The sequence below is a fragment of the Kitasatospora sp. NPDC057936 genome (assembly GCF_042887525.1).
Classification (GTDB): Bacteria; Actinomycetota; Actinomycetes; order Streptomycetales; family Streptomycetaceae; genus Kitasatospora.
The window spans coordinates 113,207-169,649 of the sequence record NZ_JBHVPD010000006.1; the positions used below are offsets into that span (position 1 = coordinate 113,207).

A 56,443-nucleotide genomic window follows, 5' to 3' on the forward strand; every position below is an offset into this window, starting at 1 on the left:
GGTGGTGCGAACCGCCCGGACTCGGCCGGCCGATGAGGGCCGGAGGGTGCGGCGATGCCGGGCGGTGTCCATGGTGGGGGAGGTCAGACGACCGGGATGACCGGGACGACGCCCTCGCGGTGCACGGTGCCCTCGATGAGGCCGTACATGCGGTCCGCGGCGTAGTAGACCTCGTTGTCGTTCTTGAGGCCGAAGGGCTCCAGGTCGACGAGGAAGTGGTGCTTGTTGGGCAGCTCCAGGCGGACCTCGTCCACCTCGGCACGGTTGTTGAGGACCCGGGTGCCCATCGAGTGCAGGGTCTGCTGCAGCGAGTAGGAGTAGGTCTCGGCGAAGGCTTCCAGCAGGTGCCGCTTCACGTGGGTGTAGGAGCGGTTCCAGTTGGGCTGGGCCTCGCCGTCACGGCCGCTGTAGCCGTACTTCCAGCGGGCCGTCACCTGGGTGGCGAGGATCCGGTCGTAGGCTTCCTGCAGGGTGGTGTACTTGTCCTTGATGTAGCCCCAGAACTCCGAGTTGGTGGAGTTCATGACGATGAGGTCCTTGAGGCCGGAGACGACCTGGACGGTCTCGCCGTCGTAGACGACCTCGGTGGTGCGGGTCTCCTGGCCGGTGCGGACGAAGGAGTGGCCGACCTCCTCGGAGCCGATGAAGCGGGCCGAGCTGTCCGGGGTCTTGATCCGGTCCCAGGAGTACTCCTCGATCCGGATGCGGGCGCTGTGGACGACGCCGCGCTCGGTGTCGTCGACGAAGTGCCGCGCGAGGATGATGCCGAAGGCCTCGGCCGACTCGATCCCGTACTCCTTGGCGAAGGCGTAGACGGTGTTCTTGGTGGTGTCGGTGGGGAGGCAGTTGGCGTTGGAACCGGTGAGGTGGACGTCCTCGAACTCGCCCTGGAGGGAGACCGAGACGTTCAGGTCCTTGATCTCGTGCCGGGTGGAGTCGCGGTAGACGCGTACGATGCGGTTCTCCGCCTTGCCGTACTGGTTCTGACCGAGCACGTGGGCCATGACTTTGGCTCCTTGAGCTTCCAGGTCGGTCTACTAGCTTCCGCGGTAGACCGAGTATCCGAACGGGTTCAGCAGCAGCGGCACGTGGTAGTGGTGCTGCGCGGGCGCGACCGTGAAGACGATCGAGACCTCGGGGAAGAACGGCGTCTCCGCGGACCGCCGCGCGTAGTACGCGGCGGTGTCGAAGAGCAGCCGGACGACCGAGCCCGCCTCCACGGCCGGCAGGTCCTTGGCCCGGCCGTCGGAGTCCGTGGCGGAGGTGCCGAGCACCTTCCAGCCACCCTCGGTGTGCAGTGCGAGCTCGACCGGGACGCCCTCGGCCGGGCGGCCGAGGCTGGTGTCGAGCACGTGGGTGGAGATGCCAGTCATGGGTGAAGTGACCTTACTGATGGCAGATGTGGGGTTGCTTCGCCGAGCGCGGCGCGGCCTCACGATGATCTGACGAATCGTCAGAAACGAAGATCCGTCGGGTCGGTCGTGGATCGTGCCGGGAAACGGAACTGACGATACGTCAGAACCGGCTCAGGACTCGTCGAGCAGCCGGTTGATGCGGATGTCGTTGATCTTGCGCAGCTCGCCCCGGACGATCTCCGCCTCGGCGGCGGGGTCGTTGGGGTGGCGCTCGCGCAGGGCGGCGAGCATGGTGGCCGCGGTACGGCCGGTCGCGCAGATCAGGAACACGTGGCCGAACTTCGCCTCGTAGGCGGCGTTGGCCTCGTGCAGTTCGTCGAGGAGCGCTTGGTCCACGCCGTGGATGCCGGCCTGTTCGCGCTCGGAGGTGGCGTCGCCCGCCTTGGGCTTGCCGATCCGGGCGTGGCCGGCCATCGCGTCGTGCAGGTCCGCGACCGTCAGCGACCGCATCGCCGCCGCGTTGGCGGCGAGCAGGGCGCTGCGGTCCGACCAGGGCTTGGCCTCCGCGACGGCGGCGGCCCAGCGGGGGCTGGAGCAGATCTCCAGCAGGATCGCCTCAAGCTCGGCGGCGTCGGCCGCCGCGAGGGCGTCGAGGGCGTGGGGGTGGTTGGTCACAGGTGGACCTCCTGAAGAGTGGTGCCACCCGCACAAGCTAGATCGGCCCCACCCGGCCGTCAACACTTTGTTTAACGGTTGGTGGTTACGTTTTGGGCGGGCCCGTGTTGCCGGGCCGTTTCGTGTGCGATTCGCCAAGTGTGCCCCGCCGGAGGGCGGCCCACACTGGAACGCACCGGCGGGGCTGCCCGTTTTGGGAGGGTTCCGCCGGCGGTGCCCACGGGTGCCTCAGGAGGACTTCGAGCCGTCCTGGCGGTTGAGGTAGTTGTACACGGTGAAGCGGCTGACGCCGAGCGCCGAGGCGACGGTCTCGACCCCGTGGCGGACGGTGAAGGCGCCGCGCTCCTCCAGGAGGGCGACGACCCGCTGCTTCTCCCAGCGGTCGAGCTCGGCCAGCGGGCGGCCGTCGAACTGGCGGGTCATCTCGGCCAGCAGCCGGTCCAGCGCGCTGCTCAGGTGCGGCAGCCGGACGGCGAGCGCCGGGGCGCCCTCCCACTCCAGGACGACGTCCTCGGCCTTCGCCTCGCCCAGCGGGACGGGCGTCGCGCCGACCGCGTCCAGCAGCGGCTTGACGGCCGCGGCGAGCGGGTGTTCCACGTGCTCGGTCACGGCGTACCGCCCTCCTCCCGCGTCGCGTCGGCCACCGCGCCGCCGTTGCCCTCGCCGTCGCCCAGCACGCTGACCTGGACCGAGATCCGGGTCGCGCCGGCGTCCAGGGTCTCGCGGAGCAGCCTGGTCACCGCGGTGAGGACCTGGTCGGCCTCGCCCTCGGCGCCGGTCCCGAAGGGGCCGACCGAGACGGCCAGGCCGGCCTCGTCGACGACCTTGCGGGCCGCCGCGGCGTGCTCGGGGAACGTGTCCAGCTCGAACGGTTCTGTCGTGAACTCCACCATCAATCGCACCCGCTCACTGTAGCGAGCGGGGGTGGGGCGGGGCAGGCCCTGGGTGATCGGACAGCGCCGGGCCCCTCGCGGAGGGGTTTCCGGGCCACTTCAACAAATTGTTGCGGCGGCCTTGACAGTCGATCGGCGGGGCGGAGATGCTTCCACCACGCAGAATCCCTCTTCCGGATTGTGGAAGTTGAGGATGTCGGAAGAGAGTGAGAGGTGAGTGACGTGACGGCAGCTTCCCGGCACAGCTTCACGGTCAACCTGTCGATCCTGTTCGGTGAGCTCCCGCTGCTGGAGCGCCCGGCCGCTGCCGCCGCCGCCGGCTTCACGGCCGCCGAGCTGTGGTGGCCCTTCGGCGAGGAGCACGCCCCCTCGCAGGCCGAGCAGGACGCGCTCCGCAAGGCCTTCACCGACGCGGGCGTACGGCTCACCGGCCTCAACTTCCTGGACGACCTGAGCAAGGGCGTCCGCGGTACGGTCTCGGTGCCGGCCGACAAGGAGCGCTTCCGGGCCAACGTCCCGGTCGCCGCCGAGCTCGCCGCCTCGCTCGGTGCCACCGCGCTCAACGCGCTGTACGGCAACCGGGTCGAGGGCGTGGACCCGGCCGAGCAGGACGCGCTCGCGCTGGAGAACCTGGTGCTGGCCGCGAAGGCCGCGCACGAGATCGGCGCGATCCTGCTGATCGAGGCCCTCAACGTGGTCGAGTCCCCGGACTACCCGCTGGTGTCGGCCCCCGCCGCGGTCGAGATCGTCGACAAGGTCAACGCGGCCACCGGGCTCGGCAACGCCAAGTTCCTCTGCGACCTCTACCACCTGGCCAAGAACGGCGAGGACCTGGCGGCCGTCATCGACACCTACGCCGACCGCATCGGCCACGTGCAGATCGCCGACAACCCGGGCCGCAACGAGCCCGGCACCGGAGAGCTGGACTTCGAGGACCTCTTCGCCCGCCTCTCCGCCGCCGGCTACACCGGCTCGATCGGCCTGGAGTACCGCCCCTCCACCGGCGTCAGCGCCGACAGCTTCGGGTGGCTGCCGCGCGAGCTGCGCGCCGCGAAGTAGCGCCGCGCCGCGAGGCGGCACCGCGCCACCGGGCGCGCCGCGCCGCGAGCGCGCCCCGGCCCGTCCCGCGGGCCGGCCACCCGGCCCTCCCCACCTACGTACAAAGGAACGACGCGATGAGCCGCAAGATCGCCTTCGTCGGCCTCGGCATCATGGGCAAGCCCATGGCCATCAACCTGGTCAAGGCCGGGCACGACGTCACCGGTTTCGACCTCTCCCAGGACTCGATCGACGCCGTCGTCGCGGCCGGCGGCCGGGGTGCCGCCAGCATCGCCGAGGCCGTCAAGGACGCCGAGGTCGTCATCACCATGGTCCCGGCCGACCCGCACGTCGAGGCGGTCATCCTCGGCGAGGGCGGCGTGCTGGAGAACGTGAAGGCCGGCACCCTCGTGATCGACATGTCCTCGATCACCCCGCAGACCTCCATCAAGGTCGGCAAGGCCGCCGTGGAGAACGGCGTGCGCGCCCTGGACGCCCCGGTGTCCGGCGGCGAGGCCGGTGCCGTCGAGGCCGTCCTGTCCATCATGGTCGGCGGCGAGGCCGCGGACTTCGCCGAGGCGAAGCCGCTGTTCGACGCCCTCGGCACCACGGTGGTCCACGTCGGCCCGGCCGGCGCCGGCCAGACCGTCAAGGCCGCCAACCAGCTGATCGTGGCCGTCAACATCCAGGTCCTGGCCGAGGCCGTGGTCTTCCTGGAGAACGCGGGCGTCGACCTCGCCGCCGCGCTGGACGTGCTCGGCGGTGGCCTGGCCGGCTCGACCGTGCTCAACCGCAAGAAGGCGAACATGCTCAACCGCGAGTTCGCCCCGGGCTTCCGGATCGACCTGCACCACAAGGACATGGGCATCGTCACCGACGCCGCCCGCGCCGTCGGTGCCGCGCTGCCGGTCGGCGCCGTGGTGGCCCAGCTGGTCGCCTCCGCCCGCGCCAACGGCGACGGCTCGCTCGACCACTCGGCGCTGCTGCGCGGCGTCGAGCGGCTCTCGGGCCGCGAGGTCAAGTAACCCGCCGGGCTCCCCCCCGGGGGAGCCCGCACAGACTCCTCCTGGTGGCGTGTACCTATCCGGTCGTGCCCGCGCCACCAGGAGGCCAGGCCCGACCGGCAGCCGGGCCGGGGCTCATCCGCCCGCCTGCCGGTCGACCCAGCCGGTGACGCGTCCTCCCTGTCGGGGGCACTTCGGTCGTGCCAGTGACGCGTCGCCCGGCCCCCTCCCTGCCGAGGGGAGCCCCTCGTACGTCGGAAGCGGGACGAGGGGAACGGCGGGAGGGGGCCGCCCTCCGGGGCAGCCCAGCTCAGTGCCGGCCCTGACCGGCATCGTCCGGGCAGGGGATGGCACCCCCGGGCCGCCCGGGCCCAAGCTTGAAGAACCAGCCGCACCCGTACGGAGAGGACCGCGCCATGCCCGCCACCCCCCACCAGGGCCATGTGGTCGTAGCTCCCGACAAGTTCAAGGGCACCCTGGAGGGCGCCGAGGTCGCCGCCCGGATCGCCGCCGGCATCCGCCGCGCCGCGCCCGGCACCGAGGTGCGCGAACTGCCCGTCGCCGACGGCGGCGAGGGCACCCTGGCCGCCGCGCTCGCGGCCGGCTTCACCCGCGTCCCGGCCAAGGTGGCCGGCCCCACCGGCCTGCCGGTGGACGCCGCGCTCGCGGTGCGGGACGACACCGCCGTGGTCGAACTGGCGCAGGCCTCCGGCCTGGCCCGGCTCCCCGGCGGGCGCACCGCCCCGCTCGCGGCCGGCTCCTTCGGCGTCGGCCAGCTGATCGGCCGGGCGGTCGCGCTCGGCGCCAAGCGGATCGTGCTCGGCCTCGGCGGCAGCGCCTGCACGGACGGCGGCGCGGGCGTGGTCCAGGCGCTCGGCGTCAGCCTGCGCGACGCGGACGGCAACGAACTCGCGCCCGGCGGCGCCGCGCTGCGCAGGCTCGCGACGATCGACCTCGGCCCGCTGGCCGACGTGCTGGCCGGCGTCGAGGTCGTCGTGGCCTGCGACGTCGACAACCCGCTGCTCGGCCCGCGCGGCGCCACCGCCGTCTACGGCCCGCAGAAGGGCGCGGACGGCGACGACCTGGTGGTCCTGGAGGAGGGCCTGACCCGCTTCGCGGACAAGGTCGCCGAGGCCGCCGGGCGGGACGTGCGCGAGGCCCCCGGCGCCGGGGCCGCGGGCGGGGTGGGCTTCGCCGCCCTCGCCCTGCTCGGCGCCACCATGCGACCCGGTATCGAGCTGCTGCTCGAACTGCTGGGTTTCGACGAGGCCGTGCGTGGGGCACGCCTCGTCGTCACCGGCGAGGGCTGCCTGGACGCGCAGACGCTCCACGGCAAGGCCCCCGCCGGCGTCGCCGCGGCGGCCACTCGGGCGGGGGTTCGGGTGGCCGCTGTGGCGGGGCGGCTGGAACTGTCGGAGAGCGAGTGGCGCTCGGCCGGCTTCACCACCGCGATCGCCCTCACCGACCTGGCCGAACAGCCCGGCGACAGCATGACCAAGGCCGCCGAACTGGCCGAGACCGCGGGGGAGCGGCTGGCCGGGGCACTGCTGAGCGGCTGAGCCGTGCACCCGCGTACGCGTGGCGGCCAGGGCGCGCGAACACTCGTACGTTCCTCCATTGACGTTTTGTTGAAGGCGGGCCTAGGCTCCCGGCAATCCTTCGGTTCCCTCCTTCTCCGAGCGCCCCGGACGACCGCCCACCCCGGCCGGTCCGGCGTCCCCGCACCCCCAACTCCCAGGTTTCGGAGGTCCCCCATGCCTGTCAGCCAGCCCACGGTGATCCGCTCCCGGCGGGTGGTCCTGCCCGACGGCGAGCGCCCCGCGGACGTGCTGATCCGAGACGGGAAGATCGCGCAGATCGCCGCGCACGGCTCGCTCCTCGCCGGTGACCGCCGGCTCGTCGACCTCGGCGACACCGCGCTGCTCCCCGGCCTGGTCGACACCCACGTGCACGTCAACGAGCCCGGCCGCACCGAGTGGGAGGGCTTCGCCACCGCCACCCGGGCCGCCGCGGCCGGCGGCGTCACCACGATCATCGACATGCCGCTCAACTCCGTCCCGCCCACCACCACCGTGGACGGACTGGCCGTCAAGCGGAAGGCCGCCGAGGGCCAGACCTGGGTCGACCTCGGCTTCTGGGGCGGCGCCATCCCCGGCAACGCCGCCGACCTCGAACCCCTGCACCGCGAGGGCGTGTTCGGCTTCAAGAGCTTCCTCGCCCCCTCCGGCGTCGACGAGTTCCCGCACGTCGAGGCGGCCGACCTGGAGACCGCCCTGGCCGAGCAGGCCCGGATCGGTGCCCTCGCGATCATCCACGCCGAGGACCCCGCCGTCCTCGCCGCCGCCCCGCAGCAACCCGGCGTCCACTACCGGGACTTCCTCGCCTCCCGCCCCGCCGACGCGGAGACCGCGGCCGTCGCCCGGCTGCTCGACACCGCCCGGCGCACCGGCGCCCGCGTCCACATCCTGCACGTGTCCTCCGCCGCCGTCCTGCCGCTGCTGCGCCAGGCCCGCGAGGACGGCGTGCGGGTGACCGCGGAGACCTGCCCGCACTACCTGACCCTCGCGGCCGAGCAGGTGCCGGACGGCGACACCGCGTTCAAGTGCTGCCCGCCGATCCGCGACGAGTCCAACCGCGACGCGCTGTGGGCGGCCCTGGCGGCGGGCGAGTTCATCGCCGTCGTCTCCGACCACTCGCCGTCCACCCCCGACCTCAAGCTGCTGCCCGCGCACGGCGGCAGCGGCGACTTCGCCGCGGCCTGGGGCGGCATCGCCTCCCTCCAGCTCGGCCTGCCGGCCGTCTGGACCGAGGCCCGCCGCCGCGGCCACACCCTCGGCGACGTCGTGCGCTGGATGGCCTCCGGGCCGGCCGAGCTGGCCGGCCTGAGCGCCACCAAGGGCGCCATCGAGGTGGGCCGCGACGCGGACCTGGTCGCCTTCGACCCGGACGGCGAATTCGCCGTCCACGCCAACGAGTTGCACCACCGCAACCCCGTGACCCCGTACGCCGGGCTGACCCTGGCCGGCGCCGTGCGCACCACCTGGCTGCGCGGCCGGGTCGTGGACACCGCCGCCGAGCCGTTCGGCCGGCAGCTGGCCCGCCCGGCCGCCCCCGCCCCCGCGGCCGCCCCGCCCGGGTCGAACTGACCCGCGCCGCCCGGCCCGCACCCACCCGCACCGACTCGCACCGACTCGAACCGAGGAGACGACGTGACCACCGCCGACACCCCGAGCGCTCCCTTCACAGAGCTGGTCAACCTGGCCTCCCGGCTGCTGGGCGCGGGCGTCGTCGCCACCAACGAGGACACCTTCGCCGACGCCGAGAACCTGCTGGTCGCCAAGCCCGCCGAGTTCCGCCCGCACACCTTCGGCCACAAGGGCCAGATCATGGACGGCTGGGAGTCCAAGCGCCGCCGCGGCGTCTCGGCCGACCAGCCGCACCCCACCGACCAGGACCACGACTGGACGATCGTCCGGCTGGGCACCGGCGGCGTGATCCGCGGCGTGATCGTCGACACCGCCCACTTCACCGGCAACTACCCGGAGAGCGCCCGCGTCGAGGCCGCGTCCGTACCGGGCCGGCCCTCGCCCGAGGAGGTCGCCGCCGCGGAGTGGACGACGCTGGTGCCGCGCACCGCGCTCAAGGGCGACACCGTCCACGAGTTCGCCGTCGAGGACGACACCCGCTACACCCACGTGCGCCTGAGCATCTTCCCGGACGGCGGCGTCGCCCGCCTGCGCGTGCACGGCGAGGTGCTGCCCGACCCGCGCGAGCTCGACGGCCTGACCTTCGACCTCGCCGCCCAGGAGTACGGCGGCGTGGCCGAGGCGGCGTCCGACCGCTACTTCTCCTCCCCGCACAACCTGAACGCTCCCGGTCGCGCCTCCGTCATGGGCGAGGGCTGGGAGACCCGGCGTCGGCGCGACAAGGCCAACGACTGGGTGCAGATCGCCCTGGCCGGGGGCGGTGAGGTCCTGGCCGCCGAGGTGGACACCACCCACTTCGTCGCCAATGCCCCCGGCTGGGCCGACCTCGTCGGCTTCGACGCCTCCACGGGCGGGAACCCCTCCGAGGGCGCGGACGGCGAGTGGTTCGAGATCCTGCCCCGCACCCGCCTGCAGCCCGACACCCGCCACCGCTTCCGGCTCGACGTCGGCCGACCGGTGACCCACGTGCGCATCAACGTCTACCCGGACGGCGGCCTCGCCCGCCTGCGCCTCACCGGCCGGCTCACCGAGGCGGGCCGCGCGGCCCTCGCGCTGCGCTGGTTCAACGCCGTCCCGGCCGCCGAGGCCGCCGCCGCGCTCGCCGAGGCAGGCCTGAGCGCCGACGAGGCCGCCGCGCTGACCGCCGCCCGCCCGCTGGCCGACCCGGCCGCGGCCACCGCCGCCGTCGCCGCGCTCCAGCCGTCCGACGGCCCCGACGGCGAGCACTCCTCGCGGCGCCGCTCGGCGCTCTGGCGCCTGCTCGGCGTCTGAGCCCCCGCCCGGTCCACCTCCTCCCCTCGTCACGCACCGCCTGTTCCGACACCTGAAGGACCCCTCCATGTCCAAGATCCTGACCACGGAGTCCGGCGCCCCGGTCGCCGACAACCAGAACTCGGCCTCGGCCGGCGAGTACGGCCCGCTGCTGATCCAGGACCAGCAGCTGCTGGAGAAGCTCGCCCGCTTCAACCGCGAGCGCATCCCGGAGCGCGTGGTGCACGCCCGCGGCTCCGGCGCCTACGGCTACTTCGAGGTCACCGACGAGGTCTCGCAGTACACCCGGGCGGACTTCCTCTCCGAGGTCGGCAAGCGCACCGAGGTCTTCCTGCGCTTCTCCACCGTGGCCGGCGCCCTCGGCTCCAGCGACGCGGTGCGCGACCCGCGCGGCTTCGCGCTGAAGTTCTACACGGGCGAGGGCAACTACGACCTCGTCGGCAACAACACCCCGGTCTTCTTCATCAAGGACCCGGTGAAGTTCCCCGACTTCATCCACTCGCAGAAGCGCGACCCGTACACGGGCGTGCAGGAGGCCGACAACGTCTGGGACTTCTGGGCCCACTCGCCGGCCTCCACCCACCAGATCACCTGGCTGTTCGGCGACCGCGGCATCCCGGCCTCCTACCGCCACATGAACGGCTACGGCTCCCACACCTACCAGTGGGTCAACGCCAACGGCGACGCGTACTGGGTGAAGTACCACTTCAAGACCAACCAGGGCATCCGCTCCCTGGACGGCGACCAGTCCGCCGAGGTGCTCGGCGCCGACGCCGACTCCCACCAGCGCGACCTCCACCAGGCCATCGAGCGCGGCGTGTTCCCGTCCTGGACCCTCTACGTCCAGCTGATGCCGGTCGCCGAGGCCGCGGACTACCGCTTCAACCCCTTCGACCTCACCAAGGTGTGGCCGCACGCCGACTACCCGCTGGTCAAGGTCGGCCGCCTGGTGCTCAACCGGAACCCGGAGAACGTCTTCGCCGACGTCGAGCAGTCCGCGTTCTCGCCGAACAACTTCGTGCCCGGCATCGGCCCGTCCCCGGACAAGATGCTCCAGGGCCGCCTGTTCGCCTACGCCGACGCCCAGCGCTACCGCCTCGGCGTCAACCACACCCTGCTGCCGGTCAACGCGCCGCGCGCCACCGAGGCCAACAACTACGGCCGCGACGGCTTCATGGCCGCCAACAGCGCCGGCCGCGCCAAGAACTACGAGCCCAACTCGTACGACGGCCCGGCCCAGACCGACAACGCGCTCGCCGCGCCGGTCAAGCTGGACGGCCACACCGGCACCTACACCACGCCGGCCCACACCAAGGACGACGACTTCTTCCAGGCCGGCGAGCTCTACCGCCTCATGTCGGCCGGCGAGAAGACCCGCCTGATCGACAACATCGCGGGCTTCCTGGCCCAGGTGACGCGCGACGACATCGTCGAGAAGAACCTGGCCCACTTCCACGCCGCCGACGAGGAGTACGGCGCCCGCCTGGAGGCGGCCGTCGCCAAGCTCCGCGCGGGCGACGAGGGCTGACGCGGGCTCCGCCCCCTCCGCTCCTCCTCCACCCTCACCGGCCGCCGGGGCCCGCACCCCGGCGGCCGCACGACGGGCCTTCCCCCTGGGCAGTGGGGGAGGGCCCGTCGCGGCGTTTTCCGCCCCCGCGTGCCTCCGTGCGCCGCCCGGCAAATCCGTGAATACGGAGCTGCACGGAATATTCACGGAGAGCAGTTGCCGGAGCCTTCGGGTCGATAGGCTGGAGGACGCCCGCGGTCGCTCCGTGGGGGACATCGGAAGGGGACGACATGTCGACACCAGCCCCGGGTCGTCACGCCGCGCTGGACCAGGGACTGCCCGGTCCGTTCACCTCCCTGCAGCACGCCCTCAGACTGCTGGAAGCCGTCGACCGGCACTCCGACGGCGCCACCCTGGTCGCCCTCGCCCGGGAGACCTCGCTCGGGCTGCCCACCGTGCGCCGGCTCGCGGAGATCCTGGAGATCGAGGGCTACCTCCAGTGCCAGGACGGCGGCTGGGTGCTCGGCGGCACCTTCGCGCTGCTCGGCCAGCACAACCGGGAGCAGCTCGTCCGCGCCCGGCTCAACCGCAAGCTCGCCGAGATCCGCGACGAGCTGGGCGCCGCCGTGTACTTCGGCCGCTACCACGACGGGGAGCTGACGGTCGAGGCGGTCTCCTCGTCCGAGTACGCCCCGCCGGTGCACGAGTGGGTGGACTTCCGGGCCACCGCGCACGCGAGCGCGATCGGCAAGTGCCTGCTCAGCCAGCTCGACTCGGACGGCCGGCGCGACCACCTCTCCCGCCACCCGGTCGCCCGGCTCACCTCCCGCACCGTCACCGACGCCGACCAGCTGATGCACCGTCTGGAGCGGCAGCCGGCCACCGTCCCGGTGCTGGACATTCAGGAGTACGCGCTCGGCACGGTGTGCGCGGCCGTCCCGGTGACGGCGGGCAGCACGGTCGGCTGCCTGGCGATGTCGATGCCGGTGGACAACGTGCACCGGCTCAGGGCGGCGGCCGAACTGCTCGCGGCCCGGGCGGCGCCGGTGATGCTGGCGATGGCGGTCTGAGCGCCGCGGTCCGTTCGACGGAGCCCCACCGGAGAACCGGTGGGGCTCCGCGCGTTTCCCGGGGCGTTCTCCGGCGCACATCACTTATTAGACTCGATGTCGATAAGAGCCGCCGAAACCCTTGTCCCCGTCGCTACCCGCGAGTACGTTTCCCTGAGTCGAGCCGCCGCCCCGAGCCGCCGCCCCCAGGTCAGGAGGGCCCGCCATGCCCCGATCCACCCCCGTTCCCGCCCTCGCCGCCCCTGCGGCCCGCGTGCACGAGAGCCTCGTCCTGGAGCCCCGGGACGTCCGCTTCGACTGGGCCGCCCTCCCGCTGCACTGGATCCCCGACGAGCCGATGGCCACCCACGTCATCAACGTGCTGCACCTGCTGCTGCCCGAGGGGGAGCGCTGGTTCGTCAAGGTGTTCAAGGAGGCGCTGCCGCTGATCCGGGACGAGCAACTGCGCGAGGAGGTGCTCGGGTTCATCGGCCAGGAGGCCATCCATGCGGAGGCGCACCAGGAGGTCCTCGACCACCTCCTCGGGCAGGGGCTCGACCCGCGTCCGTACGTGCGGCAGATCGCCTGGCTGTTCCGGCGCGTGCTCGGCGACAAGCCCGGCCTGTCGCCCGCCCGGCGGCGCGAGAACATCATCGAGCGGGTCGCGTTCATCGCGGCCATCGAGCACTTCACCGCCTTCCTCGGCAACTGGGTGCTCAACTCGCCCGGCCTGGACCGCGCCAAGGCCGACCCGACGATGCTCGACCTGCTGCGCTGGCACGGCGCCGAGGAGGTCGAACACCGCAGTGTGGCCTACGACCTGATGGTCCACCTCGACCCGGGCTACCTGCGCCGGATCCGCGGGATGGCCGTCTCCGGGCCGCTGCTGGTGCACCTGTGGGTGCGCGGCGCCCGGTTCATGCTCGCCGCCGACCCCACCCTGGACGGGCGGATCAAGCCCACCTGGCGCGAGGCCGGCCGGATCGCCAAGCGCGGGCTGCTGCCCGACCCGGTCAACTCGATCCGCTCGGGCCTGCGCTACCTCAAGCCCGGCTACCACCCGACCCAGGAGGGCTCCTCCAGCCAGGCCCTCGGCTACCTCGCGACCTCCCCGGCCGCCCGCGCCGCGGCGGTGGCGGTGGCGGGGAGCGGGTGACGGGGGTGGCTGACAGGTGACGGCCGACAGATTTCAGATAACAAATAACAGAAAACGTTATCTGTTATCTGAAATCTGAAAGTTGTCAGCCGTCAGCCGTCGGCGGTTGCCCGCCACGAGCCACCAGCCGCCCCCCGCGCGCGCCCGCCCGCCCCCGCCCGCACCGACGCCAAGGACCCCGCCGGATGGACCTGCTCAACCCGCCCCCCGACCTCTACGGCCGCCCCGGCGCCGACGGCTTCATGCGGCGGCTGACCGCCTTCGGCGACCGCTACTCCCCGGCCCTCGGCGGCCCGCTGCTGCGCCGCAACCCCCGCCGCCCGCTCAGCCGGCCCACCCCGCTGCTGCAACTGGTCGTCGCCGCCCGCCGCGAACTCGCCACCGACGTCGTCGAGTTGACGCTGGCCGACCCCTCCGGCGGCCCGCTGCCCGGCTGGCAGCCCGGCGCCCACCTGCGGCTCGCCCTGCCCTCCGGCCGCGAGCGCCACTACTCCCTCAGCGGCGACCCCGCCGACCCCGCCACCTACCGGATCGCCGTCCGCCGGCTCCCCGGAGGCGGCGGAGGGTCCGCCGAGATCCACGACACCCTCCACCGCGGCACCCGCCTCACCGCCCGCCGCCCCCGCAACGGCTTCGCGTTCTGCGCCGAGCCCACCGTCCTCCTCCTCGCCGGCGGCATCGGCATCACCCCCCTCCTCCCCATGGCCCGCGAGGCGCAGCGCCACGGCCTCGACTGGCGGCTCGTCCAGGTCGGCCGCAGTGCCGACACCCTCCCGTACGCGGACGAGCTGCGCGCCCTCGACCCGCGCCGGGTTGTGCTGCGCACCGACGACGAGCACGGCGGCGTCCCGACGGGCGACGAGCTGCTCGCGCACGCCCCGCGCGGCGCGGCCGTCTACTGCTGCGGGCCGGCCCCGATGCTGGCCTCCGTCCAGCGGGCGCTGGACTCCTCCCCGGCCGGGGCCCTGCACTTCGAGCGCTTCGGGGCCGCCCCGATCACCGGCGGCAAGCCCTTCACGGTGCGGCTCGGTGCGGACGGTCCGGCGCTCGACGTGCCGGCCGACCGGTCCGCCCTGGACGTGCTGCGCGAGGCCCGGCCGGACCTCCCGTACTCGTGCCACCAGGGTTTCTGCGGCACCTGCGAGGTCCGCGTGCTGGCCGGCGGCCCCGAGCACCGGGACCGCCGCCTCACCCCCGAGCAGCGGGCCGCCGGCGCCCTGCTGCCCTGCGTCTCCCGGGCCGCCGAGGGCGAGACCCTCGTCCTGGACCTCTAGCCGGACCCCTGACCCCCAGGCGCCCCCCACGAGCGTGCTCGACCTGCAGAAGGAGCCCCGATGCCCCCGACGGCGAAGCTGCCCCCGACGGCGAAACCGACCCCGTCCTTCCCGTACGACGAGCGCGACCTCGCCCGGTTCCGCGAGACGCAGCAGCTCGCCTACGACTGCGCCGAGGAGGTCGCCGCCTGGATCGAGGCGGGCGTCACCGAGCGGCAGGCCACCGCCGAGCTGCGCCGGCGCCTGGTGGCGGCCGGCGTGCAGGATTTCTTCCACGTCCCGTTCGCGTGGTTCGGCGACCGGACGGCGTTCCGGCACTTCCGCACCCCGCTGCAGTTCTTCGCGGGCAACCGCCGCCTGGAGGAGGGCATGCCGTACGTCCTCGACTGCGCGCCGATCGTCGACGGCTACACGGCGGACATCGGCTACGGCGGCAAGGTCGGGGAGAACCCGGTCTGGGACCGCCTCGCGGCCGACCTGCGGGTCTACCGGGAGCTGATCCTGGCCGAGGTGCGGGCCCGCCGCCCGCTGGCCGAGGTGTACGCGGCCGTGGACGCGCAGCTCGCCGAGCACGGCTACGACAACCGCCACCGGGTCTACCCTGGCCGGGTGATCGGCCACCAGGTGACGAGGACGACCGCGCGCGGCCCGGCCGGGGTCACCGTCTTCGGCTTCGGCGTGCGCACCCTGCAGACCCTCGGCCGCGAGCTGGTCTCCGAGCGCCTGCACGGCCGTTCGCCGCTGTGGGCGGACGGCCGCTCGTCGCGGCACGCGCCCACCCCGGGGCTGTGGGCGGTGGAGCCGCACATCGCCTTCCGGGGCGTGGGCATCAAGTTCGAGGAGCTGCTGGTCGTCACCGAGGACGACGCCTACTGGCTCGACGACGACCTGCCGCACGTCCGCCGCTGGACGTCCGGGCCCACGTTCCAGTCCGCGCCCACGTCCGACCCCACCTCCGAGCCCACGCCCGAGCCCACCGCCCTGGAGACCGCCCGATGAGCGAGAGCCCGATGAGCGAGAGCCCGAAGACCCGCCGGACCGTCCGCTCCGGCGGCCTGCCGCTCGCCGTCTACGAGCAGGGCGACCCGGACGCCCCCACCGTCCTCCTCGTGCACGGCTACCCCGACACCCACGCCGTCTGGGACGACGTCGCCGACGACCTCGCCCGCGACCACCACGTGGTGCGCTACGACGTCCGCGGCGCCGGCGCTTCCGGCGCCCCCGCGACCCGCGACGGCTACCGCCTGGAGCAGCTCGCCGACGACCTGTTCGCGGTCGCCGACGCGGTCAGCCCCGGGCGCCCGGTGCACGTCGTCGCCCACGACTGGGGCTCGGTCCAGTCCTGGGAGGCCGTCACCTCGCCCGGCGCGGAGGCCCGGATCGCGTCCTACACGACGATGTCCGGGCCCTGCCTCGACCACATGGGGTACTGGCTGCGCCACCGGCTGCGCCGCCCCACCCCGCGCCACCTCGGGCAGCTGCTCCACCAGGGCCTGCACTCCTGGTACATCACCGCGTTCCACCTGCCGTTCCTCGGCCCGGGCGTGTGGCGCCTCGGCCTCGCCCGCGCGTGGCCGCGGGTGCTGCGCGACCTGGAGCACGTCACCCCCCGCCCGGGCCACCCGCAGCCGGGCCTGCGCCGGGACGCGGTGCGCGGCATCGAGCTGTACCGGGCCAACTTCCGCTCCGCGCTGGGCAGTCCGCGCGAGCGGCCGACCGAGGTGCCGGTCCAGCTGGTGACCCTCACCCGGGACCGCTACGTCGGCACCTACCTCTCCGAGGGCCTGGAGCGCTGGGCCCCGAACCTCACCCGACGGACGCTGCGGGCCGGCCACTGGTCGGCGCTGCTGGAGAAGGGAGCGCACGTGGCCGGTATGGTCCGCGAGTTCACGGCGAAGGCGGAGGCGGGCGACGGGCGTCCGGCGAAGGGCGACGGCCCGCTGGTCGTCGTCACCGGCGGCGGCAGCGGCATCGGCCGGGCCACCGCGCTCGCCTTCGCCGAGGACGGCGCCCGGGTGGTGGTGTGCGACCTCGACCTCGCCGCGGCCGAGCGCACCGCCGAACTGGCCTCCCTCATCGGCCCGCAGGCCCACGCCTACCGGGTGGACGTCGCCGACGGCGCCGCGGTGGACGCCTTCGCGAAGGCCGTGGCCGCCGAGCACGGCGTGCCCGACGTCGTGGTCAACAACGCGGGCATCGGCCACTCCGGGACGTTCCTGCAGACCACCGAGCAGGAGTGGCGGCGCGTGCTGGACGTCAACCTGTGGGGTGTCATCCACGGCTGCCGCGCCTTCGCGGCCCTGATGGCCGAGCGCGGCGAGGGCGGCCACATCGTCAACGTCTCCTCGGCCGCCGCCTACCTGCCGTCCAAGGCGCTCACCGCGTACGCGACCAGCAAGGCCGCGGTGTTCATGCTCTCCGACTGCCTGCGCGCCGACCTCGCGTCCCACGACATCGGGGTCTCCACGATCTGCCCCGGCATCGTGAACACCAACATCACCCGCACCTCGACCTTCTCCGCCACCACCGCCGACGAGCAGGCCGCCAAGCAGGCCCGCGCCGCCCGGCTCTACGCCCGCCGCGGCTTCCCGCCGGAGAAGGTGGCCGCCGCGATCCTCCAGGCCGTCCGCACGAAGAAGCCCGTCGTCCCCGTCACCCCCGAGGCCAAGGCCGCCCGCCTCCTCAGCCGCCTCAGCCCCGCCCTCCTGCGCCTGGCCGCCCGCCTGAACGTGACCTGAGGCCGGTACGGGTCTGCGACAGTGGGTGCGCACCGCACATCGCGGCCTGGTCCTGCCAGTGCGGCGGAGGATCGCGGGTGACGGAGGGTTTACGTCCTGCTCGATTCCCGTGTCCGTTCGCGCTCTTGCCTGGCGCGCGCATACGCCACGGCTGTGTCGGCCCAGACGTCGTCTGTGGTCGCAGTCCCGACCGGGCGATGGACGGCAGTGAAGAAGGGTTCGTCCCAGGTGCGCTGCGACCGGGCGGCGAGGTCGGCGGTGCCGGCGGCGGCGTGCTGGTCTGCCATGTGTGCAGGGTACCCGCGCAAGCCGTCGTGGTTCGTCCGTACCATGGCGGCCCATGGAGATGACGACTGCCCTGTGGTCCTTCGCCCTCGTCGTGGGGTTGTTGACGCTCACGCCCGGACTGGACACCGCGCTCGTGCTGCGGACGTCCGCGCTGGCGGGGCGGCGGCAGGCGTGGGGGGTCGTGCTCGGCATCCAGACGGGGACGCTGGTCTGGGGGACGCTCACGTCGGCCGGGGTCACGGCGCTGCTGACCGCCTCGCAGGTGGCGTACGAGGTGCTGCGCTGGGGCGGGGCCGCGTACCTGGTGTGGATGGGCGTCGGGATGCTGCGCAGCCGCGGGGTGCAGGCCGCGGAGGAGGAGGCGCCGGCGCGGGGCGGGTTCCGGTACGGGTGGCGGCGGGGTGCGCTGACCAACCTGCTGAACCCGAAGGTCGGGGTGTTCTACGTCGCCGTGCTTCCGCAGTTCATCCCGTCGGGGGCGCCGCACTTCGCCGCCGGGGTGGCGCTGACCTGCGTCCACGTCGTGGAGGGCGGGCTGTGGTCGGCGGTCCTGGTGGGCTTCGCGCAGGTGGTGCGCGGCTGGCTGCGCCGTCCGTCGGCGCGCCGGCTGATGGACCGGGTGACGGGCACGGTGGTGGTGGGGTTCGGGCTGAAGCTCGCGCTGTCCGACTGAGCGGACCGGGCCGGCCGCCGGCCGCTAGCGCCCCAGCCGCGACAGCCCCTCGCGCAGGTCCTCGGGGTTCATGCAGATGTGGGTCTGCACGGTCGCGTTGAACTCCAGCCAGAACGGTTCGCAGATGGACGGCAGGGCGGCCTCGTCCGGGACGTCGACCACGATGATCTGGGCGCGGTGGCCGTTGCGGTTGAAGAAGTAGGCCGCTTCGGGCTTGAGGGCGGCCATGATCCGTTCGAACCTCTCGCCGACCGTGCCGTCGGCGATCAGCTTGTTCGTGGTCGCGGTGTCGATTTCGATGTCCAGCAGGACGCGCATGGCAGGTGCTCCTTGCCCGGGCTCGGGGTGAGTCCGCAACTCCAGCCTCGCGCCGGCCACCAGGGGCCGCAACGTCACCCGCGTGGCGGCCGGTGGGTGGCCGCGGCGGGCGTGGCGGGCTGCACTGGTTGGGCCACTGCCCAGCCGAGAAGGAGCCCGCTATGGCGATCGTTGTGACCTTCGACATCCCCGGTGTGACCCAGGCCCAGTACGACGGGGTGATCAAGGCCCTGACCGGCAGCACCACCGGCTTCAACCTGCCGTCCGACCTGCCCGTCGCGGGCATCGTGTCGCACGTGGCCGGTCCGACGGCGACCGGCTGGCACGTCACCGACGTGTGGGAGAGCCGCGAGGCGTTCGACCGCTTCGCCGAGGTGCTGCGGCCGATCCTCCAGGACGTCGGCATCCCGGCCGACCCGCCGCAGGTCTTCGAGGCCTACCGCGTCGTGCGCTGAGCCGGTCCGTCAGCCGGCGCCCGTCGGCGTCGGCCGGCGAGCCGCCCTCGCCCGTCAGGCGGCGTGCGTGCGCGGTGCCTGGCTGTCCGCGGGTTCCGCCGCCGCCACGTCGTGGTGGATCGGCCCGCTGCCGGCGCTGAGCGGGAGGCAGCTGCCGCCGCGCCGGTGGGCGATGATCTCGGCGGCGACCGAGACGGCGGTCTCCTCGGGGGTGCGGGCGCCGAGGTCGAGGCCGATGGGGGAGCGCAGCCGGGCGATCTCGGCGTCGGTGAGGCCGACCTCGCGCAGCCGGGCGTTGCGGTCGCGGTGGGTGCGGCGGGAGCCCATCGCGCCGACGTAGCCGACGGGCAGCCGCAGGGCGCGCTCCAGGAGGGGGATGTCGAACTTGGCGTCGTGGGTGAGGACGCAGAGCACGGTGCGCCCGTCGATCCGGTCGAGCTGGGAGTCGAGGTAGCGGTGGGGCCAGTCGACGACGACCTCGTCGGCGTCGGGGAAGCGCCGGGCGGTGGCGAAGACGGGCCGGGCGTCGCAGACGGTGACGTGGTAGCCGAGGAAGCGGCCGATCCGCACGACGGCGGCGGCGAAGTCGATGGCGCCGAAGACGATCATCCGCGGCGCGGGCACGTAGGACTCGACGAAGCAGGTCACGGTGCCCTGGTCGTGCTCGTCGCAGGGGCGGCCGTCGAGGCCGAGGACGATCCGGCCGGTGCGTCCGGCGTCGAGCATGGCGCGGGCCTCGGCGACGATGGCCCGCTGGAGCCCGCCGACCGTCGAGGGGGCCGGGGACAGTGCCCCGGTCGCGCCGTCGGCGGTGACGGCGAGCGTCGCGCCGACGAGTCCGCCGGGTCCGGCGATGATCCGGGCGAGCGCGACGGGCGTGCCGGCGGCGATGTGGGCGATGCCGGCGTCGAGGCCGGGGTCGGCCCCGGGCACGACCGGCTGGACGAACACGTCGAGGATCCCGCCGCAGGTCAGGCCGACGGCGAAGGCGTCCTCGTCGCTGTAGCCGAAGCGTTCGAGGACGGGTTCGCCGCTCGCGATCGCGCTCTGGCACAGCTCGTACACGGCGCCCTCGACGCAGCCGCCGGAGACGCTGCCGATCGCCTCGCCGTCCGCGTCGACGGCGAGGGCGGCGCCGGGGTCGCGGGGCGCGCTGCCGGAGACGCCGACGACGGTGGCCACGGCGAAGGAGCGCCCGGACGCGTGCCAGGCCTGCAGCTGGTCGGCGATGTCCTGCATGTCGGGAGGCTCCTTACACGTTTCGACAGTAGCGGGGGCGCCGCCGTACGGGAAACGATCCCGTACGGCGGCGTTGGTGTGCGAGCGGTCACCGTGCCGCAGTTGGCCGCCCGCGCGCCGCGGCTAGTGCACGCCCAGCCAGGACTTGATCGGCGAGAGCGCGAAGTACACGACGAACACGCCGGTGAGGATCCACATCAGGACGCCGGGCTCGCGCCACTTGCCCTGACCGGCCTTGATGACCGTGTACGAGATGACACCGGCGGCCACGCCCGCGGTGATGCTGTAGGTGAACGGCATCAGGACGCAGGTGAGGAAGGCCGGGATGGCGACCTCGCGGTCGGACCAGTCGATGTGCCGGGCCTGGCTGAGCATCATCGAGCCGATGACGACGAGCGCGGCGGAGGCGACCTCGACCGGGACGATGCCGGCCAGCGGGGAGAAGAACAGCATCAGGGCGAACAGGCCGCCGGTGACGGTGGAGGCGAGTCCGGTGCGGGCGCCGTCGCCGACGCCGGTGGCGGACTCGACGAAGACCGTCTGGCCGGAGGCGCCGGCCAGGCCGCCGACCGCGCCGCCGGCGCCGTCGATGAACAGGGCCTTGGACAGGCCCGGCATGCGGCCCTGCTTGTCGGCCAGGCCCGCTTCGGTGCCGACGCCGATGATGGTGGCCATCGCGTCGAAGAAGCCGGCGAGCACGAGGGTGAAGACCGCGACGGAGGCGCTGATCGCCCCCATGCCCTTGCCGCCGAAGGCGCCGAAGAGGTCGACGTGGCCGAAGAGGCTGAAGTCGGGTGCGGCGACCGGGCTGCCGGGCCACACCGGGACGGAGTTCGCCCAGGCCTTGGCCGGCACGTGGGCCAGCTTGTTGACGACGATGGCGACCACGGTGCCGCCGGCGATGCCGATCAGGATCGCGCCGCGCACGTTGCGCGCCATCAGCACGAAGATCGTCAGCAGGGTGAGGCAGAAGATCAGGACGGGCCAGCCGGAGAGCTCGCCGAAGGGGCCCAGCGACAGCGGGGTGGGGCCGCCGGTGTGCACGAAGCCGGCCTTGTAGAGGCCGATGATGGTGACGAACAGGCCGATGCCGATGGTGATCGCGTGCTTGAGCGGCAGGGGTATGCCGTTCATGATCTTCTCGCGCAGGCCGGAGACGACCAGCAGGACGATCAGCAGGCCGTAGATCACGCACAGGCCCATGGCCTGCGGCCACGTGGTGTGCGGGACGACCAGGGCGGAGACCGCGCCGGAGACGGAGAGCCCGGCGGCGAGGGCCAGCGGCACATTGCCGACCACGCCCATGAGGATCGTGGTGACGGCGGCCGCGAGGGCCGTCGCGGTGGTCAGCGCCGCGTGGTCGAGCTTCACGCCGGTGACGTCCGCGCCGCTCAGGATGAGCGGGTTGAGCAGGATGATGTACGCCATCGCCATGAAGGTGGTGAGACCACCGCGTAGTTCGTTGGCGAGCGTCGATCCCCGGGCCGAGATCTTGAAGTACGCGTCGAGCGCGCTGTTCGGCCGTGCTGCCGGGACCGACGTGGGGGTGTCGTCCTCGGCGGGTCTGTCTTCGGTGGTGCCGGGTTCCGTGGGGATCCGGGTCATGTCCACTCCCAAGGTTCAAAGGGGGTTGGGGTGGGCGAGCCGACCTGACTGCCAGGCAACGAATCCGGCGCAGGGGGACTAATCGACTCACTGGGCGCACTCTGTGGCTGTGCCGGCGGTGCGTAGGTGGTGCGCACCGCTGCAGAACCCCGGCGTGGGAGAGGCAGCGGGACAGTGCGTTCGCGTATCGGCTTGTGGTGCATGGGAGTCGCCTCAACTGCGAGGTGGGGGTTGGTGCTGGTGGTGCCGGGTGGTGCTGCCCCGGGGCGGCGGGGAAGACGGTCGCCGCCCCGGGGACGTCCGGTGAACGGCCGGGGTCAGCCGGGCTGTTCGGTGGTCAGGTGCTCGGGGCGGACCGGGATCCGCTTGAGCGCGAGGCCGGTGGCGTTGCGGATGGCCGCCACGATCGACGGGGTGGCCGAGACGGTCGGGGCCTCGCCGACGCCGCGCAGCCCGTAGGGGGCGTTGGGGTCGGGCAGTTCGAGGATCTCGACCGGGATCGGCGGGGTGTCGAGGATGGTGGGGATCAGGTAGTCCGTGAAGGAGGCGTTGCGCACCTTCCCGTCCCGGACGATGATCTCCTCCATGACGGCGAGGCCGAGCGCCTGGGTGCAGCCGCCCTGGATCTGGCCGACCACGGAGAGCGGGTTGAGCGCCTTGCCGACGTCCTGGACGGCGGTCAGCTCGACCACCTTGACCAGGCCGAGCTCGACGTCGACGTCGACGACCGCGCGGTTGGCGCAGAAGGTGTACTGGACGTGGCCGAAGCCCTGTCCGGTCTCCTTGTCGAACGCCTGGGTCGGGCGGTGGTGGTGCTCGCGGGTGAGGTCGATGGCCTCGTCGCCGAGCAGGTCGACCATGGAGACCAGCGGGCCCGCGCCCTCGGAGACGACCTTGCCGCCGACGAGGGTGATGTCGTCGTGCAGCCAGCCGTAGCGGCGGCGGCCCTTGTCGATCAGCGCGCGCTTGACCGCCTCGGCGGCGAGCTTGACGGCGCCGCCGGTCATGTAGGTCTGGCGCGACGCGGAGGTCGAACCGGCCGACCCCACCTCGGTGTTGGCCGGGTGGATGGTGACGAGCTCGACGCCGAGCTCGGTGCGGGCGATCTGGGCGTGCACGGTGACGCCGCCCTGGCCGACCTCCGCCATCGCGGTGTGCACCATGGCGACCGGCTCGCCGCCGATCACCTCCAGGCGCACCCGGGCGGTGGAGTAGTCGTCGAAGCCCTCGGAGAAGCCGACGTTCTTGATGCCGACGGAGTAGCCGACGCCGCGCACGATGCCCTCGCCGTGCGAGGTGTTGGACAGCGCGCCGGGCAGCTGGCGCACGTCCAGGTGGGCGGTGTCCAGCGGCGGGGGCAGCGGCATGTCCTTGACCCGCTGGAGCAGGTCGGCCACCGGGGCCGGCGAGTCGATCTGCTGGCCGGTGGGCATGAAGTCGCCCTCGGCCATGGCGTTGAGCTGGCGGAACTCGACCGGGTCCATGCCCAGTTCGGCGGCGATCCGGTCCATCTGCGTCTCGTAGCCGAACGCGGCCTGCACCGCGCCGAAGCCGCGCATCGCCCCGCAGGACGGGTTGTTGCTGTAGAGCGCGATGGCGTGCATCTTGACGTTCGGGATCACGTACGGGCCGTGGCCGAGCGAGGCCGCGTTGCCGACGACGGCGGGGGAGGCGGAGGCGTAGGCACCGCCGTCCAGCACGATCCGGCAGTCGGCGAAGACGAGCTTGCCGTCGCGGGTGACACCGTGCTCGTAGTGCATCTTCGCCGGGTGGCGGTGCACGTGGCCGTAGAAGGACTCGTCGCGAGCGTAGACGATCTTGACGGGCTTGCCGGTGTGCTGCGCCAGCAGGCACGCGTGGATCTGCATCGAGATGTCCTCGCGGCCGCCGAAGGCGCCGCCGACACCGGCGAGGGTGAGCCGGACCTTCTCCTCGGGCAGGTCCAGCACCGGGGCCATCTGCTCGCGGTCGACGTGCAGCCACTGGGTGGCGATGTACAGGTCGATGCCGCCGTCCTCGGCGGGCACGGCGAGGCCGGACTCCGGGCCGAGGAAGGCCTGGTCCTGCATGCCGACCTCGTAGTCGCCGCTGACGATGACGTCCGCGAGCGCGCGGACCTCGTCGGTGACGCCGAGGCCGGAGACCAGCTTCTGCTCGTGGCAGATGTTGCCGTAGCCGTGCGACTTGAACTCGTGCGGCTCGTGCACGTAGCCGTGGGTCTCCGGGTCCAGGCACTGCTCCTCGGTGACGATCGGGGTGAGCACCTCGTACTCGACCTTGATCTTCTTCACCGCGCGGCGGGCCGTCTCCGGGTGGTCGGCCGCGACCAGCGCGATCGCCTCGCCGTGGTAGCGGACCTTGTCGATCGCGAGGGCCGGCTGGTCCTGGATCTCCAGGCCGTAGAACTTCGAGCCCGGGATGTCCTGGTGGGTGAGGACGGCGTACACGCCGGGCACCTTGAGCGCCTCGGAGATGTCGACGCCGAGGATGTTGGCCCGGGGGTGCGGCGAGCGCAGCGCCATACCCCACAGCATGTCCTCGTGCCACATGTCGGACGAGTAGGCGAACTCGCCCTTGACCTTCAGGTTGCCGTCCGGGCGCAGCGGCGAGCCGCCGATGCCGTCCTTGGACGCCTGGTCGATGTTCTGGAGGTTCTTCTGCCCCTGGATCGTGCGCGTGCTCATTCCGCAGTCCCCTTACCGGCGCACTTGCGGGCGGAGGCGAGCCGCACCGCGTCCATGATCTTCTCGTAGCCGGTGCAACGGCACAGGTTGCCCGACAGCGCCTCGCGGATGTCGTTGTCGCTGGGCTGCTCGTCGCGCTCCAACAGGGCGTCGGTCTGCACCAGCAGGCCGGGGGTGCAGAAGCCGCACTGGACGGCGCCGGCGTCGATGAACGCCTGCTGGACGAGGCCGAGCTCGCCGTTCTCGTCGGCCAGGCCCTCGACCGTGCGGACCTCGCGGTCCTGCACCTGGCCGGCCGCGACCAGGCAGGAGCAGACCGGCACGCCGTCGAGGTAGACGGTGCAGGAGCCGCACTCGCCCTGCTCGCAGGCGTTCTTGGAGCCGGGCAGGCCGACCCGCTCGCGCAGCACGTACAGGAGGCTCTCGCCCTCCCACACGTCGTCGGCCTCGACCGGCTTGCCGTTGGCGGTGAAAGTGACCCTCATGCCGCGCTCCTGATCTGCTTGCTGTAGTCGTTCCAACACCAGGTGAGGGTGCGGCGGGCCATCACGGCCAGGGAGTGGCGCCGGTACTCGGCGGTGCCCCGGACGTCGTCGATGGGGGAGGCCGCGGCCTTCACCAGCTCGCCGAAGCGCTGGATCACCTCGGTGCCCAGCAGGCCGCCGGACTCCCAGAGGCCGCGCTCGGCGAGGACGCCCTGGAGGTACTCCTCGGCCTCGACGGCGCGGCGCGGAGTGGGGGCGGCCGAGCCGATGCCGGTGCCGACGGTGCCGTTCCTGGGGTGCAGGGCGAAGCCGAAGGCGCACACCGCGATGACCATCGCGTTGCGGGTGCCGATCTTCGAGAACTGCTGGGGGCCGTCGGCGACCGGGATGTGCACGGCCCGGATCAGCTCGTCGGCCGCCAGGCTGTTGCGCTTCACGCCGACGTAGAACTCGTCGATCGGGATCATCCGGGTGCCGCGCACGGAGGCCGCTTCGACGAACACGTCCCGCCCGGCCGCCAGCAGCGCGGGGTGCGCGTCACCGGCCGGGGAGGCGCCGCCGAGGTTGCCCCCGACACCGCCCCGGTTGCGGATCTGCGGCGAGCCGACGGTGTGGGCCGCCAGCGCGAGGCCGGGCAGCGGACCGGACAGCTCGTCGATGATCCGGGCGTAGGGGACCGAGGCGCCGAGCCGCACGACGTTGCCGTCGTTGGACCATTCGGTGAGCTCGGTGATGCGGTTCAGGTCGAGAATCGCGGATGGCCGGTGCACGTCGAAGTTCATCTCGACCATGACGTCCGTACCGCCCGAGATGGGCAGCGCGGTCGGGTACTCAGCCTTCGCCGCGAGTGCCTCGTCCCAGGTAGCGGGCCGAAGGAACTCCATGCGGGTGTCTCCTCAAGTCGTCGCCGGCCGGACGGGTGGGCTGGGTGCCCGGAACCCGGTGTTCGGGACCTGCCCACCGTGTCGTCGCCTCGGCGTCGGATCCCGGTCACCGGGCTGTGTCCGGCGGCGTGTGGCCAGTGAACCGCTGTGACGGGGCCCACTGGCAGTCACCGATGGCATGAAGCCCCGGCTGTGGTCCCGCCCGGCATCCTGTACGTTCCTCTAAGGAGGACAACGTCGCAGTCCAGCTAATCACCAGGCGCTACCTACGACCGTAATCCGGCCGTGATTCGGGAGCTACGGGCCCGTGACCCGCCGTCCCGGACGGACGTAACGCCAAGCACGGATGTTCGGGCACACTGTCACCCCCGGCAGCGCGTTCGGGCCCCTCACCCCCACCGATCCAGCCCGTTAGGAGTCTGCGGATGCGTGTCCGTGACCTGCTCGCCCCCGGCGCCCCGCGACTGCGCCTGCTCGCGGCCGAGGACGAGCTGGACCGGCAGGTCAGCGGTGTCATGACCACGGACCTGCACGACCCCGGGCGCTACCTGCACGGCGGCGAGCTGGTGCTCACCGGCATGCTCTGGCGCACCGGCCCGGCCGACTCGGAGCGCTTCGTGCGCACCATCGCGGCCGGCGGCGCCGTCGCCCTCGCGGCCGGCGAGGCCGAGGTCGGCCCGGTGCCCGAGGACCTCGTCGACGCCTGTCGCCGGCACCGGATGCCCCTGCTCGCCGTCCCCGACGACATCGCCTTCGGAACGGTCACCGAGTTCGTCGGCCGGCAGGTCTCCGCCGACCGCGCCGCCGACCTCGCCGCCCTCGTCGACCGCCACCGGCTGCTCGTCTCGGCGGCCGGCGGCGGCGGCCTGGACGCCGTCCTGGACCTGCTCGGCGGCGACCTCGACCTCGACTGCTGGGTGCTCACCCCGACCGGCGCCGTGATCGCCGGGCCCGCCGACCGCCTGTCCGCCGAGGACCGCGACCAGCTGGTGCGCGCCCACCTCGCCGCCCAGCGCCAGCGCCGCCGCCCCCCGCACCGGGCCCGCCTCGCCACCGGCGCGTACTCGCTGCTGCCCGCCCCGGCCACCGCCGACGCCGAGCACGAGGCGCCGCTCGCCGACTGGGTGCTCGCCGTGGCCGGCGACGTCACCGAATGGACCACCAAGCGCCAGCAGCTCGCCGAGAACCTCGCCCGCCTCGTCGCCGCCGAGCGCCAGCGCCGCGACGAGGGCCGCCGGCTGCGCCGCCGCCTGGCCGACGAACTGCTCGACCGGCTGCGCCGCGACGCCGACCCGGCCGAGATCAGCCGCACCCTGTACGCCTCCTCGGCGATGGCCGCCCGGTACGAGAACGCCGAGCCCAAGCCGCAGGCCCCGGAGGGCTCCTGGCTGGTGCTCAGCGCCGACGGCACCGGCCTGCCCGAGGGCATGGTGCGGGCCGTCCTGGAGGAGGCGCTCGGCGGCACCACCGACCGCGCGCTGGTCGCCGGGGCCGGCACCGGCGCGGTCGTCGTGATGCCCGTGCTGGAGGCCGCCGTGCCCGCCGACACGCTGCGCGAACTGCTCGCCCCGCTGGAGGCCGGCCTCGGCTCCGAGGGCCGCATCACCCTCGGCGTCTCCGCCCCCGCCTCCGAGGCCGGCGGCCTGCGCGGCGCCCTGGAGGAGGCCCGGCACGCCCGCCGGATCGCCGCCGCCCGGGTCGGCCGGGTGTGCGTGGCCGGCCCCGAGGAGCTCGCCTCGCACGTGCTCCTGCTGGCCGCCGTCCCCGACGAGGTGCGCCGCGCGTTCCGCAGCCGCCTGCTGGACAAGGTGATCGGCTACGACATCGAGCACCAGGCGGACCTCGTGCGCACCCTGGAGGCGTTCCTGCGCTCGGACGGCTCCTGGACGCGCTGCGCCGGGCAGCTGCACGTCCACGTCAACACGCTGCGCTACCGGATCGGCCGCATCGAGGAGCTGACGGGCCGGGACCTCTCGCGCCTGGAGGACCGGGTGGACTTCTACCTGGCCCTCGAACTGGCCTGACGCCGGGACGACATGACGAAGGGGCCCGCCGCGTACGTTCGCGGCGGGCCCCTTCGTCGTTCGGGTGATCGTTACTGCGCGGGGATGATCCCGGTCAGCCACTCGAAGACATTCGGCACCATGCGCTTCCACAGGTCGGTGGTGTGCGGGCCGGTGGTCTCCTGCACCTGGATGGTGGTGGGGGCCTTGGCCGCGGCGGCCAGTGCCTGGGCGTCCTCGAAGCCGTCGCCCTTGGCGCCGCTGATGAAGAGCGAGACCTTCGGCGGGGTCTGGGCGGTCTTCAGGATGTTGACCGGGTTGTTGGCCTCGCGCAGCTGCGGGTTCTTGCCGACCAGCGAGTCCGACTCCTGGGCCGGGTCGTTGTAGCCGGAGAGGCTGATGCCGGCCCGGTAGCGGTTCGGGTGCGCGAGCGAGAGCTTGGCGGCGCAGTGCGCGCCGGCCGAGTAGCCGGCGATCGCCCAGCGATCGGGGGAGGGGTCGGCCCGGAAGTTGTCCATGATCATCTGCGGCACGTCCCGGGTGACCCACGCGTCGGCGTTGACCTTGCCGGGGATGTCGGTGCAGCCGGCGTCCTGGTGGTTGCCGAGGAGCAGGGTGCGCGGCGAGACCAGGATGAACGGGGCGACCTTGCCCTGCTGCATGAGCGGCTTGAGCTGCTCGGACACCTTGAGGGTGCCGTACCAGGTGGAGGACGAGCCCGGGTAGCCCGGGATCAGCTCGACGACCGGGAACTTCTTGTCCTTGTACGCCGGGTCGTCGTACTGCGGCGGCGTCCAGACCAGCACCTCGCCGTCGACGCCGGACACCTGGCCCTTGAGCTCGGTCTTCTTGACGTCGCCGGGCACCGCCGGGTCGTTCACGCCGCCGAACTGCTGGAGCACCTTCGCCGGGGGCTTGGCGTCCCCGCCCGACTTGGCCGCGCCGGCCGCGTCGTCCTTCGGTACGGCGGGCACCGCGCGGACGTGGTCGCCGGTGCCGAGCAGGTCGTCCCAGCTGCCGTAGATCAGGTTCGCGTTGTTCACCATCACGAAGACCGTCAGCACGGCCGTGATCTGGCAGAACACGATCATGACCAGCCGCGAGAGCACCTTGACCGGTTCGGGTCCGCGCACCTTGCCCCAGAAGAACAGCGCGACCGCGATCGACACCGGCACGAGGACGACCGTGAGGATGAAGAAGGGCGTACCTGTCAGTTGCATCAGTTCTCGTTATCCGGATCGCAAGCCGCTCGGGCCCCACTCGCCCGCGCGCACTCCAATGGCAAGGGACGGCGTTGAACCCGGGATCGGTTGCCGTCCGAATCTGTGCGGAACCTGAGAGGAACATCACGTTTCTGTGATGTTCCGCTTTCGGATCGGCGTCTAGTCTGCCACCCGGACGGCCGTCCGCCGGACGAGGTGTCCAGCCGACGCTCAGGAAGGTGCCCCGAGGCACCTTACCGTCCGCCCCGCCCCGGCCGCCGGGCGAGGCGGTGCGAGCCCGTACCGCGGTTACGGAGAGAATCGTGGGATGAGCACAACCCGCTTTCGCCCGTCCCGCCGGTTCCAGCCCGTCCTCGCCGTCCTCGCGGTCGCGGTCGCCGTGGCCGGCTGCAGCAGTACCGGAGGCAGACGCGCCGAGGAGGCCCGCGCCAAGGCCGCGGCCGCCGGCGGCAGCGCCGTCACCACCCCGCGGTGGAAGGTCGCCATGGTGACCCACGCCGGGCCCGGCGACGCCTTCTGGGACAGCGTGCGCAAGGGCGCCGAGCAGGCCGCCGCCAAGGACAACATCACCTTCCTGTACTCCAACGACGCGCAGACCCAGAACCAGGTCCAGCTCGTCCAGGCCGCCATCGACCAGAAGGTCGACGGCCTGCTCGTCACCCTCGCCAAGGGCGACGCCATGGCCGCCGTCCTCGCCAAGGCCAAGGCCGCCGGCATCCCCGTGATCACGATCAACTCCGGCCAGGAGTACTCCGCGAAGTTCGGCGCGCTCACCCACATCGGCCAGGCCGAGACGACGGCCGGCCAGGCCGCCGGCGCCGAGCTCGCCTCCCGCGGCCGCAAGTCCGTCCTGTGCGTCATCCACGAGCAGGGCAACGTCGGCCAGGAGCAGCGCTGCTCCGGCGCCCAGTCCGGCTCCGCCCTGCCCGGCGCCTCCTTCCAGGTGCTCTACGTCGACGGCGTCAACATGCCCGACGCCCGGGCCGCGATCTCCGCCAAGCTCCAGGCCGACCCGGCCATCGACACCGTGCTCACCCTCTCCGGTCCGATGGCCGCCACCGGCCTCCAGGCCGTCCAGGACGCCCGCCGCCAGGTCGAGCTCGACACCTTCGACCTCGGCACCCAGGTCGTCGCCGGGCTGAAGTCCGGCAGCGTCGGCTTCGCCGTCGACCAGCAGCCCTACCTCCAGGGCTACGAGGGCGTCGACCTGCTGTGGCTGTACAAGTCCAACCTGGACATGCTCGGCGGCGGCAAGCCGGTCGCGACCGGCCCGCAGATCCTCACGAAGAACGACGCGGACGCGCTCGCCGAGTACGTCGCGAGGGGGACCCGTTGAGCAGCCCGTCCGGCCCTCCGTCCGGCCCTACGCCCGGCGCTCCGTCCGGCTCTCCGTCGAGCTTCCCGCCGAGTGCGGCGGACTTCCTCGTCCAGGACCGTCCGGCGGCCCTGCGGCGCCTCCTGGCGCGCCCCGAGCTCGGGGCGCTGATCGCCGCCGGCGCCGTCTTCCTGGTCTTCGCGGCCGCCGCCGAACCCTTTCTGCGGGTCGCCTCGCTGGGCACCGTGCTCTACGCCGCGTCCACCATCGGGATCATGGCGGTGCCGGTCTCCCTGCTGATGATCGGCGGCGAGTTCGACCTGTCGGCCGGCGTGCTGGTCACCACCGCCGCGCTGACCTCGTCGATGATCTCCTACCAGTTCACCGCCGTCACCTGGGTCGGCGTCGTCGCCTCGCTCGCCGCCGCGCTCGCGGTCGGCTGGTTCAACGGCTGGATGCTCGGGCGCACCAGGCTGCCCAGCTTCATCGTCACGCTCGGCACCTTCCTGATGCTGACCGGCGCCAACCTCGGCGTCACCAAGCTCGTCTCCGGCACCGTGTCGACCAAGCCGATCTCCGACATGCAGGGCTTCGCCTCCTGCCGCTGGCTGTTCGCCTCCGAGGTCACCGTCGGCGGGCTGACGGTCAAGGCCACCGTGTGGTGGTGGCTCGGCATGCTCGCCGTCGGCAGCTGGGTGCTGCTGCGCACCCGCTTCGGCAACTGGATCTTCGCCGTCGGCGGCGACGCGGCCGCGGCCCGCGCGGTCGGCGTGCCCGTCGCCCGGACGAAGACCGTGCTCTACCTCGGCGTCGGCTTCGGCGCCTGGGTGCTCGGCCAGCACCTGCTGTTCTCCTTCGACACCGTCCAGTCCGGCGAGGGCGTCGGCAACGAGCTGATCTACATCGTCGCGGCCGTCATCGGCGGCTGTCTGATCACCGGCGGCTACGGCTCGGTGGCCGGCTCCGCGCTCGGCGCGCTGATCTTCGGCATGGCCAGCAAGGGGATCGTGTACGCGCAGTGGAACCCGGACTGGTTCAAGTTCTTCCTGGGCGCGATGCTGTTGCTCGCCGCCCTGCTGAACGCGTTCGTCAAGCGCCGGGCCGAGCGGGGGCCGCGATGACTGCCGGGATTCCTTCCGAGGGCGAACTGCTCGCGCTCGACGGCGTGGGAAAGAGCTACGGCACCGTCCGGGCGCTGCAGGACGTCTCGCTGACCCTGCGGGCCGGCGAGATCAGCTGCGTGCTCGGCGACAACGGCGCGGGCAAGTCCACCCTGATCAAGATCATCGCGGGGCTGCACCGGCACGACGAGGGCGTCTACACCGTCGGCGGCGAGGAGGTCCGGTTCGACTCCCCGCGCCAGGCCCTCGACCGCGGCATCGCCACCGTCTACCAGGACCTGGCCGTCGTCCCCCTGATGCCCGTGTGGCGCAACTTCTTCCTCGGCTCCGAGCGCAGCCTGCGCCGCTGGGGCGGCCTGCGCCTCGACGCCGACGGCATGCGCGCCACCACCCGCGAGGCGCTCGCCCGGATGGGCATCGACCTGCACGACGTCGACCGGCCGATCGGCACCCTGTCCGGCGGCCAGCGCCAGTGCGTGGCCATCGCCCGCGCCGTCCACTTCGGCGCCAAGGTGCTCGTCCTGGACGAGCCCACCGCCGCCCTGGGCGTCAAGCAGTCGGGCGTCGTGCTCAAGTACGTCACCGCGGCGCGCGACGCCGGGCTCGGGGTCGTCCTGATCACGCACAACCCGCACCACGCGTACCTGGTCGGCGACCACTTCACCCTGCTCAAGCGAGGCCGGATGGCCGGCAGCCACCCGCGCGACGCGATCGGGCTCGAACAGCTCACCACCGAGATGGCCGGGGGCTCCGACCTCGCCGAGCTCTCCCACGAGCTGGCGCGGCCGAACGCGGGCGGCGGCCCGCGCGGCGCGTCCGGCCCTGACGACACCCGTACCGACATCACCGGTTCCGACACCACCGGTTCCGACGCCCCCCGTTCCGAGACCACCCGTTCCGACACCCGTTCCGACACCCGTGAGGAGCGTCCGAAGCCGTGAACAGCCCCCAAGGCAGCACCCGGCCGGCCGTCCTGCCCACCCTGCTCGGCCTCGGCCCGCGCGCCGAACGCCGCCGCCGCGCCCTGCCCGCCGGGATACTGCGGCTGCCCACCATCGGCATCGACATCGGCGGCACCAAGGTCGTCGCGGGCGTCGTGGACGGCGAGGGCAAGGTGCTGGAGAAGCTGCGCACCGACACCCCGCACAAGAGCAAGAGCCCCAAGGTCGTCGAGGACGTGATCGTCGAACTGGTGCTGGAGCTCGCCGACCGGCACGACGTCCACGCCGTCGGCATCGGCGCGGCCGGCTGGGTGGACGCCGACCGCTCCAAGGTGCTCTTCGCCCCCCACCTCAACTGGCGCAACGAGCCGCTCCAGCAGGCGCTCAGCGAGCGGCTGCGGTTCCCGGTGATCGTCGAGAACGATGCCAACGCGGCGGCCTGGGCCGAGTGGCGCTTCGGTGCCGGGCGCGGCGAGGACCACATGGTGATGCTCACGCTGGGCACCGGCATCGGCGGGGCCGTCGTGCGCGACGGCTACGTCGACCGCGGCAAGTACGGGCTCGCGGGCGAGTTCGGGCACATGCAGGTGGTGCCCGGCGGCCACCGCTGCCCGTGCGGCAACCGGGGCTGCTGGGAGCAGTACTCCTCCGGCAACGCGCTGGTGCGCGACGCGCGCGAGCTGATCGCCGAGGAGTCGCCGGTGGTGCAGCCGCTGCTGGCCCTCGCGGGCGGGACCGTCGAGGGCATCACCGGCCCGCTGGTCACCGAGGCCGCGCAGGCCGGCGACCCGACGGCGACCGAGTTGCTCTACGAGGTCGGCACCTGGCTGGGCGTCGGCATCGCCAACCTGGCCGCGGCCCTCGACCCGGGCCGGTTCGTCATCGGCGGCGGCGTCTCCGAGGCGGGCGACCTCCTGCTCGGCCCCGCCCGGGACACCTTCCGGCGCACCCTCACCGGCCGGGGCTTCCGCCCGGAGGCCGTCATCGTCCACGCGGCCCTCGGCAACGAGGCGGGCCTGGTCGGCGCCGCCGACCTCGCCCGCCAGGTCGCCCGCCGCTTCCGCACGATCAAGCGCCGCCGGGTCGAGCGCAGCGCGCTGTAGGGCGGGGGGCGGCGAACAACTTTCAGCGAACAGATAACAGATGACAGATTTCGTTTTCTGTCATCTGTTATCTGTTGATCGTCGGCCGTCCCTCCGCCCGCAAACTCCCGAAGGGTCAGCCCTCGGCCTTCCAGTGGTCCCGGCCGTCAGAGGCCGGGGTCGGGGCCGGTCGCCGCACTTCGCCGCCGCCGTGTGGTTGTCGGGATCACACCTCCTGTGAAACAACGGAGTTGACGCCGACTCAGGAGGAATGGGATGAGGGCTCTGACCCGCCTCGCGCCACCGTTGTTGCTCGCGAGTGCTCTGGTGTGGTCCGCCGCCGGGCCGGCCGGGGCGGTGGCGCCGCCGGCCCACGTGCCGGAGGCGGTCGGGTGGGGCGGGGCCGTGTCCACGGTGTCCGCGGAGGCCACCGCCGCCGGGATCGAGGTGCTGCGCAAGGGCGGGAACGCGGTGGACGCGGCCGTCGCCGCCGCCGCGGCCCTCGGCGTCACCGAGCCGTACTCGTCGGGGATCGGCGGCGGCGGGTACTTCGTCTACTACGACCACGCCACCGGCCGCGTGCACACCATCGACGGCCGCGAGACCGCCGGCCGCACCGCCGACACCGGGCTCTTCCTGGAGGGCGGAAAGCCGCTCGCCTTCCCCGACGCCGTCACCAGCGGCCTGTCGGTCGGCGTCCCCGGCACCGCGGCCACCTGGGACGACGCGCTACGGCAGTGGGGCTCGCGCTCGCTCGCCGAGAACCTGCGGCCCGCCGAGCGGATCGCCGACGACGGCTTCGTCGTCAACGCCACCTTCCGCGGCATGACCGAGGACAACTACAGCCGCTTCAAGGACTTCCCGGCGACGGCCGGGCTGTTCCTGCCCGGCGGCAAGCTCCCCGAGGTCGGCTCCGTCCTGCGCAACCCCGATCTCGCCGCCACCTACCGGCAGTTGGGCAAGGACGGCACCAAGGCGTTCTACCAGGGCGACATCGGCCGGGACGTCGTCAACACCCTCCAGCACCCGCCGGTCGACCCCGCCTCCGGGCGCAACGCCCGACCCGGCAAGGTCGACGCCGCCGACCTCGCCTCCTACGCGGTCCGCCGCCAGGCCCCGACACACGTCGCCTACCGGGACTACGACGTCTACTCGATCGCACCGTCCAGCTCCGGCGGCACCACCGTCGGCGAGGCCCTCGGCATCCTGGAGAACGGCGACGTCTCCGGCTACAGCGGCACGCAGTACTACCACCACTTCCTGGAGGCCTCCCGGATCGCCTTCGCCGACCGCAACCGCTGGCTCGGCGACCCGCGCTTCTCGGACGTGCCGACGAAGGAACTGCTCTCGCCCGACTACGCCGCCTCCCGGGCCTGCCTGATCAGCCCGGACAAGGCCCTGACCAGCCCGCTCGCCCCCGGTGACCCGTACGACCCGGCCGAGTGCGCGGACGGCGGCCAGGCCGCCCCCGAGCCGTACGAGGGCCAGAACACCACGCACCTCACCGTGGCCGACCGCTGGGGCAACGTCGTCGCGTACACCCTGTCCATCGAGCAGACCGGCGGCAGCGGCATCACCGTCCCCGGCCGCGGCTTCCTGCTCAACAACGAGCTGACCGACTTCGACTTCGCCCCGCTCGCGGCCGGCGTGCCCGACCCCAACCTGCCCGGGCCCGGCAAGCGGCCGCGCTCGTCGATGTCGCCGACCGTCGTGCTGCGCGACGGCGAGCCGCTGCTCGCCACCGGCAGCCCCGGCGGCGCGACCATCATCACCACCACCCTCCAGGTGCTCCTCGGCCGCCTCGACCGCGGCCTGAGCCTGGAGCAGGCCATCGCCGCGCCGCGCGCCAGCCAGCGCAACACCGCCACCACCCAGGCCGAGCCGGGCTTCCTCGCGCTGCCCGAGCGGTCCGGGCTGGAGGCGCTCGGGCAGCGCTTCAGCCCGGTGGACGAGATCGGGGCCGCGACCGGCGTCGAGCGGCTGCCGGACGGCCGCTGGGTGGCCGCGGCCGAACCCGTGCGGCGCGGCGGCGGCGCGGCCGCCGTGGTCCGGCCCGCGGGCTGAGATGCGGACCGGAGCCTGCCGGGATTGTCGGTAGCGGGCGGTATGTTCGGGGTGGGCGCTCCCAGCGGGCGCCCGCCCCGTCCGCCGTCCGTACGACCCGGGAAGGCCGCCCGCCGTGACCGTCCGCATCGCCACCTGGAACATCAACTCCGTCACCGCGCGGCTGCCCAAGCTCCTGGAGTGGCTGGAGAGCGCCAAGCCCGACGTGCTCTGCCTCCAGGAGCTCAAGTGCGCGGCCGACGCCTTCCCCTACGAGGACGTCCGCGCGCTCGGCTACGAGACGGCCGCCCACGGCAACGGCCGGTGGAACGGCGTCGCGATCGTCTCCCGGCTCGGCCTCGACGACGTCGTGCGCGACCTGCCCGGCCAGCCCGGCTACCTCGCCGACGACGCCCTGCTGCCCGACGTCGAGCCCCGCGCCATCGCCGCCACCTGCGGCCCCGTCCGGGTCTGGTCCGTCTACGTGCCCAACGGCCGCGAGGTCGACCACGCCCACTACCGCTACAAGCTGGAGTGGCTGGAGGCCCTGCGCAAGGCCTCCGCCGACGACGCGGCCGGGCCGCGCCCCTTCGCCGTCCTCGGGGACTTCAACATCGCCCCCACCGACGACGACGTCTTCGACGTCGCCGCCTTCGAGGGCCTCACGCACGTCACCCCGGCCGAGCGGGCCGCGCTGGAGGCCCTCGGCGAGGTCGGCCTGCACGACGTCGTGCCCCGCCCGCTCAAGTACGACCACCCCTACACCTACTGGGACTACCGCCAGCTGGCGTTCCCGAAGAACCGGGGCATGCGCATCGACCTCACCTACGCCAACGAGCCCTTCGCCGACGCCGTCACCGACAGTTACGTCGACCGCGAGGCGCGCAAGGGCAAGGGCACCTCGGACCACGCCCCGGTGGTCGTCGACCTGGATCTCTGAGTCACGCACAGCTACCGCGTCACGCACAGCTTCCGTGTCACGCACAGCTACCGCCCGTAACCCGAACGGTCCTGCGCGGTGGCCGGGCGCCGAAGGGGTGCCTACCGTCGGTGAGTGACTGGGTGCGGTTGTTCGACCACGTGGACATGGGAGTCCCCGGCCGCGCCCGAGAATCCCGGAGGTTCCGGCATGCGCCCCACGCGTACGGCCGCCGCCGCCCTGATCGGCGCGACGGTACTGACCGGTCTGACGGCCCCCCTCGCGATCGCCAGGGACGGTGCGGCCTCGGTCAGCCCGTCCCAGGCCGCACCGGGCCAGACCGTGACGGTCACGGTCTCTTGCGAGAAGTCGGACAAACCCGACGCGAAGACCATCACCGCCCACTCGGCGGCCTTCGAGGGCGGCCCGGCCACCCTCACCCTGGGCCCGGACGGCAAGCACAGCGGCTCCGCGCGCCTGGCCGGCCAGCACGGCGGGGACAGCAAGGTCGACGGCACCTGCCCCGACGGCGGTGCCTTCTCCACGTCCGTCACGGTCACCACCGTCACGGGCCCGGACCAGGGCACCGACAAAGGCCCCGACAAAGGCCTGGGCGACTGGGGCAAGGCGGCCGGGGAGTGGGCCGGTTCGCTCGGTCAGTCCGGTGCCGGGAGCCAGCAGGTCGCCCCGCACGGCTCCGTCCACACCGGCCTCGGCGGCTCGGTCGCGGGCGACCCGGCCGAGCTGGCGGGCGGCCTGGTGCTCGTCGCCGGCGGGGTCGGCGGCTTCTGGCTGCTGCGGAGGCGCGGTGCCTGATGGCCCTTCCGCGTGCCTCCCGCTCGCATCCGCCGCGCCGCCGGACCGTTCTCGGACCGGCGGCGCGGTGGTGTCCCGATGGTGTTGCCGCGGTGCCCCGGGACGCCAGGGCGCCTCGGGGCGGGCTCAGGCCTGCCGCTGCTCGGCCTTCAGGGCGCCGTCGGCCAGCAGGTACTGGGCGAGGATGTACGTCGCCATGATCCAGAACTGATGCCCCGGCAGCTCGCGCCACTTCGCCAGCTGGGTGGCGATCAGGGTGTCGGAGAGCAGGAACAGTGCCCCGCCCAGGCCGGTGCGCCAGCCCAGCCCCGCCGAGGTCACGGCGGTCGAGGCGAGCAGCAGGCTGTAGCCCGCCACCGGCACCCGGAGGTCCCCGAGGTCCGGCCAGAGCTGCCCGATCATGCCGGCCCACGCCCCCGCGTACGCGGCCGCCACCAGGAGGGCGCGCTTGCGGTCGGTGAGCGCCCCCTGGCGCACGAACATCGTCACGTAGCAGACGTGCGCCGCCGCGAAGGAGCCCATTCCGGCCAGGAACGCGGTGTCGTCCTTGAGCTGGAGCAGTACGTCCCCGCCCGCGCTCAGCAGCAGCGCCGGTGCCAGCAGCTTCGGCGCCTCCCGCTCCGCCGCCGTCGCCGCCGAGACGCTGTGCGCGGCCAGCAGGGGCATCAGGGCGGGCTTGGTGGCGTTGCGGAGCACGGAGGTGCCGGAGAGGATCGCGCCCAGGTGTGCCGCCGAGGTGGCCGCGAAGCCGCCCAGCAGGCCGGTGGTCGAGCGCAGGCGCCCGCCGAGGACGGCTCGGGTGGTCGTACTGATGCTCATGCGGCTGCTGACCTCCGGGAATGAGGGTGGGGGGGAACGGGCCTCGCGCTCGAACCCTAGGCGACCGTCCGGCGCGGCGGTAGACCGGGTTACCGGTGCGTAACCCCATTCGGGGGCGGGGGATGACACCTCGGCGAGCGGTACTCGGGGAGCGCGATGGGGCTGTGGCGGGGGCGCGACGGGGCCGGGGTGGCGGTGCCCGCAGGCCGTCGGCGACGTAGCGGAGGGCGGGCGGCCACTTGGCCGGGATGTCCGCCCGGGGCCCGGTTGCTGCCGACGGGTGACCCGGCCACCGTCTAGTCTGGTCCCCGACATGGAGCAGCAGGAGTACGCGGCCTCCGCCACCCGGGTGGCGGACGGCAGGCCGGACGGGCGCACGGGCGGAACGGGGCGGGGGACCACCGACGCCGTCCTCGCCGTACCCGCCCCCGCCGCTGCGTCCGCGACCTCCTGTGCATCCGTCGCGCCGTCCGTCACGGCGTCCGTCCCCGTTCCCGGCAGTAGGTCTGACGATGTGAAGGGGCAGTCCCCGGCGGGGCGGGAGCTGTCGCCGGATCCGGGGCTGCTGCGGCTCGCGCACTGGTTCGCCGCGGCCGGCCCCGGCATCGCCGACGACCTGTGCACCGCGTCCTTCGGCCTCTATCCGGCCCGTCACTTCGGTGTTCCGGCCGACGTGCCGGCCGACGCCGACATTAGCTGGTGGCACGGCCCCACAGCGCACGCCGCCGCCGTGCGCCGCGTCCGCGAGGCCCGCCCGGTGCGCGGCCTGCGCCGCGCCCGCCGGGACGCCGCCGCGCCGCCCGTCGTGCGCTCAGGCGCCAAGGCGGGCAAGCCCGGAAGGCACCGCAAGCCCGAGCGGACCCGGCTGCTGCCCGGCGCGCAGGATCGTTCCGCCCAGGAGCGGGAAACCGAGGGGTGCGCGGTCCAGGCGTGCGGAACGCAGGCGTGCGAAAAGCAGCCGCGTGACGTCCAGCCCCTTGAAGCCCGGGACCGCGATGTCCAGGAGCGTGCTGCCCAGGAGTGTGCCGCCCAGGGGTGTGCTGCCCATGAGCCTGCTGCCCATGAGCGTGAGGCCCGGGATCGCGGCCCCCAGGACCCGCCGCACCCCGACGCTGCCGCCGAACGCCGCATCGCCGCGCGGCTGCTGCTCGCCCACCCCCTCGTCACCGCCTCCGGCCCGCACGCCGACGGCTTCCCGCTGATCCGCCGTCACCGCGACTGGCTCACCGAGCGCTTCGACACCCTGCTCGGCTACCGCCTCGTCGTCGGCCCCTGGCACGCCCGCCTCTACAAGGCCGGCCTCGGCCCCGCCGCCGCCCGCCGCCTCCACGACCCCGGCACCGGCACCCCGTTCACCCCCGCCGGCTACGCCCAGCTCGCCCTCGCGCTCGCCCTGCTCGTCGACGCCCCCGAGCAACTCCCGTACCGGCGGCTGCTCGACGCCATGCGCGCCGCCGCGCCCGACCTGCCCGCCGCGCCCGCCGACCGCGCCATGGCCCTCGCCGCGCTCGCCGGCTGGCAGGTGCTCGACGGACTCCCGGACGACCCGGCCGCCGCCGACCGCTCCTGCGTGCTCACCGTCGACCGCGAACTCGCCCGCGCCGTCCCCGCCGGGCCGCCCGCCCTCGCCGACGGCGCTGCCGACCTCATCCGCCGCGCCGCCGACGCCGAACCCGCCACCGCCGTGCGCCGCCTGCTCGCCGAGACCCCCGCCGTCCTCGCCGCCGACCTCCCCGGCGAACAGCGTGAATGGCTGCGCGACCACCGACTCAGCGGGCCCGCCGCACTCGGCGAATTCCTCGGCCTGGAAGCCGAGTTGAGGGCCGAAGGGGTGGCCCTGCTGGACCCGGCCGACGAACTGACCGACCTCGCCCTGCCCGGTGCCGGCACCCTGCCGCAGGCGGCCCTGCTGCTCGTCGAGCGCCTCGTCGAGGAGGTCCGCCCGCTGCCCGGCGACCCGACCGACGGCGACGTGCCGATCCCCGACGCGCTGATAGACGGCGTCCTCGGCGACATCGCCGACGAGTACGGCCTCCCGGCCGGCTGGCGCCGCGACTACCTCGCCGACCGCACCGCGCTGCGTCGCGACGCCCTCGACCTCCTGCACCGCCTGGGCCTGATCACCCCCGCCCCGCGTGCGACCCGTCCCCCGGCGTGGCTCCTGCGCCCCCCGGCCGCCCGCTACGCCCCCGCGCTGGACCTCTGCCCCTCCCCGGGCACGGGCCGCCACTCCCGCCGCGACGAGGGCGAGTAGGCGCTCCCGAGGCCCTCCCGGGCTGTCCGGCCCGGACATGCGAAAGCACCGCGCCCCTGGGGACGGCGGTGCTGGTGGGTCCGGTGGGGCGGTCGGTTACTTGCCGGCGGTGGCGGTCGTCGTCACGGTGTCGTGCTGGACGGTCTCCACGGTCGCGCCGACGCCGAAGGTGCCGAGGACGATGGAGGCGAGGACGGCGGCGCAGGCGAGCAGGCGGCGGTGGCGCTGGGGGAGCGGGAAGCGCGGTTCCTGGTAGGTCGCCGGAGGGAAGGCGTTCATGTCACGGAGGGTGGCAGGACGGAATGAACGGTCGGTACGCACGGGTTAAGTCCGGACGGGGGTTGGACGTCGGTTGGGGCGGATACGCCCCAACCTGGCTCGGGCGGGGCGTCTTGGCTGGTCAGACGGGTGGTGTGCGGTCGCGGCGGCCCGCGTCGGCGAGGGCCTCGCCGACCGCGACGCGGACCGCGTCCCGCAGTCCGTGCGCCGGGTGGAACCGGGACGGCCCGGCGGCCGGGTCCTCCCGCAGCTCCTTCACGAGGGACACGCAGAGCAGCAGCATCACGACGACGAACGGCAGTGCGACGAGGATCGTCGCGTTCTGCAGGGCGGTGAGCCCGCCCGCGAGCAGCAGCGCGGCGGCGACCCCGCCCATGAGCACGCCCCACACCACGACGAGCCACGTGCGCGGGTGCAGCGAGCCCCGGCTGGACAGCGAGCCGAGGACGAGCGAGGCGGAGTCGGCGCTGGTGATGAAGAAGGTCATCACGAGCACCACCGCGACGACGCTGGTCACCGACCCGAGCGGCAGCGAGCGCAGCATCTCGAACAGGGAGGCCTCGGCGCCCTGCGGGATCGTGGCGACGAGGTCGGCGGTGCGGGTGGTGACCAGCCGGATCGCGGTGCCGCCCATCACGCAGAACCAGACGACGGTGGCCCCGCTGGGCACCAGCAGCACGCCGAGCAGGAACTGGCGGATGGTCCGGCCGCGCGAGATGCGGGCGATGAAGGTGCCGACGAACGGCGCCCAGGACAGCCACCAGGCCCAGTAGAAGATCGTCCAGGAGCCGAGCCAGCTCTCGTCGGTGAAGGCGCCGGTCTGGGTGGACATCGCGAGCAGGTCGGACAGGTACCCGCCGACGGTGGACGGGACGGCGTCCAGGACGAACACCGAGGGCCCGAACACGAACACGAAGAGCATGATCAGCGAGGCGAGCACGACGTTCGCGGTGGAGAGCCACTTGACGCCCTTGTGGACGCCGGAGAACGCGGACAGCACGAAGGCGGCGGTCAGCGAGCCGATGATGACCATCTGGGCGTTCTGGGTGTTGCGGACGGACGAGATGTAGCCGAGCCCGTCGGCCACCTGGAGGGCGCCGAGGCCGAGGCTGGTCGCCGAGCCGAAGACGGTGGCGAACACGGCGAGCAGGTCGATCGCCCGCCCCGGCCAGCCGTCCGCGCCGCGCTGCCCGATCAGCGGGACGAAGGCCGAGGAGATCCGGTTGCCCCGGCCCTTGCGGAAGGTGGTGTAGGCGAGCGCGAGGCCGCCGACGGCGTAGATCGCCCACGGGTGCAGGGTCCAGTGGAACAGCGAGAACTCCATGGCCTGCTGGGCCGCGGCGGCGCTCTGCGGTTCGAGGCCGGAGCCGGGCTGCGGGGCGGCGAACAACTGCAGCGGCTCGCCGACGCCGTAGAACATGAGGCCGATGCCCATGCCGGCGCTGAACATCATCGCGACCCACGCGAGGGTGGAGAACTCGGGCTCGTCGTCGTCGCGGCCGAGCCGGATGCGGCCGAAGCGGCTGAAGGCCAGCAGGACGGTGAGGGCGAGGAACACGTCGGCGGCGACGACGAACAGCCAGCCGAAGTTGTGCAGGACCCAGCCCAGCGCCGTCTTCGAGGTCCGGCCGAGGGAGTCCTCGGCGAAGATGCCCCAGGCGACCACCGCCAGGACCAGGACGGCGCCGACCCCGAACACCACCCGGTCGACGGGGAGGGTCGCGGCGGGTTCGTCCGGACCCTTGGGGCGGGGCTCGGACTGCGGCGGCTGGGTGCTCATCGGGCGTACCTCTCGTACCTCGCGGGGCGGACCGGGGCGGCGGCGATATGACGGGGATTCGGCTGCATATCGCACTATGTCCAGTTCGCACCGCGAGGGCGGGGAGGGCGCGCCGGGGAGGCGGCGGGAGGGGACTTACGTCCCGTCACGGCCGCTCGCCGGTGACGGTCAGGCTCCGTACTCGTGCGTCGGGGGCACGCGGTGGTCAGGCCGCGTACTCGTGCGTCGGGGCGTGCGCGGTGGTCAGGTAGCGGGCGAGGGCCTGGCGGCTTCGGGTCAGCTCGTCGATGCGCGAGTCGATGTCGGCGAGTTCGCCGCGCAGCGTGGCGAGCAGGTCCGGGCAGGCCTCCAGGGCCGGGATCGGGCCGGTGGCGCAGGGGAGGATCTCGGCGATGACGCGGGTGGACAGGCCGGCCGCGAGCAGGCTGCGGATCTGCCGGACCCGGACGGTGTCGGCCTCGGCGTACTCGCGGTAGCCGGCGGCCGAGCGGGCCGGTTCGAGCAGACCCTGCTCCTCGTAGTAGCGGAGCAGGCGGCTGGACACCCCGGTCAGGCGGGAGACTTCTCCGATGCGCATGACCGGGCGAACGTCCCGTCGACGGGCGGTGTTCCCCGCCGTTGCCCGCTGTTCCCCGAGGGCTCGGCGCCAGGCCTCAGACGGCTGTGGCGTCCAGTTCCTTGAGGAAGTCGAGCACCACGGAACGCAGTTCGGACAGCCGCTCGACCACGGGGAGGTGGCCGGAGGCGATTTCGGCGAGGCGGGCGCCGGGGATGCCGTCGGCCAGGAGTCGGTGCTGGCCGGGCGGCACGAGCTGGTCCTCGGTGGTGCTGACGACGAGGGTCGGCACGGCTATCGCGGCGAGCTCGGCGCGCACGTCGGCCCGGCCCGCCAGCCGGAACTGCTGCCGGAAGCCCGCCGGGACGGGCGAGTCGAGCGACTCCCGCAGGAACGCGAGGTCGTCGGGGGAGAGCGCGTCGATCCACGTCCCGCCGAGTACGACGGTGAGCATCAGGCAGGTCAGGTCGGCCGGGCGGTCGGCGAGGTCGATGGCGAGGTCGGCCAGCAGTCGCAGCCGCGCCGAGCCGCCGGCCACGCCCGCGAGGAGCAGCAGCGAGCGGACCCGCCCGGGGTGGCGGGTGGCGGCCCGGACGGCGACGGCGGCGCCGAGCGAGTAGCCGGCCAGGTCGAAGGTGTCGAGGCCCTCCTCGTGGGCGGTCGCCACGAGCCGGTCGGCGAGGTCGTCGAGGGTGGGCTCGCCGGGCTCGTAGGGGGTGTCGCCGGAGCCGGGGTAGTCGGGGGCGACGACGGTGCGGTGGGCGGCGAGGCCGGCCAGTAGCGGGCCCCAGTTGTCCCGGGCGCTGCCGCCGGCGCCGTGGGCGAGCAGCAGGCCGGGGCCGGTGCCGCGGACGATCCGGGCGAGCGGGGGGAAGGGGGTGGACGCCATCGTGGGTGCTCCTGTCCGTGGGTGCGGGGCGCGGCTCGTCCGTACGGTAGGTGTTCACACCGGTGAGAAGGTCAAGCCCCCCCGGCCGTCTTACGGGGGGCCGGTGCGCGGCCGTACCATCCGGAGCGTGACGGAACGGTGGCGCACAGTGCCTTCCGTTCGGAGGGAAGGAGTCCGCCCATGGCCGATGACGTCCATGCGCCCGCCCACGCACCAGCCGAGGTGTCCGTTCGGGAATCCGTTCGTGAGTCCGCCCCTGAGTCCGTTCACGTGCCCGGGATCGTCAAGCCGCTGCCCGCGGCGTGGTTCGTGGCGCAACGACACCAACGCCGAGATGCGCTGGGACGCGCTGCGCGGCGCGGACGGCCGCGCGGCGATCGGCCGGCACGTCCCGGTGGAACGGTTCTTCGTCCGCAACCACACCCGCACCCCGCTGATCGACCCCGGCACGTGGCGGCTGCGGCTGTTCGGCACCGGTCTGCGCGGCTCCCCGTCCGCCGACCAGCCGGTCGAGTTCTCCCTCGACGACCTCCGGGCCCTGCCCAGCAGCCGGATCAGCGCCCTGATCGAGTGCGCCGGGAACGGCCGCAGCTACTACGCGAGCCGCCAGCACCAGCGCGTCCCGGGCACGCCCTGGGCGCTCGGCGGTGTCGGCTCCGCGAGCTGGTACGGCGTCCGGCTCGCGGACGTGCTGCGCGAGGCCGGGCTGGGCCCCGGCGCGGTCGACCTGCTGCCGGCCGGCCTCGACCCGCACTACGTCCGCGACGGCGTCGACCACGGCCCGGTGCGCCGCCCGCTGCCGCTCGCCAAGGCGCTGGACGACGTGCTGCTCGCCTACGGGATGAACGGCGAACCGCTGACGCCCGACCACGGCGCGCCGGCCCGACTGGTGGTGCCGGGCTGGGTGGGCATCGCCTCGATCAAGTGGCTCGGCTCGATCGAGGTCGCCGACCGGCCGCTGTCCTCGCCCTGGAACACCGACTTCTACCGGATGTTCGGCCCCGGCCACCCGCCCGGCGGCGGCGCCCCGTTGAGCCGGCAGGTGCCGAAGTGCGCCTTCGAGCTCGCCGAGGGCGCCGTGCTGGCGGCCGGGCGCACCCACCGGCTGCACGGCCGCTCGTGGTCCGGCGGGGCCGCGGTGCTCCGGGTGGAGGTGAGCGACGACGGCGGCCGGACGTGGCGGCGGGCCGAGCTGCACGACGAGCCGCGCGCCCGCGACTGGACGCGCTGGAGCATCGCCTGGCGCCCCGCGGGGCCCGGCCGCCACGAGCTGCTCGCCCGGGCGACGGACCGCCGGGGCGGCACGCAGCCGCGGTCGGCGGAGTTCAACCGGGAGGGCTACCTGTTCGGTGCGGTGGTGGCCCACCCGGTGACGGTGGTCGCGGGACCGGCACCCGGCGGGGGCCGGGTCTAGGCGGGGCCCGGTCTAGGCGGTGGTCGGGACCGGCGCGGTCTGGACCGCGGTGGCCGGTACAGCAGTGGTCTGGACCACGGTCTGGACCTCGTAGGGCGCCGGGTAGGGCGTCTCGTACGGGGTCAGGACCAGCCGCACCACGTCCTCCAGGCGCCGCCTGGCGTCCCCGAGCGTCGTGCGGCCGGTCACCCACGCGGTCAGCTCGCCCTGCCAGGCGTGGCCCACGATGTGCCGCACGAGGTCGCTCGCGGCGCCCGGCACTTCGCCCATCAGCGCCTGGAGCGCGGCGCTGTCGGCCCGGGCCATGCCCTGCAGCGCCTCGCTGGCGAAGGGGTCGGTGGACGCGGCGACGGCCACCCGCAGCCGCGCCAGCTCGGGCTGCCGCTGGTAGGCGCGCATCCCGCCGCGGACGAACCGCACCGCCCGGTCCGTGGCCCCCAGCCCGGCGCGTGGCCCGCGCAGCTCGGCCACCAGGTCGGCCAGCAGCAGGCGGTGCCACTCGGCGATCGCCGCCGCCAGGAGGTGGTCCTTGGAGGAGAAGTAGCGGTACGCCGTCCCCAGGGCGACTCCGGACCGCTCGCAGACCTGCTTCATCTGCAGCCGCTCGACGCCGATCTCGTTCACCAGGGCGAGCGCCGCCGCGATCAGGCTTTCGCGGCGTTCGAGCTGACGCGGAGACATCGCCTCCACCGGCCGTGGTGACAGGTCAACCTTGGTCACCCGCACCATGATACGGGCCGGGGCCGCTCAGGAGTATGACGCCGACCGGCCCCCTTCCGTTCGCCGGGCGGTCACCGCCGTGCCGGGGAGGCCCGGGACGGCGCTGAGCAGGGCGGCGCCGGCCGCCGGGCCCGGCCCGGATCAGCGCCGTTCCCGGATCAGCGCCTCCTGCACGGCCGAGGCGACGAGCCGCCCGTCCCGGTCGTAGAACTCGCCGAGCGACAGCCCCCGGCCGTCCGAGGAGGACGGGCTGCGCTGGGCGAACAGCAGCCACTCGTCGGCCCGGAACGGGCGGTGGAACCACATCGCGTGGTCCAGCGAGGCCATCAGCAGCCGGGGCGGCTCGATGCGCCGGAAGAAGTTCGGCTGCACGTGCAGTCCGGCGGTGGACGCGAGGGTGAGGTCGGACAGGTAGGTGAGCGCGCACGTGTGCAGGAGCGGGTCGCCGTCCGGCAGCGGGGAGCCGGTGCGCAGCCAGACGAACTGCTGCGGCATCCCCGGGACGGCCTCCGGCAGGCCGGGCGCGTCGTCCGGGACGAAGCGCAGTTCGAGCTCGCGGAAGCCCTCGGTGCGGGCGAGGGCCTCGCGGGCGGCCGGCTCCCAGAGCGAGAACGCGTCCGGCAGCCCGTCGGGGCCGGGCACCGGGGGCATCGGGCGGTGGCGCTCGGCGGCCGGCTCGGGGCGCTTGAAGGACGCGGAGAGCGTGAAGATCGCGTTCCCGTTCTGCACCGCCGTGACGCGGCGGGTGGTGTAGGACATGCCGTCGCGGATCCGGTCGACCTCGTAGTCGATCGGCTCGGTCGGGTCGCCGGGCAGCAGGAAGTAGCTGTGCAGCGAGTGCACGGCGCGTTCGTCGTCGCAGGTGCGCCCGGCGGCGGTCAGCGCCTGCGCGGCGACCTGTCCGCCGAACGCGCGCATCGGCGCCCCGGCGTGGCAGCGGCCCCGGAACGTGTTCTCGTCCAGCCGCTCGATCTCCAGCAGCGAGGCGAAGGAGCCGGCCGGGGCGTCGGCTCGTCTCGCCTGTTCGGTCAGGTCGGTCACGGGCCCATAGTGGCAGATGCCAACCGGTGGCGGTGTGACGTGGGTAACCATCGAGGGGGCGAAAGAGATGTAGAACCTGTTTCAGTCGCGCTCGCGGGTGAGGAATTGTCAGTGCCCTCACCTAGCGTGCTCGGCATGACGCAATCCGCACACGCGTACGCCTATCTGCGCCCCTCCGCCGTGCTCGATCCGGACGCCGCGGGTGCCGGCCGGCGACTCGACCTGGCCACCTCGGGCGGGGCCACGCCGCTCGGCGCGGCGGCCAACCCGCGGTTCTTCACGGGCTTCCTCGCCGACCCGGCGCCGGCCGCCGCCGCGCTGCTCGCCGTCGCGGACGTCGCCGCCGCCCGCTACTACCAGCCGCAGCTGCGCGCCTCGCTCGACCCGGTGGTCACCGCCAACGGGGACCGGCTGCGCTTCGAGTCCTTCTCCGGCTGCTGCGGCGTCTACGCCCGGCTCGACGTGCTGGAGGCCGGACTCGACGGCGACGACATCGGCCACGGCACCACCAACGTGGACGTCAACAACCCGCTGCGCGAGGCCCTCACCCGGATCGGCCCGGCCGAGCCGCTGCACCTCGCGGTCGGGCCGGACGCGCTGGAGGTCACCACCTTCGACGGGCCGGTGGTGGAGAAGAAGGTGCCGCTGCCCGAGCGCTGGCTGCGCGGCTTCGCCGAGACGCAGGTCACCGCGGCCGGCTTCGACCTGCGGGCCGAGCTGCCCGCTGCCGAGGCGGTCCGCTTCCTGCGCTCGCTGCCGCGCGGCGGGGGTGGCGAGCGCGGCGGGCGCGGCGGCGTCGGGTGGGTCGTGCCGGCCGGGCGCACCCTGCGGCCGACCACCCGTCCGGTGCCCGGCGCGGTCTGCCTGCCCGGCCCCGAGCGGCTGGTCGCGCTCCAGCGGGTGCTGCGGCACGCGCTCGCGCTTCGGGTGTACGGGCCGGTGGCCGGTGCGGCCCTGGCCGGCCCGGCGGCCTCCGCGTGGGAGGTCGTGCTGCCGGGCATGCGGCTGACGCTGACGCTCTCCCCGGACGCCTCGCGCGGGTTCTCCGGCGAGGGCGGCGTGCTCGGGGCCCTGGCCACCGGCACCGTCGAGCGGGACGCCGAGCTCGTCTCCGTCCTGCTCGCGTGGGAGCCGCGGATCGAGGTCGCCGACCTGGCCGAGCAGTCCGGGCTCACCGCGGAGCGGGTGCGGGCCGCGCTCACCAGGCTGGGCACCGCCGGGCAGATCGGCTACGACACCGCCGAGGCCGCCTACTTCCACCGGCAGCTCCCGTACGACGCCGGGCGGGCCGAGGCGGCGAACCCGCGGCTGCGGGCCGCGCGGGCGCTCGTCGCGGCGGGCGCGGTGCGGCTGGAGGAGGGCGGTGCGACGGCCGTCGTCACGGTGGACGACCATGTCCAGCGGGTGCGGACGGACGAAGCGGGCCGGGTGAGCTGCACCTGCCTGTGGTGGGCCAAGTACCGCGGCGGGCGCGGGCCGTGCAAGCACGCGCTCGCGGTGGGGATCGTACGGGACGGCAAGGAGGCCGGGGCGTGAACGCGGTGGCATCGGCGGACGCGGCCGTGGCGATGGCGGACGGGGTCGGCGAGCTGCTCGCGGCCGTCCGGAGCGGTGCGGTGCGGGCGGTGCCCGGCCTGCTCGCCGCGCTGGACCCGGCGCAGCGGCGGGCCTGCGTGCCCGGGCTGAAGGAGCAGCGCCGGGAGATCCGCGGCGAGTGGTCGAACCTCGCGAACGCGCGGGCCGCCGCCCTGCTGGTCGCCGGGGCCGGCTGCCACGCGGGTCCGGCCGGGGCGGCCACCTGGATCGGCGGGCGGGACTTCGGCGGGCGCAGCGGCACGCTGCCCCGGGAGCTGGCCGTGGTCGTCGCGGCGCAGCCGGTGGAGTGGCAGGTCGAGGTGGCCGCGCGGCTGGCCGAGCGGGCGGTGCCGGGCTGGGGCTGGTCGCTCCACCCGGTGGTCGAGGCCGTGGTGCGGCGCACCGGGTGCGCGGTGCCGCAGAGCGAGCCGTTCGTGCGGGAGTGGCTGAACGGGCAGATCGGCCGCACCGGCGCGCGCCCGACGCTCGCGCAGCAGCTGCGCGCCGACGCCTTCACCCCGGTGCTGATACCGAGGGTCTTCGAACTCGACGACGTCGGGCAGTTGTTGTCCTGGTCGCTCAGCAACCGGCCAGGGGACGTGTTCACGGAGGCCGTCGCGGAGCTCGCCTCCTCCGGGGTGCTGGAGCGCGGCGAGGTGCTCGACCGCTGCCTGGCCCGGCTGCTGCGCGGCGGGCGGCCCGCCGACCAGCGGCTCTTCGCCGACGTGCTGCGCGCCCTCGCGCCGACGCCCGAGGAGTTCGCGGCCCGCGCACGGGACTTGGTGGCGATGCTGGACGGCCTGGCGGTCATCGCCGGGTACGCGCAGGAGGAGCTGGCCGGGCTGGACGAGGCCGGGCTGGTCGAGCCCGAACTGCTGGGCGAGGCCTCGGCGGTGGTGCTGTTCCGGGCCGAGAAGAAGCTGGTGCGCGCGCAGTTGGGGTGGCTGGACAAGGCGGCCCGGCGCTCGCCGGAGCGGGCGGGCGCGGTGGTGCTCGCCGCGGCCGGGGCGTTCGGGCACCCGGACGCGGGCGTCCAGGAGCGGGCGTTGAACGTGGTGGCCCGTCACCTCAAGGCGGCCGGGAGCGCGGTGCTGCCCGAACTCCTCTTCGCCGCCGAGGGGTTGAACCCCGTCCACCATCCGCGCGCGGGCGAGCTGTTCGGCGCACCGGTCGGCGGGGACGACCCGGACACCGGGTGGAACGAGCTGCTGCCGCCCGTTCCCGAGCCGCTGCCGCTCGGGGCGCCGATCGCCTCGGCGGCGGAGGTCGCGGAGGAGCTGTCCGCGCTGCTCGCGTCCTCGGCGCCGGAGGTCGCGGTGTTCGAGCGCGTCCTGGACGGGCTCGTGCGGCACGCCTGCGAGGACCGGGCCGCGCTCGTCGAGGCGCTGGGGCCGGTCCTTCGGGTGCACGAGTGGAACGACGTCGGGCGTTGGCAGGACTGCGGCCCCGGGGGCGTCCTCTACGTCGCGACGGCGGCGGCCGGCCGGACGCCGCCGCACCGGCTCCGGGACTTCCTCGGCGGCAAGGGCCGCTCCCCGCTGCGCGGCGACTACACGACGCTGCACGGCCGGGTGCTCGCTGCCCGACTGGAGGAGGCGGCGTGGCAGGTGACGGCGAACCGCCCGCCGTACCTGCTGGCCACGCCCACCGACGCGACCGGAGCGCTGGACGCCGCGGTGCTGGTCGAGCGGCTGGCCGGGTACGCGGCGGCGGGCGTCACGCCGGGCCAGGCGGACCTGTGCTCGGCGCTGCTGCGGGTCGGGCCGGCCGACGCCGGCGTGCTCCGCGCGGCGGAGGCGGTGCCCACGCCCGCCGGGCGGTGGGTGGCTCAGTGGCTGCGCGGCGGCGGCCTGCCCGCCCAGCCGTCGGAGCGGGTGGTCTTCGCGCCCGGCCGGGGCGCGCGGAGTTCGCACCTCTACGGCGAGCGCTGGTGGGAGGACCTGCACCGGGTCGCCGTCGCCCAGCCGGGCCTCGGCGCCGGGCCCGAGGGACCGGCGGGTGAGCGGCTCGCGGGCGACTTCCGGGCGCTGCTGGACGGCACCGAGCCGAGCGTGGCGCGGGTCCGGGCGCAGCGGCACTGGCTGTGGATGCCGACGGCGCACTGGGCGGCGATGCTGCCGTGGCACCGCGAGGAGCTGGCGGCCCGCTGGCTCGACTGGTTCGCCGCGGCGGCCGACTTCGACGAGCGCGGGGCGGGGCCGCTGCTGCCCGTGCTCGCCGAGGCCGGCGGGCGGGCGGGGCTCGCGCTGCACCTGGTCCTCGGGTACGGGCTCGGTGCCCGGCACGCCGAGGACCGGACGGCGGCCGTCGACGCGCTGCTCGTGCTGGCCGCCCGCGGCGACCTCGACGGCGCGCTCCTCGGGCGGGAGCTGGGCGCACTGGTCGAGTGCGGTGTGGTGAAGCCCACCCGGCTCGCCTCGGCGCTGGGCCTCGCGGCCGGGACGGGGGCGTACGCGACGGTGTGGTCGGTGCTCGGCGCCGCGCTGCCGGTCCTGTTGGCGGGGGACCAGAGCGTGCGTGGCCTCGGGGACCTCGTCGCGCTGGCCGCCGACTGCGCCCGCCGGACGGGGACGCGCGGTGTGATCGCCGAGGTGACGGGCACGGCGGCGAAGGGCGGCTCTGGCCGGGTGGTGAAGGAGGCCCGGGCCCTGCGGGACGTCCTGGGGGAGTAGGACGTAGGGAGCAGGGCGTGGGGGGCGGGCGGACGTCGGGGGGAGCGGCGACGGGCGACGGGTGACAGACGACAGAAGACAGCTGACAGAAGACAGATAACAGATAACAGATTTCAGCGAACAGATTTTGAAATCTGTTCGCTGAAACCCGTCTCCCGGACCACCACCGGGTCGACGCTCCCGCGCGCCGCCGCCGCGACCGCCCGCCACCACAGCCGCAGGGCCGGCGGATTCACCGGTTCGAACGGCTTGCCCGGTCGGGGCACCGCGAGGTGGGCGCCGAGCGCGTGGGCGGCCGTGACCACCCGCTCGGCCGGCTCCTCCCACGGGTGCAGCGCGAGGTTGAAGGTGCACCAGTGGATCGGCAGCAGCAGTTCGCCGCCCAGGTCCAGGTGCGCCCGCACGCCCTCCTCGGGCGTCATGTGGACCTCGGGCCAGAAGTCGCTGTACGCGCCGACCTGCATCATCGTCGCGTCGAACGGCCCGAGCCGGCGCCCGATCTCGGCGAAGCCGGGGAAGTAGCCGGTGTCCCCGCTGTGGAAGATCCGGTGCCCGCCGCCGGCCACCACCCAGGACGCCCACAGGAACAGCGCGCTCGTGCGCGGTCCCCGGCTGCAGTAGTGCCGGGCGGGCGTGGCCGTCAGCGTCAGCCCGGCGACCTCGGCCGACTCCCACCAGTCCAGCTCGACGATCCGCGCAGTCGGCACCCCCCAGTGCTCCAGGTGCGCACCGACCCCGAGCGGCACCGCGAACACCGCGCCCGTCCCGTTGAGCGCGCGGACGGTCGCCATGTCGAGGTGGTCGTAGTGGTCGTGCGAGACCACGACCACGTCCACCGGCCCGAGTTCGGCGAGCGGCAGCGGCACCGGGTGCAGCCGCTTGGGGCCCGTCCAGGCGAACGGCGAGCAGCGCTCGCCCCACACCGGGTCGAGCAGCACCCGGCGTCCGCCGATCTCGGCGAGGACGGTCGCGTGCCCGAGCCAGGTGAGCCGCAGCCCGGACTCCGGCGGCTCGGCGAGGTCGGAGGGCAGGAGCCGGTGCACCGGTACGGCGGCGGCGGGCGCCCGGCGGGTCTTGTCGCCGGACAGCTGGGCGAGGGTGATCTCCAGCGGGCTGCGCTCGTACACCAGCCGGCGGGTGGGCAGCGGGTTGCGGAAGGAGCCGTCGGCGAACTGCGGGGAGCGGTGGATGCGGGCCAGTCGTTCGCCGCGCGGGTCGGCCCCGAAGGCCTCGGCCCGCACGCGGTGCCAGGCCGCGCGGGGCAGTTGGGCGAGGCCGGGTCCCGGGCTGGATCCCGGGCTGGATCCCGGGCCGCGGGCCGGGCGTGCGGGCGGAGGAGCGAGCTGGGAGGTCAGACCGGCGAGGCGGGAGAACCACGGGGCAGGGCGGGGCACGGCTCCTCCAGGGACGGTCACGGCTACCGGGCATGCCGGGGGGCGCACCACGGGGCGGGCCGGGTGCGGCCCCCACGCGGTGCGACAACCATCTCGTCGGAGATTACGCCCCGTGAGCCGTCCGGACCCGGTGGAGACGTCCGTGCGGGCCAATCGGAGTACGGACCAGTCGGAGCACGGGCCGATAGGAGTGCGGGCCGATCGGAGCACGGGCCGATAGGAGTGCGAGCCGATCGGCGTACAGGCCAATTGGAGTGCGGGCCCGCCGCTGCGGGCGGGCCCCCGGGCGGCGGGTCAGGCGTAGAAGCGGGTGATCGTCTCCGCGACGCAGTGCGGCTTGGCGCTCTCCGCGCTGGTGATGGTGAAGCGCACGACCGCCTGGACCCCGCCCGGCACCTCGGTGGCCGAGACGAGCTCGGCGGTGGCCCGGATCGCGGTGCCCACCGGCACGGGCGCCGGGAAGCGCACCTTCTCCGACCCGTAGTTGAGCGCCATCCGCACCCCCTCGACGCTGTAGCACTCCTTGGCGAGCACCGGGATCATCGACTGCGTCAGGTACCCGTGCGCGATCGTCGAGCCGAACCGGCTCTCCTTGGCCCGCTGCGGGTCCACATGGATCCACTGGTGGTCGCCGGTCGCCTCGGCGAACAGGTCGATCTGCCGCTGCTCGATCGTGTGCCACTGGCTGGTGCCCAGCTCGGTGCCGACGGCGGAGGTGAGGTCGGCGAGGGAGGCGAAGCTCGTCACGGTCGCTCCTGGAGGGGGACGGGCCGCAGCCCGGTGATCAGGACGTCGGCAGGGTATGCCTACTCCCGGGTACCTGTCAGGAGCGGGCCCCGCACCTCATCGAGGGTGGACGCGGAACTCCCAGGTCAGCGCCTCAGGACCGCAGCACCCCTCAGGACCCGCAGTACTCGTCGAGACCCGCGGCACCCCCTCAGGGCCAGAGCACCCCGTGTCCGGCCGGGAGCAGCCGGCGCCCGCTCACCAGTTCCGGCACCAGCGCGAAGTACGTCGGCTCCGGGTCCCCCACCCACGGCCGCAGCCCGGAGCGCAGCGCCCGCCGTACCTGCTCGGGGTCGCCGACCGCGTTGGCCCGCCCGTGCACGAGCACGCTCCATCCGGTGCGGGTGACCGGGTCCAGGAGGTCCGCCTGGAAAGCCACCACGGTGCCGTCGAGCCCGCGCGCGGTCGCACTCCCCCGGCGCACGGCGAGCAGCAACCGCCCGTCCACGACCTCGAAGGAGACCGGCAGGACGGCGGGCAGCGCGTGCTCGGTGTACACCACGCGCCCGACGGGCACGGTGCTGAGCAGCCGCAGGCACTCGGTCTCGCTCAGGGTCTCCACACGGTCGTCGGGCTCCATGCGTCCGATCGTCCTCCGGCCGCCGCACGGGCCGATAGGGCCCATGGTCCCGGAGCGAAGGGGCCGGGAGCCCCGTCGGCGGCGGCCGGGGGCGGTAGCCTGCCCGGCGGGCGGCCCCGGGTGCGCCGGGGCCGGCGAGGAGGGGGTGTGCTGATGGCCGGTGGGGTCGATCTGGTGGTGATCGGGGCGGACGGCGGCCCCGACAAGGCTTTCGGCGGGTCGGCGCACGCGCCGGACGGCGCCCGCCTGCTCGCCGGGGAACTGCCCGGGATGTGCTTCGACACCGGCGCGGGGGGCTGCCGGGTCACCGCCGTCGCGCCGGACGCGGACGCCAACGCGATGCTCACCGCCGTCCGTTCGGCGGCCCAGCACCCCGGTCGCTGGCTGGTGGTCTGCCTGCTCGGCCAGCTGGTCGCCGACCCGCGCGGGCGCCGGCTCGCCCTGGTCACGGCCGGCAGCACCGCCGGCAACGCCTACCGCCGCGGCCTCGCCTGGGACTGGGTGGTCAGCGCCATGGTGCACGGCGACCAGGAGGAGACGCTGCTGCTCGTCGACGCCGTCGCCGACCGGGACACCTGGGCGGCGCTCGAACGCGGTGCCGACACCCGTTCCGGCCAGGAGGGCGCGGGCGAACTGCTGAGCTACTCGCGCGTCCCGCTCTGGGGCCGGATCGGTCGTTACCTCCCCGGTAGACGCGGCCGGGACGCCGTGCTGCCGGGCGGTGAGGGATCGTTCAGCCACGCCCTCACCACCGTGCTGCGCCAGGGCCTGCCGGGTGCGCCGGCCGCCGTCGGGCCGCTGGACCTCCAGCCCGCCGTCGCCGCGGTCGTGGACCGCGCGGAACCGGCCGGAAGTTCGGGTGCGCCGGGCGCGCGCCTGCTCGTTCCGCCGCAGGGCGGGCGCCTCTTGATGCGCAATCGGGCGGCGGTGCGGGGCGCATTGGCCGGATTGTCGCTTTCCGAAGAACTGTTGGCCGTCCTGTGGCGCGAAAGTGCCCCGACGGATCCGCCTTCCGCGTAAGGTCAGGGGGCCCGAGGTGTTGCCGTGATGGGGTGGGTTGGCGAAGAATCGATGCCCCGCGGAAACATCGGTGGGACGGCGGAATTCTTCCGGCGGCCACGGACTTCGGTCGGGTTCGGTCGCGATGAGGTGGGGCGATGCGGCAGCGCGGAAATGTGTTGCGCCCTGGGGCGGTTGGGGTCGGTGGGGTGGTTCTGGCGATGCTGCTGGGCGCGTGCGCGAGCGGTGGGCCGGGCGGTTCCGTCGATCGTCTCGGGACGGGTGCGCCGAGCGTCGCGCAAGTGAACCCGCTAACTCCTTCGGGTGGTTCCGTAAACGCCACGATCGCGCCGACCACCGGTCCGGAAGGTGCCGCGGGCCGACTGGCCGTGAACACCTATCAGGACTGGTGGCGGGCCCAGACCGAGGCATTCGGGCGCACGGATTCGGACGGAATCGCTCTGGAGACGTACTCCTCCGGACAGGCGCTCGCCGATACGCTCGTCGGACTGCGTCAACTCCACGACGCCAAACTGGTGATGACCGGGGCGCCGCGCAATTCCGCCGTCGTGACGGCGGTCGACCTGAACGCCGATCCGCACACCGCGGTGATCGAGGACTGCCTCGACGTGTCGCAGTGGAACCGGGTCGACGCCACCACGAAGGCCGCGCGGGAACCGGTGGGGCGGGTCGACCGGTACGTGGCGAAGGCGTCCCTGCGCTGGTTCCAAGCACGCTGGCTGATCTACGACTTCAAGCGGGAGGCGGACCGGACATGCTGAACACCAGGAATACCGCTCGGCGATTCGCACCCCTCGCGCCGGTGTCGGCGGCCCTGCTGCTGATGTCGGCGGCCGTTCCGGCGATCGCGGACGAAACACCGGGCGGCAGCGCGCAGCAATGCGCCCCGAACGTGATCTGTGGTGAGGTCCACGGTGGGGGAGGCACGTCCACGGGCGGCGGAAACGGAGGCGGTGGCGGGGGCGGCAACAGCGGCGGCCCGCTGCTGTGCAGTTATCACGGGCAGGAATGGCCGTGCCACGACCCCGAGATGGGCTGGTTCAGCAACAGCGACGGCTGCTACTACACCACCGTCGACAAGCCGGCCGACGACCCCGCGTGGGAGGGGCACAAGCCGTCCGAGGGTTCGTTGTACCTGCCGTCGTGCCCGCAGGCCGGGGGAGGCTTCTCCCCGGGCAAGATCCAGTTCAGCGCCACCGCGCCCTCCGCACCGCCGCCGGACCCGCGGGCGATCGCGATGAAGATCGTGGGCCGGATGCCCTTCCCGGCCCCCGCGCCCGCCGCCGCGCCACTCGGCACGGCGGTGGTGAAGTCACCGGTCTGGCTCTGGCTGAACGGCCGCCAGGCGCCGGAGCCCATCTCCCTGCCGCTCCAGGGCATCACCGTCACCGTCACGCCCAGGC

The 56,443-nt window shown here is 73.7% G+C and carries 49 protein-coding genes and 2 pseudogenes (1 of these 51 only partly in view); 28 read left to right on the forward strand and 23 right to left on the reverse strand.

The window, feature by feature from the left end:
* Nucleotides 1-83: 83 nt before the first annotated feature.
* The 5 genes from pucL to ACFVU9_RS05415 all read right to left on the reverse strand — a co-directional run bounded on the left by pucL (nt 84) and on the right by ACFVU9_RS05415 (nt 2,923).
* Nucleotides 84-1,004, reverse strand: a complete 921-nt coding sequence (gene pucL, locus ACFVU9_RS05395) for a factor-independent urate hydroxylase (RefSeq protein ID WP_387590154.1) — start codon at nt 1,002-1,004, stop codon at nt 84-86.
* Nucleotides 1,005-1,037: 33 nt separating this feature from the next.
* The gene (gene uraH / locus ACFVU9_RS05400) at nt 1,038-1,373 is read right to left on the reverse strand and encodes a hydroxyisourate hydrolase (protein ID WP_380437816.1); all 336 of its coding nucleotides are present in this window, start codon (nt 1,371-1,373) and stop codon (nt 1,038-1,040) included.
* A gap of 153 nt (nt 1,374-1,526) precedes the next feature.
* The gene (uraD, locus tag ACFVU9_RS05405; RefSeq protein ID WP_380437818.1) at nt 1,527-2,030 is read right to left on the reverse strand and encodes a 2-oxo-4-hydroxy-4-carboxy-5-ureidoimidazoline decarboxylase; all 504 of its coding nucleotides are present in this window, start codon (nt 2,028-2,030) and stop codon (nt 1,527-1,529) included.
* Nucleotides 2,031-2,258: 228 nt separating this feature from the next.
* Complete coding sequence (locus tag ACFVU9_RS05410) at nt 2,259-2,639, reverse strand: helix-turn-helix domain-containing protein (RefSeq protein ID WP_359957717.1); 381 nt, start codon at nt 2,637-2,639, stop codon at nt 2,259-2,261.
* Complete coding sequence (locus ACFVU9_RS05415; protein ID WP_380437953.1) at nt 2,636-2,923, reverse strand: thiamine-binding protein; 288 nt, start codon at nt 2,921-2,923, stop codon at nt 2,636-2,638. The genes ACFVU9_RS05410 and ACFVU9_RS05415 overlap by 4 nt, the downstream gene beginning before the upstream one ends.
* Before the next feature lie 213 nt (nt 2,924-3,136).
* Between ACFVU9_RS05415 and ACFVU9_RS05420 the strand changes: the two genes are divergently transcribed.
* The 11 genes and pseudogenes from ACFVU9_RS05420 (at nt 3,137) to ACFVU9_RS05470 (ending at nt 17,167) form a co-directional block, all read left to right on the forward strand.
* Nucleotides 3,137-3,982 carry a hydroxypyruvate isomerase family protein gene (locus ACFVU9_RS05420; protein ID WP_380437820.1) on the forward strand — a complete coding sequence of 282 codons (846 nt, stop codon included), beginning with the start codon at nt 3,137-3,139 and terminating at the stop codon, nt 3,980-3,982.
* 116 nt (nt 3,983-4,098) lie between these two features.
* Nucleotides 4,099-4,986 carry a 2-hydroxy-3-oxopropionate reductase gene (locus tag ACFVU9_RS05425; protein WP_380489476.1) on the forward strand — a complete coding sequence of 296 codons (888 nt, stop codon included), beginning with the start codon at nt 4,099-4,101 and terminating at the stop codon, nt 4,984-4,986.
* Nucleotides 4,987-5,381: 395 nt separating this feature from the next.
* Entirely contained in the window at nt 5,382-6,524 is a 1,143-nt protein-coding gene (locus ACFVU9_RS05430; protein ID WP_387590159.1) for a glycerate kinase, read from the forward strand.
* A gap of 195 nt (nt 6,525-6,719) precedes the next feature.
* Nucleotides 6,720-8,111 carry an allantoinase AllB gene (gene allB / locus ACFVU9_RS05435; protein WP_380489470.1) on the forward strand — a complete coding sequence of 464 codons (1,392 nt, stop codon included), beginning with the start codon at nt 6,720-6,722 and terminating at the stop codon, nt 8,109-8,111.
* 63 nt (nt 8,112-8,174) lie between these two features.
* Nucleotides 8,175-9,230: pseudogene (gene alc, locus ACFVU9_RS05440) on the forward strand (allantoicase); the annotation flags it as partial.
* Nucleotides 9,231-9,510: 280 nt separating this feature from the next.
* Complete coding sequence (locus tag ACFVU9_RS05445) at nt 9,511-10,971, forward strand: catalase (protein ID WP_380489468.1); 1,461 nt, start codon at nt 9,511-9,513, stop codon at nt 10,969-10,971.
* 269 nt (nt 10,972-11,240) lie between these two features.
* Complete coding sequence (locus ACFVU9_RS05450; protein WP_380437830.1) at nt 11,241-12,020, forward strand: IclR family transcriptional regulator; 780 nt, start codon at nt 11,241-11,243, stop codon at nt 12,018-12,020.
* 205 nt (nt 12,021-12,225) lie between these two features.
* A complete protein-coding gene (locus ACFVU9_RS05455; protein ID WP_387590164.1) occupies nt 12,226-13,155 on the forward strand; it encodes a metal-dependent hydrolase in 930 nt (309 codons plus the stop codon).
* Between the two features lie 185 nt (nt 13,156-13,340).
* On the forward strand, nt 13,341-14,429 hold the full coding sequence (locus ACFVU9_RS05460; RefSeq protein ID WP_380499839.1) for a PDR/VanB family oxidoreductase: 1,089 nt from the start codon (nt 13,341-13,343) through the stop codon (nt 14,427-14,429).
* A 60-nt stretch (nt 14,430-14,489) separates the two neighbouring features.
* Entirely contained in the window at nt 14,490-15,428 is a 939-nt protein-coding gene (locus tag ACFVU9_RS05465; RefSeq protein WP_387590167.1) for a M24 family metallopeptidase, read from the forward strand.
* Complete coding sequence (locus ACFVU9_RS05470; protein ID WP_387590169.1) at nt 15,425-17,167, forward strand: SDR family oxidoreductase; 1,743 nt, start codon at nt 15,425-15,427, stop codon at nt 17,165-17,167. The genes ACFVU9_RS05465 and ACFVU9_RS05470 overlap by 4 nt, the downstream gene beginning before the upstream one ends.
* An 89-nt stretch (nt 17,168-17,256) precedes the next feature.
* Here the strand turns inward: ACFVU9_RS05470 and ACFVU9_RS05475 are convergent, their stop codons facing one another.
* Entirely contained in the window at nt 17,257-17,454 is a 198-nt protein-coding gene (locus tag ACFVU9_RS05475) for a hypothetical protein (protein WP_387590172.1), read from the reverse strand.
* A gap of 53 nt (nt 17,455-17,507) precedes the next feature.
* Here ACFVU9_RS05475 and ACFVU9_RS05480 point away from each other — a divergent pair, with 53 nt between their 5' ends.
* Nucleotides 17,508-18,128, forward strand: a complete 621-nt coding sequence (locus ACFVU9_RS05480) for a LysE family translocator (RefSeq protein WP_380437839.1) — start codon at nt 17,508-17,510, stop codon at nt 18,126-18,128.
* 24 nt (nt 18,129-18,152) lie between these two features.
* On the opposite strand, the gene ACFVU9_RS05485 is transcribed toward ACFVU9_RS05480, so the two are convergent.
* Nucleotides 18,153-18,446, reverse strand: a complete 294-nt coding sequence (locus ACFVU9_RS05485) for a hypothetical protein (protein ID WP_387590175.1) — start codon at nt 18,444-18,446, stop codon at nt 18,153-18,155.
* A gap of 161 nt (nt 18,447-18,607) precedes the next feature.
* On the opposite strand from ACFVU9_RS05485, the gene ACFVU9_RS05490 reads away from it, so the two are divergent.
* Nucleotides 18,608-18,901 carry a hypothetical protein gene (locus ACFVU9_RS05490; protein ID WP_380437843.1) on the forward strand — a complete coding sequence of 98 codons (294 nt, stop codon included), beginning with the start codon at nt 18,608-18,610 and terminating at the stop codon, nt 18,899-18,901.
* Nucleotides 18,902-18,955: 54 nt separating this feature from the next.
* On the opposite strand, the gene ACFVU9_RS05495 is transcribed toward ACFVU9_RS05490, so the two are convergent.
* The 5 genes from ACFVU9_RS05495 to ACFVU9_RS05515 form a co-directional block, all read right to left on the reverse strand.
* On the reverse strand, nt 18,956-20,140 hold the full coding sequence (locus ACFVU9_RS05495; protein WP_380489449.1) for an XdhC family protein: 1,185 nt from the start codon (nt 20,138-20,140) through the stop codon (nt 18,956-18,958).
* A gap of 123 nt (nt 20,141-20,263) precedes the next feature.
* Nucleotides 20,264-21,745: an NCS2 family permease gene (locus ACFVU9_RS05500; RefSeq protein ID WP_380437847.1), complete on the reverse strand. Its 1,482-nt coding sequence runs from the start codon at nt 21,743-21,745 to the stop codon at nt 20,264-20,266.
* 317 nt (nt 21,746-22,062) lie between these two features.
* Nucleotides 22,063-24,429, reverse strand: coding sequence for a xanthine dehydrogenase subunit D (gene pucD / locus ACFVU9_RS05505; protein ID WP_380437849.1), 2,367 nt, complete (start codon nt 24,427-24,429; stop codon nt 22,063-22,065).
* Complete coding sequence (locus ACFVU9_RS05510; RefSeq protein WP_380437851.1) at nt 24,426-24,914, reverse strand: (2Fe-2S)-binding protein; 489 nt, start codon at nt 24,912-24,914, stop codon at nt 24,426-24,428. The genes pucD and ACFVU9_RS05510 overlap by 4 nt, the downstream gene beginning before the upstream one ends.
* Complete coding sequence (locus ACFVU9_RS05515; protein ID WP_380489444.1) at nt 24,911-25,798, reverse strand: FAD binding domain-containing protein; 888 nt, start codon at nt 25,796-25,798, stop codon at nt 24,911-24,913. Before ACFVU9_RS05515 ends, ACFVU9_RS05510 begins: the two co-directional genes overlap by 4 nt.
* Nucleotides 25,799-26,223: 425 nt before the next feature.
* Here ACFVU9_RS05515 and ACFVU9_RS05520 point away from each other — a divergent pair, with 425 nt between their 5' ends.
* On the forward strand, nt 26,224-27,822 hold the full coding sequence (locus tag ACFVU9_RS05520) for a PucR family transcriptional regulator (protein ID WP_380437855.1): 1,599 nt from the start codon (nt 26,224-26,226) through the stop codon (nt 27,820-27,822).
* A gap of 71 nt (nt 27,823-27,893) precedes the next feature.
* Here ACFVU9_RS05520 and ACFVU9_RS05525 read toward each other — a convergent pair whose 3' ends face one another.
* Entirely contained in the window at nt 27,894-29,021 is a 1,128-nt protein-coding gene (locus tag ACFVU9_RS05525; RefSeq protein WP_380437857.1) for an alpha/beta hydrolase, read from the reverse strand.
* 310 nt (nt 29,022-29,331) lie between these two features.
* On the opposite strand from ACFVU9_RS05525, the gene ACFVU9_RS05530 reads away from it, so the two are divergent.
* The 7 genes from ACFVU9_RS05530 (at nt 29,332) to ACFVU9_RS05560 (ending at nt 37,261) form a co-directional block, all read left to right on the forward strand.
* Nucleotides 29,332-30,360 carry a substrate-binding domain-containing protein gene (locus ACFVU9_RS05530; RefSeq protein ID WP_387590183.1) on the forward strand — a complete coding sequence of 343 codons (1,029 nt, stop codon included), beginning with the start codon at nt 29,332-29,334 and terminating at the stop codon, nt 30,358-30,360.
* Entirely contained in the window at nt 30,357-31,460 is a 1,104-nt protein-coding gene (locus ACFVU9_RS05535) for an ABC transporter permease (protein ID WP_387590186.1), read from the forward strand. The genes ACFVU9_RS05530 and ACFVU9_RS05535 overlap by 4 nt, the downstream gene beginning before the upstream one ends.
* Nucleotides 31,457-32,401, forward strand: a complete 945-nt coding sequence (locus tag ACFVU9_RS05540) for an ATP-binding cassette domain-containing protein (protein ID WP_387590189.1) — start codon at nt 31,457-31,459, stop codon at nt 32,399-32,401. The genes ACFVU9_RS05535 and ACFVU9_RS05540 overlap by 4 nt, the downstream gene beginning before the upstream one ends.
* Nucleotides 32,398-33,504, forward strand: coding sequence for an ROK family glucokinase (locus tag ACFVU9_RS05545; protein WP_380437863.1), 1,107 nt, complete (start codon nt 32,398-32,400; stop codon nt 33,502-33,504). Before ACFVU9_RS05540 ends, ACFVU9_RS05545 begins: the two co-directional genes overlap by 4 nt.
* A 255-nt stretch (nt 33,505-33,759) precedes the next feature.
* Nucleotides 33,760-35,547 (forward strand): gamma-glutamyltransferase, encoded by a 1,788-nt coding sequence (gene ggt / locus ACFVU9_RS05550; protein WP_380489435.1) that lies wholly within the window; start codon nt 33,760-33,762, stop codon nt 35,545-35,547.
* Between the two features lie 115 nt (nt 35,548-35,662).
* Nucleotides 35,663-36,466: an exodeoxyribonuclease III gene (locus ACFVU9_RS05555; protein ID WP_380437869.1), complete on the forward strand. Its 804-nt coding sequence runs from the start codon at nt 35,663-35,665 to the stop codon at nt 36,464-36,466.
* A 189-nt stretch (nt 36,467-36,655) separates the two neighbouring features.
* Nucleotides 36,656-37,261: a hypothetical protein gene (locus ACFVU9_RS05560; RefSeq protein ID WP_380437871.1), complete on the forward strand. Its 606-nt coding sequence runs from the start codon at nt 36,656-36,658 to the stop codon at nt 37,259-37,261.
* A 126-nt stretch (nt 37,262-37,387) separates the two neighbouring features.
* Here the strand turns inward: ACFVU9_RS05560 and ACFVU9_RS05565 are convergent, their stop codons facing one another.
* Complete coding sequence (locus ACFVU9_RS05565; protein ID WP_380499826.1) at nt 37,388-38,080, reverse strand: lysoplasmalogenase; 693 nt, start codon at nt 38,078-38,080, stop codon at nt 37,388-37,390.
* A gap of 313 nt (nt 38,081-38,393) precedes the next feature.
* Between ACFVU9_RS05565 and ACFVU9_RS05570 the strand changes: the two genes are divergently transcribed.
* On the forward strand, nt 38,394-40,334 hold the full coding sequence (locus ACFVU9_RS05570) for a DUF2398 family protein (RefSeq protein ID WP_387590195.1): 1,941 nt from the start codon (nt 38,394-38,396) through the stop codon (nt 40,332-40,334).
* 96 nt (nt 40,335-40,430) lie between these two features.
* Here ACFVU9_RS05570 and ACFVU9_RS05575 read toward each other — a convergent pair whose 3' ends face one another.
* The 4 genes from ACFVU9_RS05575 to ACFVU9_RS05590 all read right to left on the reverse strand — a co-directional run bounded on the left by ACFVU9_RS05575 (nt 40,431) and on the right by ACFVU9_RS05590 (nt 43,838).
* On the reverse strand, nt 40,431-40,613 hold the full coding sequence (locus ACFVU9_RS05575; protein ID WP_380437877.1) for a hypothetical protein: 183 nt from the start codon (nt 40,611-40,613) through the stop codon (nt 40,431-40,433).
* A gap of 121 nt (nt 40,614-40,734) precedes the next feature.
* Nucleotides 40,735-42,393 (reverse strand): BCCT family transporter, encoded by a 1,659-nt coding sequence (locus ACFVU9_RS05580; RefSeq protein ID WP_380489427.1) that lies wholly within the window; start codon nt 42,391-42,393, stop codon nt 40,735-40,737.
* A 205-nt stretch (nt 42,394-42,598) separates the two neighbouring features.
* Nucleotides 42,599-42,970 carry a MerR family transcriptional regulator gene (locus ACFVU9_RS05585; RefSeq protein WP_387590198.1) on the reverse strand — a complete coding sequence of 124 codons (372 nt, stop codon included), beginning with the start codon at nt 42,968-42,970 and terminating at the stop codon, nt 42,599-42,601.
* 76 nt (nt 42,971-43,046) lie between these two features.
* A complete protein-coding gene (locus ACFVU9_RS05590) occupies nt 43,047-43,838 on the reverse strand; it encodes an alpha/beta fold hydrolase (protein WP_387590201.1) in 792 nt (263 codons plus the stop codon).
* 138 nt (nt 43,839-43,976) lie between these two features.
* Between ACFVU9_RS05590 and ACFVU9_RS05595 the strand changes: the two are divergent.
* Nucleotides 43,977-45,252, forward strand: a pseudogene (locus tag ACFVU9_RS05595) (sulfite oxidase).
* 12 nt (nt 45,253-45,264) lie between these two features.
* Here the strand turns inward: ACFVU9_RS05595 and ACFVU9_RS05600 are convergent.
* On the reverse strand, nt 45,265-45,972 hold the full coding sequence (locus ACFVU9_RS05600; protein ID WP_380437885.1) for a TetR/AcrR family transcriptional regulator: 708 nt from the start codon (nt 45,970-45,972) through the stop codon (nt 45,265-45,267).
* Between the two features lie 141 nt (nt 45,973-46,113).
* Nucleotides 46,114-47,013: an acyl-CoA thioesterase gene (locus ACFVU9_RS05605; RefSeq protein WP_387590204.1), complete on the reverse strand. Its 900-nt coding sequence runs from the start codon at nt 47,011-47,013 to the stop codon at nt 46,114-46,116.
* Between the two features lie 135 nt (nt 47,014-47,148).
* Between ACFVU9_RS05605 and ACFVU9_RS05610 the strand changes: the two genes are divergently transcribed.
* Both ACFVU9_RS05610 and ACFVU9_RS05615 read left to right on the forward strand, forming a co-directional pair.
* A complete protein-coding gene (locus ACFVU9_RS05610) occupies nt 47,149-48,549 on the forward strand; it encodes an SWIM zinc finger family protein (protein WP_387590207.1) in 1,401 nt (466 codons plus the stop codon).
* The gene (locus tag ACFVU9_RS05615) at nt 48,546-51,260 is read left to right on the forward strand and encodes a DUF6493 family protein (RefSeq protein ID WP_387590210.1); all 2,715 of its coding nucleotides are present in this window, start codon (nt 48,546-48,548) and stop codon (nt 51,258-51,260) included. The genes ACFVU9_RS05610 and ACFVU9_RS05615 overlap by 4 nt, the downstream gene beginning before the upstream one ends.
* A gap of 113 nt (nt 51,261-51,373) precedes the next feature.
* Here ACFVU9_RS05615 and ACFVU9_RS05620 read toward each other — a convergent pair whose 3' ends face one another.
* From ACFVU9_RS05620 to ACFVU9_RS05630, 3 genes are all read right to left on the reverse strand, one after another.
* On the reverse strand, nt 51,374-52,525 hold the full coding sequence (locus ACFVU9_RS05620) for an MBL fold metallo-hydrolase (protein ID WP_380499996.1): 1,152 nt from the start codon (nt 52,523-52,525) through the stop codon (nt 51,374-51,376).
* Between the two features lie 423 nt (nt 52,526-52,948).
* Nucleotides 52,949-53,401 (reverse strand): MaoC family dehydratase, encoded by a 453-nt coding sequence (locus ACFVU9_RS05625; protein WP_380437893.1) that lies wholly within the window; start codon nt 53,399-53,401, stop codon nt 52,949-52,951.
* 190 nt (nt 53,402-53,591) lie between these two features.
* The gene (locus ACFVU9_RS05630; protein ID WP_387590213.1) at nt 53,592-54,020 is read right to left on the reverse strand and encodes a pyridoxamine 5'-phosphate oxidase family protein; all 429 of its coding nucleotides are present in this window, start codon (nt 54,018-54,020) and stop codon (nt 53,592-53,594) included.
* Between the two features lie 153 nt (nt 54,021-54,173).
* Here ACFVU9_RS05630 and ACFVU9_RS05635 point away from each other — a divergent pair, with 153 nt between their 5' ends.
* The 3 genes from ACFVU9_RS05635 to ACFVU9_RS05645 all read left to right on the forward strand — a co-directional run.
* Entirely contained in the window at nt 54,174-55,040 is an 867-nt protein-coding gene (locus tag ACFVU9_RS05635) for a hypothetical protein (RefSeq protein ID WP_387590215.1), read from the forward strand.
* 188 nt (nt 55,041-55,228) lie between these two features.
* A complete protein-coding gene (locus ACFVU9_RS05640; RefSeq protein WP_380489404.1) occupies nt 55,229-55,801 on the forward strand; it encodes a hypothetical protein in 573 nt (190 codons plus the stop codon).
* Nucleotides 55,802-56,070: 269 nt separating this feature from the next.
* Nucleotides 56,071-56,443, forward strand: partial view of a hypothetical protein gene (locus ACFVU9_RS05645; protein WP_387590218.1) — the 5' portion only. The gene runs 284 nt beyond the window's last position; only the first 373 of its 657 coding nucleotides appear in the window; its start codon is at nt 56,071-56,073; its stop codon lies off the right edge, out of view.

Bases quoted from the DNA above. Each gene is read 5' to 3' on its own strand.
- ACFVU9_RS05575 (WP_380437877.1), bottom strand. From the start codon at position 40,613: ATGAACGCCTTCCCTCCGGCGACCTACCAGGAACCGCGCTTCCCGCTC.
- ACFVU9_RS05475 (WP_387590172.1), bottom strand. From the start codon at position 17,454: ATGGCAGACCAGCACGCCGCCGCCGGCACCGCCGACCTCGCCGCCCGG.
- ACFVU9_RS05425 (WP_380489476.1), top strand. From the start codon at position 4,099: ATGAGCCGCAAGATCGCCTTCGTCGGCCTCGGCATCATGGGCAAGCCC.
- ACFVU9_RS05480 (WP_380437839.1), top strand. From the start codon at position 17,508: ATGGAGATGACGACTGCCCTGTGGTCCTTCGCCCTCGTCGTGGGGTTG.
- ACFVU9_RS05430 (WP_387590159.1), top strand. From the start codon at position 5,382: ATGCCCGCCACCCCCCACCAGGGCCATGTGGTCGTAGCTCCCGACAAG.
- allB (WP_380489470.1), top strand. From the start codon at position 6,720: ATGCCTGTCAGCCAGCCCACGGTGATCCGCTCCCGGCGGGTGGTCCTG.
- ACFVU9_RS05450 (WP_380437830.1), top strand. From the start codon at position 11,241: ATGTCGACACCAGCCCCGGGTCGTCACGCCGCGCTGGACCAGGGACTG.
- ACFVU9_RS05540 (WP_387590189.1), top strand. From the start codon at position 31,457: ATGACTGCCGGGATTCCTTCCGAGGGCGAACTGCTCGCGCTCGACGGC.
- ACFVU9_RS05455 (WP_387590164.1), top strand. From the start codon at position 12,226: ATGCCCCGATCCACCCCCGTTCCCGCCCTCGCCGCCCCTGCGGCCCGC.
- ACFVU9_RS05460 (WP_380499839.1), top strand. From the start codon at position 13,341: ATGGACCTGCTCAACCCGCCCCCCGACCTCTACGGCCGCCCCGGCGCC.
- uraH (WP_380437816.1), bottom strand. From the start codon at position 1,373: ATGACTGGCATCTCCACCCACGTGCTCGACACCAGCCTCGGCCGCCCG.
- ACFVU9_RS05495 (WP_380489449.1), bottom strand. From the start codon at position 20,140: ATGCAGGACATCGCCGACCAGCTGCAGGCCTGGCACGCGTCCGGGCGC.
- ACFVU9_RS05590 (WP_387590201.1), bottom strand. From the start codon at position 43,838: ATGGCGTCCACCCCCTTCCCCCCGCTCGCCCGGATCGTCCGCGGCACC.
- ACFVU9_RS05470 (WP_387590169.1), top strand. From the start codon at position 15,425: ATGAGCGAGAGCCCGATGAGCGAGAGCCCGAAGACCCGCCGGACCGTC.
- ACFVU9_RS05585 (WP_387590198.1), bottom strand. From the start codon at position 42,970: ATGCGCATCGGAGAAGTCTCCCGCCTGACCGGGGTGTCCAGCCGCCTG.
- ACFVU9_RS05515 (WP_380489444.1), bottom strand. From the start codon at position 25,798: ATGGAGTTCCTTCGGCCCGCTACCTGGGACGAGGCACTCGCGGCGAAG.
- ACFVU9_RS05415 (WP_380437953.1), bottom strand. From the start codon at position 2,923: ATGGTGGAGTTCACGACAGAACCGTTCGAGCTGGACACGTTCCCCGAG.
- pucL (WP_387590154.1), bottom strand. From the start codon at position 1,004: ATGGCCCACGTGCTCGGTCAGAACCAGTACGGCAAGGCGGAGAACCGC.
- ACFVU9_RS05520 (WP_380437855.1), top strand. From the start codon at position 26,224: ATGCGTGTCCGTGACCTGCTCGCCCCCGGCGCCCCGCGACTGCGCCTG.
- ACFVU9_RS05525 (WP_380437857.1), bottom strand. From the start codon at position 29,021: ATGCAACTGACAGGTACGCCCTTCTTCATCCTCACGGTCGTCCTCGTG.
- ACFVU9_RS05465 (WP_387590167.1), top strand. From the start codon at position 14,490: ATGCCCCCGACGGCGAAGCTGCCCCCGACGGCGAAACCGACCCCGTCC.
- ACFVU9_RS05635 (WP_387590215.1), top strand. From the start codon at position 54,174: ATGGCCGGTGGGGTCGATCTGGTGGTGATCGGGGCGGACGGCGGCCCC.
- ACFVU9_RS05630 (WP_387590213.1), bottom strand. From the start codon at position 54,020: ATGGAGCCCGACGACCGTGTGGAGACCCTGAGCGAGACCGAGTGCCTG.
- ACFVU9_RS05510 (WP_380437851.1), bottom strand. From the start codon at position 24,914: ATGAGGGTCACTTTCACCGCCAACGGCAAGCCGGTCGAGGCCGACGAC.
- ACFVU9_RS05570 (WP_387590195.1), top strand. From the start codon at position 38,394: ATGGAGCAGCAGGAGTACGCGGCCTCCGCCACCCGGGTGGCGGACGGC.
- ACFVU9_RS05565 (WP_380499826.1), bottom strand. From the start codon at position 38,080: ATGAGCATCAGTACGACCACCCGAGCCGTCCTCGGCGGGCGCCTGCGC.
- ACFVU9_RS05490 (WP_380437843.1), top strand. From the start codon at position 18,608: ATGGCGATCGTTGTGACCTTCGACATCCCCGGTGTGACCCAGGCCCAG.
- pucD (WP_380437849.1), bottom strand. From the start codon at position 24,429: ATGAGCACGCGCACGATCCAGGGGCAGAAGAACCTCCAGAACATCGAC.
- ACFVU9_RS05530 (WP_387590183.1), top strand. From the start codon at position 29,332: ATGAGCACAACCCGCTTTCGCCCGTCCCGCCGGTTCCAGCCCGTCCTC.
- ggt (WP_380489435.1), top strand. From the start codon at position 33,760: ATGAGGGCTCTGACCCGCCTCGCGCCACCGTTGTTGCTCGCGAGTGCT.
- ACFVU9_RS05560 (WP_380437871.1), top strand. From the start codon at position 36,656: ATGCGCCCCACGCGTACGGCCGCCGCCGCCCTGATCGGCGCGACGGTA.
- ACFVU9_RS05485 (WP_387590175.1), bottom strand. From the start codon at position 18,446: ATGCGCGTCCTGCTGGACATCGAAATCGACACCGCGACCACGAACAAG.
- ACFVU9_RS05580 (WP_380489427.1), bottom strand. From the start codon at position 42,393: ATGAGCACCCAGCCGCCGCAGTCCGAGCCCCGCCCCAAGGGTCCGGAC.
- ACFVU9_RS05500 (WP_380437847.1), bottom strand. From the start codon at position 21,745: ATGACCCGGATCCCCACGGAACCCGGCACCACCGAAGACAGACCCGCC.
- ACFVU9_RS05610 (WP_387590207.1), top strand. From the start codon at position 47,149: ATGACGCAATCCGCACACGCGTACGCCTATCTGCGCCCCTCCGCCGTG.
- ACFVU9_RS05445 (WP_380489468.1), top strand. From the start codon at position 9,511: ATGTCCAAGATCCTGACCACGGAGTCCGGCGCCCCGGTCGCCGACAAC.